Here is a 54630-nt window from a genome sequence, read left to right as displayed (position 1 = left end):
CCCACTCTCCGCGCTCCCCCCGCCGTCCCCACTGCTCCCGCCGTTCCCGCCCGACCGGAAGGCCAGCCGCTGGGCGGCGTGCCGGCCGCGCTCCTCCACCGGCAGCTGCCCGGTGGCACCGGCCAGGCCGAAGGCCGGCATGTCGAAGTAGATCGACTCGTAGCCGCCCTCGGGCACGATGTACGTCTCGTGCCAGAGCCCGACGTGTCGGCGCGACCTGCCCTCCCGCACCATCCGGTTGGCGATGCCCCACACCGTGTGGTGGAAGCCGTCCGGCGCGGTCGCGTAGCGGTACAGGTGCTCCTTGGACTCCCAGTACTGGACGACGTAGTAGGTGCGCGGCGAGGCGGTGAGCAGGATCCGGCCGCGCAGGCCGCGCTGCGGGCTGCGGGCCAGCTCGTAGAGCATCCGGAACATCGCGAACATCACCGGGCCCCAGTGGTGCACCGCCCAGAAGCGGTTGATCCGCATGCCGATCAGCAGCACCACGGTGTCGCCGGTGGCCGCGGCGGTGGTGTAGCCCGGCTGTGGCTTGGCGAACAAGGACATCTGCGCCTCCCCGAACTGGCTCTCATGTAATCGGTGATTACATCAGCGCGCAGCAGACCGGTCAAGGCTCGCTGCAGCCACAATTCCGTTACTGCTCAGGGGCGTTGACGGACCCGGCGATCCCCTGCCGGAAGGTGTCCAGCACCCGCACGGCCAGCTCCTCCGCCCGCTCGGCCGGCAGGTAGCCGTCCACGATCATCTGTGCCAGCCCGTAGACCAGCGCCTGCCCGGACAGCAGCACCAGCTCCGGATCCCCCGGGCCCACCCGGCCGGCCTCCTGGTCCGCCACGACGAGCTCGGTGAACGCCCGGTCCAGTCCCTCCAGTTGCTCCCGCAGCCCAGGATCCCTGGAACCCGCGAACACCCGCGAGCGGACCAGCTCGAACCGGCGCGGATGGCGCAGCGCGTACCGGACGAACCCCAGCCCGAGCGCCCGCATCGCCGACCCGCCGACCGCCTCGGCGGCGGCCACCTCGGCCTCCTGCCAGCGGGCGAAGTCCGCCAGCACCCGGTCCGCCACCGCGGTCAACAGCGCCTGCCGGTCGGCGAAGTGCCGGAACGGCGCCCCCGCCGACACCCCCGCCCGGCGCGCCACCTCCCGCACGCTCACCTTCTCCTGGCCCTGCTCGTCCACGACCTCGAACGCCGCCGTGACCAGCGCCTCCGGCAACGCCCCGTGGTGGTAGGCCTCCCGCTCCCTCATGGGTGCCTTGCTACCACAACCGGCCGGCCGACTCCGCTCAGTCCAGGGTCTGGGTCAGCTCGCTGCGGCCCGGCGCGTGCACGACGCGGGCGCGCGCGCCGTTGACGAGCGGAAGGAAGGGCGGCACGTGCCCGCACTCCACGTCCGCGAGGATCGGCACCCCCAGGGACCCGAGGGCGTCGAGGACCGCCTCGTGCTGACTGAGCGTCGGGGTGTCCGGCGCCGCGGTCCGGCCGATCAGGACCGCGTTCGCGCGGTCGAAGAAGCCGGCGAGGCGCATGCCGTGGAGGTTGCGGCAGATGGCCGGGGCGTCGGCCTCGCAGGCCTCCAGGTACACCAGCAGCCCGTCCGGGGCGGCTTCGGCCGCGAAGGCCGAGGTGTCCAGGTACCGGGTGCCGGCCAGACCGCAGAGCGTCTCGATGCAGCCGCCGATCAGCCGGCCCCCGGCGTCGACCGGGCCGCTCCCGTCCAGTCTGGTCCAGCCCCCGACGGCGTCCAGGGTGAGATCGCGGACCTCCGGGCGGGTGGCGTAGTCGTCGTAGCCGGTCGAGCGGTGACGGCCGGGCGGGGTCTGGGTGAACCGGTGGCCGGCCGGCGCGGCGACGACGTCCAGCCAGGAGAGCAGGCCCTCGGGCGTCCGGTACGGGGTGTCCATCAGGTTGTTGCCGTGGACGGTCGCCGTGCCGGTGAGCAGGGTCAGCGGGGCCAGCACGGTCGACACGTCGGAGTAGCCGACCAGCCAGGTCGGCTCGGCGGCCCGCAGCCGCTCCCAGTCCAGCAGCGGGATCAGGTCGATCGCCGTCTCCCCGCCCCACGGCGGCACCACGGCCCGGATGGTGGGATCGGTCAGCATCGCGGTCAGTTCGGCCGCCCGCTCGGCGGCCGGGGCGCTGACGTGCCGGGAGCCGTCCATGCACCGCCCGAGGACGACCTCGTAGCCGCGGGCCTCGACGGCCCGGACGGCGACCCGCAGGCGCTCGTGCAGTTCCGCGGCGACACCGGCGGACGGGGAGGTGACGCCCACGCGGTCACCGGGCTGCAGGGGGCGGGGGTACCTGATCGTCATGGATCGGAGCCTGACACGGCGTCGTGCCCGGGCGACACCGCTTTTCCGCCCCGGCCCAGGCCCAGGACCGCCCCGGGCCCCGGCCCCGGCCGTGGCAGGCACGGCCGGGGCCGGGGAAGGCGGCGGGGAAGCCTGCGGCGGGGCCTACCAGGCGTAGTCCTCCGGGGCGGGCCGGTGGCCGGGGAAGAGTTCGTCGAGGCGGTCCAGGGTCTTCCGGTCGAGCTTCAGGTCGAGCGCCCCGAGGGCGGCGTCGAGGTGGGCCGGGGTGCGGGGGCCGATGATCGGGGCGGTGACGGCCGGGCGGGAGAGCAGCCAGGCGAGGGCGAGGTCGGCCGGGTCGGTGCCGAGTTCGGCGGCGAAGTCCTCGTACGCCTGGAGCTGGTCGCGGTGCCGCTCCAGCAGTTCGGCCGCGTAGCCCGTCGCGCTGCGGCCGCGGGTGCCCTCGCGCTCCTTGCGCAGGATGCCGCCGAGCATGCCGCTGCGCAGCGGGGACCACGGGATCAGTCCGAGGCCGTAGTGCTGGAGGGCGGGGATGACCTCCAGTTCGACGGTGCGGTCGAGCAGGTTGTAGAGGGACTGCTCGCTGACCAGGCCGAGGAAGTGCCGGGAGCGGGCGGCCTCCTGGGCCTGGGCGATGTGCCAGCCGGCGAAGTTGCTGGAGCCGACGTAGATGACCTTGCCCTGGGCGACCAGGAGCTCCATCGCCTGCCAGATCTCCTCCCAGGGCGTGTCCCGGTCGATGTGGTGCATCTGGTACAGGTCGATGTGGTCGGTCTGCAGCCGCCGCAGGCTGGCCTCGACGGCCTTGCGGATGGCGAGCGCGGAGAGCCGGCCCTCGTTGGGCCAGTCGCCCATCTCCGCGTACGCCTTGGTGGCGAGCACGGTGCGCTCGCGGCGGCCGCCGCCCTGGGCGAACCAGCGGCCGATGATCTCCTCGGTGCGGCCCTTGAGGTTGCCCTCGGGGTCCCGGCCGTAGGCGTTGGCGGTGTCGAAGAAGTTGATGCCGCGCTCGTGGGCGGTGTCCATCAGGCGGTGGGCCTCGGCTTCCTCCGTGTGGGGGCCGAAGTTCATGGTGCCGAGGCAGAGGCGGGAGACGGTCAGGCCGGTGCGGCCGAGGTGGGTGTACTCCATGGCGCCCCACCTAAAGCCACACCGGCCACGGTGTCCAGCACATTCACCGACCTGGGCGAATCAGCGCCCGTGAGTGGCGAACTTCCGTACGGCCAGCGGCCCACAGACCGCGAGCAGCGCGGCGCACCACAGCAGGGTGGAGAGCAGGGCGTGCTGCATGGGCCAGGCGTCGCCGGGGGCGGACGGGTTGCCGAAGAGTTCCCGGCAGGCCTGGACGACGGAGCTGATCGGGTCCCAGTCGGCGATCACCCGCAGCCAGTCGGGCATCCCCGTGGTGGGCACGTAGGCGTTGGTCAGCATCGCCACCGGGAAGACCACGACGGAGAGTTGGCCGGCGGCCTCCTCCTTGCCGACGGCCAGCCCGAGCAGGGTACCGACCCAGGTCATCACGAAGCGGAAGAGCAGCAGCAGCGCGAACGCCCCCAGCGCGTCGGCGACGCCGTGCCGGGCGCGCCAGCCGGTGGCCAGTCCGACCAGGGTGAGCAGCGCCAGGACGACCACGGTGACCAGCAGGTCGGCGAGGGTCTGCCCGAGCAGCAGGCCGGTGCGGGAGACCGGCATCGAGCGCAGCCGGTCGGTGACCCCGCGGCCGACGTCGCGGGCGGCGCCGACCATGGTGGGCATGATGCCGTTGGTGGCGACCATGGCGAACAGGCCGGGCATCAGGAACTCCCGGTAGTCCCCGCCGCCGGGCACCTGCATGGCGCTGCCGAAGACGTACCCGAAGACCACCACCATGACCACCGGCACGCCCAGCGAGGCGGCCAGCAGGCCGGGCGAGTGCCGGTAGTTGAGCAGGATGCGGAGCATCGAGGTGCCGGTGTCGGCGACCAGCCGGGCCCCGGTCGAGGGGCGCGCCGCGGCACGGGAGGCGGTGGCCGGGAAGGCGGAAGAGCAGGAGGAGGCGGAGGAGGGGGAGGAGGCGGTGGACATCAGGCGGCCTTTCCGAGGTCGGCGGTCTCCCGCGGCTGTCCGGTGAGGGCGAGGAACACGTCGTCGAGCGAGGGCGCGCGCACCGCGACGTCCTCGGCGACCACCCCGGCCGAGTCCAACTCCCGCACCAGCGAGGGCAGCAGGACGTTCGTCCCGGGCGCGGTCAGCACCGTGACCATCCGCCCGGCCACGTCCACCTGGGCGTCCCCTCCGGACAGCCCGAACAACACCACGGCGGCGAGGCCGAGTTGGCCCGGGTCGGCGAGGGTGACGGAGACCTGGCTGCCGATCGCCGCCTTGAGCCGGGCCGGTGGGCCGGTGGCGATCGCGGCGCCGTGGTCGACCACCACGATGTCGTCGGCCAACCGGTCGGCCTCCTCCAGGTACTGGGTGGTGAGCAGCACGGTGGTGCCGCCGTCGGCCAACTCCTTGACGGTGTCCCAGATCTCCTGACGGCTGCGCGGGTCGAGCCCGGTGGTGGGCTCGTCCAGGAAGAGCACCGGCGGGCTGGTGACCAGGCTGGCGATCAGGTCGAGGCGCCGGCGCATGCCGCCGGAGTAGGTGCGGACCAGCCGGTCGCCGGCCTCGGCGAGGCCGAAGCGGGTGAGCAGTTCGTCGGCGCGCGCCCGGGCCCGGCGGCCGCCGAGGCGGTGCAGCCGGCCGAACAGGTGGAGGTTGTCGCGACCGGTGATGCCCTCGTCCAGCGCGGCGTGCTGACCGGCCAGACCGATCGCCCGCCGGACCTCCTCGGCCTCGCGGACGGCGTCGTGCCCGGCGACCCGGACGGTGCCGCGGTCGGGGGCGACCAGCGTGGCGAGGACGCGGACGGCGGTGGTCTTGCCCGCGCCATTGGGGCCGAGGAGGCCGCAGACGGTGCCGGCCGGGACGGTCAGGTCGAGGCCGCGCAGGGCCTCGGTGGCCCCGAAGCGTTTCCGCACGCCGGTCATCTCGATGGCGGGTCGGGTGGGGTCGGACATGGCTCTGCCCTTCTCTAGGTACGGCGTACGTAGAAGTGCGCGCGGAGGCAACTGTACTACGTACGTCGTACGTATCTAAGATGGGTGGGCGAGGTGATCTTCCAGTGCCGTCCAGCAAGCCCCCCAGCAGCTCCGCCAGCCCGGAACAGCCCGGCAGGCCGGTGGCCCCCGAGGCCCCCGAACTGATCTGGCTGCGCCCCGAGCGCACCGGCCGCGGCCCCAAGCCGGCCCACAGCCGCGACTCGATCGCCGCGGCGGCGATCACGATCGCCGACGCCGAGGGCCTGGACGCCGTCTCGATGCGCCGGGTCGCGGCCGCGCTCGGCGCGGGCACCATGTCGCTCTACAACTACGTGCCGAAGAAGGAGCACCTGCTCGACCTGATGCTCGACGCGGCCTGCGGCGAGTACCGGCTGCCCGCCGAGCCGAGCGGTGACGTCCGGGCCGACCTGACGGGCCTCGCGCACGAGCAGCTCACCATCTTCCGCCGCCACCCGTGGCTGCCCGGGCTGGTCATCGCCCGCCCGGGCATCGGCCCCAACGCCCTGCGCTACACCGACCACTTCCTCGCCGTCACCGCCCCCACCGGCCAGCCGGGCGGCACCCGGATGGAGGCGATGGCGATGTTCAACGGCTTCATCTGCCAGTTCGCCCAGTACGAGCAGAGCGCCGCGGCGGGCGCCAAGTGGCAGGCGGAGATGGTCGGTTACCTCACCCAGGCGGCGATGAGCGGCGCGTACCCCCACCTGGCCCGGGCCTTCGCCACGGCCGGTCCGCCGGCCGACCCGGACCAGGCCTTCGAGCGCACCCTGGACCGGGTCGTCCTCGCCATCCTGGCGCCCACTCGGTAGCGGCTAAGCGAGACCCTCCCGCGACAGCACCCCGGCCACCCGGCCGTCCACCAGCACCGCCACCCCCGGGTGCCCGCCCGCCAGGGCCGCCCGCGCCTCGGCCGCCGACTGCCCGACCCCCACCGTCGGCAGCGCCGGCCCGAGCAGCGGGCGCACCGGGCCGTCCGGCTTCGCCCCGCCGTCGGCCAGCGCCGCCGCCAGCACCTCCCGGGACACCGAACCGACCACCTCCGGCGCGGCCACTCCGTGCGGCCGCGCGACCCGCGCCAGCACCGCCGGGGCGACCCCGCCCGGCGCGGCCCGCAACGCCTCCAGCGCGTCGCCGACGGTCGCGTCGGCGGACACCGCCACCAGCGGGCGGGCGGCGTCCAGCAGCGGGCGCAGCCCGTCCTCCCCCTCCAGGAACCCCCACGCGCGCATCCAGACGTCGCTGTGCACCTTCGACAGGTACGAGCGGCCCGAGTCCGGCAGCAGCACCACGACCAGGTCGTCCGGCCCCAGCCGGCGGGCCGCCCGCAGCGCCGCCGCAACCGCCGTGCCGGACGACGGACCGACCAGCAGTCCCTCCTCGCGGGCGAGCCGGCGGGCCGTCAGCAGCGACTCGCGGTCCGGGATCCGCTCGAAGGAGTCGACCACCTCGGAGCGGTAGGCCTGCGGCCAGCGGTCCTCGACCGTCTCGGGGTGGAGGAAGTGGCCGATGCTCTCGACGAACCACGGGCTGCCGTCCCCGCCCCCGTAGGTGGACGCCTCCGGGTCCGCGCCGATGACGGTCACCGACCCGCCGGAGGCCTCCTTCAGGTACCCGCCGGTGCCGGTGACGGTGCCTCCGGTGCCGACGCCCGCGACGAAGTGGGTGACCCGGCCGCCGGTCTGCTCCCAGATCTCCGGGCCCGTGGTCCGGACATGGGCATCGGGGTTGGCCAGGTTGTCGTACTGGTTGGCCAGCCAGGCACCCGGGATCTCCTCGGTGAGCCGCCGGACCACGTTGAACAGGTGCCGCGGGTCCTCCTGCGGCACCGAGGTCGTCGCCAGCACCACCTCGGCGCCGTACGCCCGCAGGATGTCGGACTTCTCGGCCGCGGACTTGTCGGAGACCCCGGCGATCACCCGGTACCCGCGCTGCCGCCCGACGATGGCCAGTCCGATCCCGGTGTTGCCGGAGGTCGCCTCGACGATGGTGCCGCCGGGCGCCAGCGAGCCGTCCCGCTCGGCGGCCAGGATCATCGACAGGGCGGCGCGGTCCTTGACGCTGCCGCCGATGTTGAGGAACTCGGCCTTGGCGTAGATCGGCGCGGCGATCCCGGCGCCGAGCCGGGCGAGCCGGATCAGCGGCGTCCCGCCGATCGCGTCGAGGACGGATTCGTGCACTGCGGTCATCGGTAGCTCCCTGATAGAGGTTTCCGATCGAGCCTGCCCACACCGACCGCCCGGCAGACTCCGGTACGCACGCGAAGGGGAATGGCCGGTTCTCCCCCTACAAACCGCCCCGGCCGTACCCGGAGGATCGAAGCGCGGCCCTTGTCAGGAAAGGACCGCACGTACCCACACCATCGAAGGGACCGACCGATGCGCATCACCGTCCGCCGCACCGTCGCCGCCGTCGCGGTGACCGCGGCCGCCGCCGTGCTGACCACCCTGGGCGCCGGCACCGCCCAGGCCTCGACCTGGGACAACTGCCCCGACGGCGCCGTCTGCGTGTACGGACAGGACCAGCCGGCGAACACCCCGATCCTCACCCTCTGGTCGTACGGCCCGCACAACCTCAGCAACATGAACGGCAACCACTGGGTGCTCAACAACCAGACCGGCGGCGCCGCGGCGCAGCTGTGCGACGGCTACAACGGCACCGGCACCTGTCACGACTACATGCCGTCCCAGACCGGCGTGTACGCCAACCTGACGCCGGTCAACTCCATCGTGCTGATCCGCCCGTAGCGGCGGCCCACCCGGTCCGGGTCGACTCCCCCGCCCGAGGGAGTCGGCCCGTACCGCAGCAGGACGACCACCGGGCCCGGCTCCGCGACGGTGGAGGCACCACCCACCGAGGATCCGAGGAGCGGGCGATGACCCGACAGCACCGACGCACCGTCACCGCCTGGGCAGCCGGCCTCGCCCTGCCGTACATCGCGCTGAAGTCCTACTGGGCGGCGGGCGGCCGGGCCGGGGTCGCGGACGGCTTCGACATCGCCGACGAGTTCCGGCGCAACGGCGCACCGACCGCCCTGGTCCAGTTGGAGCGGCACGGCGTCGACTTCACCGCCGTCCTGGCGGCGACCGGCGTGGTACTGGCCCTCGCCCTCGCCCTGCGCCCGCCCCGACACCCGCTCCCCCGGCGGCTGTTGCTCGCCGCCGCCTGGGCGGGCACCCTCCTCGTCCCGTACGGACTGCTCACCGCCGTCCTCGGCGCGCTCGGCCACAGCTCCCCCGACACCCGGCTCACCGGCTGGGTGGTCCCGGCGGGAGCGTCCGCCTTCGTCGGCATCGGCACGGCCCTCGCGCTCGCCGCCTGGCCGCACCGGCCCGCCGGGGTCCGGGCATGACGCGCCCGGAGACCGGGCCGTCCGCCCGTCCGTCCGTCCGGACGAGGAGGCGGTGGTCAACGTCCCGCCGCCGTACGACCCCGCCGCTGTACCACCCCGCCGACGACTGAACCCCGCTGAACCCCGCCGCCGTCCGAGCCCCGCCGGGAACCGGACCCCCGGCGGCGGTCACACCCGCCCCTCCCGTCCCGGCCTGGCGAAAACCTGTCGTCCCGGCCCGTTCCAGCCCGTACCGTGGACCGGTCGACGATCTTGGCATACGCCAGCCGCACAGAACGGGGCACCACGATGCAGCAGTACCAGGGCTGGGCCGACGAAGGCTACGGTGCCGTCGTGGACGCCTTCGCCGGCAACTTCGCCGACTTCCCCGAACTCGGCGCCGCGTGCACGGTGTTCGCCGACGGCCGGAAGGTGGTCGAGCTCTGGGGCGGCACCGCCGACCAGCGCACCGGCCGGGCCTGGACGCAGGACACCCTCGTCCCGGTGTTCTCCTGCGCCAAGGGCCCGGTCAGCATCGCCGCCCTGCTGCTCGCCCAGCGCGGCCGGCTCGACCTGGACGTCCCGATCGCCCGCTACTGGCCCGAGTTCGCCCGGCACGGCAAGCAGGCGATCACCACCCGGATGATCCTGGGCCACCGGGCCGGCCTCCCCGCCCTGGACGCGGTGCTCCGCTTCGAGGAGATCGCCGCCTGGGAGCCGGTGATCCGGGCGATCGAGGCGCAGCAGCCGCTCTGGGCGCCCGGGACGGCGTACGAGTACCACGGCCATGTGTTCGGCTTCGCCGTCGGCGAGGTGATCCGCCGGATCACCGGCCTGACCCCGGGCGCGTTCCTGCGCGAGGAGCTCGCCGAGCCGCTCGGCCTGCCGCTGTGGATCGGCCTTCCGGAGAGCGAACTCCCGCGCCTGGCACGGCTGGTGGAGGCCGACGGCCGTCGCCCGATGCCCGGCCCGGAGCACCTGCTCACCCGGATCGTCACCATGAACGGCGCCCTGGTCTTCCCCGGTCTGGACGTGCCGCACGGCTGGAACGACCCGGCGCTGCACGCGATCGAACTGCCCGGCGCGGGCGCCGTCGCCTCCGCCACCGGACTGGCCGGCCTGTACGCGGCCGCCGCCACCGGCCTGGACGGCGGCGCGCGGCTGCTCTCGGCGGCGACGGTGACCGACGCGGTCCGCGAACTCTCCTCCGGCCAGGGCTACCTGGGCTTCGACGCCGGCGCCCGCTGGGGCTCCGGGCTGCTGCTGGACTCCCCCGGGTTCCGCCCGCTGCTCGGCGCCCGCAGCTTCGGCAACGACGGCGCGGGCGGCCAGTTCGCCTTCGGTGACGACGAGTTCGGCATCGGTTTCGGCTACGTCGCGAACCGGATGATCGGCCACGGCGACGCCCGGGCCAACCGGCTGGTCGACGCGGTCCGCGGGTGCCTGGGGTGACGGACTTCCTCGACCGCCTCACCCGGCTCTTCGCCACCGGCGCCCTCGGCGAACTGCGCTACGGCGCCCTGCTGTCGGATCTCTCCGCCCGCTACGGCGATCCGTGGGACGGCGGCCGGATCCACCGCGAGCGCCACTGGCCGCACGCCTTCGGCTTCGGCGACGTGCTCACGGTGTTCTGCCGTTGCCGGCAACTGCGTTCGGTGTCCCTGCTGACCTGGCAGGGGGAGCTCGACCTCCCGGTGGAGGGCGGCGGGTCGCGGACGTACCGGACCCGTGTCGCCGAGTCCGAGCTGGTCGCCGCGCTCACCGCGGCGGGCTGCACCTGGCGGACGGTGACGTACGAGAACCTGCCCGACCAGCGGACCCTGGAGTTCTCGCCGACCGAGGACGTCTGGGTGGCCCTGATCCTCACCGACCGCGAGAACAGGGACGATCCGCCGCTCGCGGACTGGATGCTGTACAAGGTGATGATGTGGGGCTGGGACCACGTCGACTGCCCCGGGCCCGACCCGGCGCTCCCCGACGACGGCTGGGGGGCCTCCGAACGCTGAGGCGGTGGCGGGCCGTTCCGTCCCCTGTGCGGAACGGCCCGCCACCGGCGCTCACTTCAGCAGGAAGTCGTAGACCGCCTGCCGTCCGACCGGGTCGGCCGCCCGGGACTGCACCGAGTGCGCCGCACCGGGGACGATCACGATCTGCGGGTGGTGGACGGACTCCGCCTCCTGGTACAGCCACTCGTACGGGGTGGAGAGGTCGCGGTCCCCGCCGAGCAGCAGCACCGGCACGTCGGGCAGCTTGCGGTGCGCCGGCGGCAGCGGCGGCACCGGCTCGCGCGGCCAGTCCAGGCAGACCAGCAGGGAGCCCAGCCCGGTGGCGGTCGCCGGGTCGTACGGCCAGGTCTCCTCGGCGGTCAGGTCCTGCCGGGTCCGGTCCAGCGCGGCGGCCCGGCCCTCCACCGGGGTGTTCCCGGAGCCCCACGGGTAGCGCCCGTCGGCGCACAGGGTGGCGGCGTGCAGGCCCTGGCTGAGCGCCGCGGCCGGGGCGGCGTCGCCCTTGTGCACGTCGTCGAGGAAGGCCTGGAGCTTCTCCGGGTGTCCGCCGGCCGCTTCGTGCAGGGCTTCCGGCACCCCGCCGTAGTCGGGGTCGGCGAACTCGTAACTGGTGAGCGCGTCCAGGATCTGCGCCCCGTTGCCGTACTGCCGCACGGTGGCGGCGAGGTCGGCGGCCGGGTCGGTGGTGCAGCCGGTGGCCTGGCAGGCGGAGCGCAGCACCCGGGCGGTGGCGGGCAGCGCGGCCAGGTCCATCGGGTCGTAACCGCCCTGCGGCACCACCGAGTCGAGCACCAGCCGCTGGACGTGGGCCGGGTGGGCGAGGGCGTACCGCTCGGCGACGAAGGTGCCGTACGAGACGCCGTCGAGGGTCAGCCGGCGGTCGCCCAGGGCCCGGCGCAGCAGGTCCATGTCGCCGACGGTGTCCGCGGTGCCGTAGAAGCGGGCGTTCGGGCCGAGGGCGGTGGCGCAGTCGGCGACGGACTGCTTGCGCGGCACGGCGAGGTCGGAGGAGCCCATGTCGGTCTGGAGGCCGGGGCACTGCAGCGCCCGGGCGCCGGTGCCGCGCTGGTCGTACATGACCAGGCGGTAGTCCTTCAGCACCGGCGCCAGCTTGGCGGCGATCCGGCTCATCAGCGGCACCCCGGGCTGGCCGGGGCCGCCGGTGAGGAACAGCAGGTCGCCCTTGGGGGCGTCGGCGTTGCCGGTCATCGCCACGTCGAGCCGGAGGGTGCCGGGGGTGGCACCGCTGTGGTCGAGCGGCACGGTGATGCTCCCGCAGGTGAACTCGGTCGCGCCCGGGCAGGGCGCCTGCCCGGTGATCCCGCCGCCGGGCCGGTGCCGGGGTTCGGCCGACGCCGTGGCGGCGGGGCCGGCGAGGGTGGTGCCGGCGACCACCGCGACGACGCCCAGGAGGGCGGCGACGCGGCCGCGCGTGCTCGTCATGTTCGTCCTTCCGTCGACACCGCGTCCGTACCGACGCGGTCGCGGAAGTAGCTTGAGCCCGGGGCGACTTCGAAGGCGAGCGTTCGGGTCAGGATTCGACCAGAATCGAAGGGTCCCGATCGGAAAGGGTGACGAAACCGGCCGTTCCGCTACTCCCCCGCTACGGCACGTTTCACCCCAGCGCGCGCGGAAGCACCACCCGCACCCATTCCTCCGGCTGCGACACGTGCGGAGCGTGACCGGCGCCCGCGTACACGTACCGCTCCGCCGCCGGGAGGGCGAGGTCGATGAGGTCCAGCACCTGCCCGTACATCGGCGGACTGTCGTCGCTCTGCGTGAGCAGGGCCGGCTCGGCGAACCGGGACAGCGCGTTCAGGTCCAGATCCAGCGCGTCCGGGTCCCGCAGCTCGTCCAGGTAGGTCGGCGCGTTGCGGATGAAGGTGTGCCGCACCGGCGCGGGCAGCTGCGCCCACGCCCCCGGCGCGAAGGCCACCGTCTCCACGAACAGCTCCGCCGCCGCGGCCGACTCCGCCTGCTCCAGCAGCTCCCGGACGGCGGCGACGCGCCCCGCGAGCGCGGTGCCGATCGGCCGCAGCTCCGGATCGGTGAGCAGGAGGCTGGTGCCGGGCGGCTCGTGGACGGCGAGCCCGCGGAGCAGGTCGGGCCGGACGGAGGCGAGCCGCAGCGCGATCAGCGAGCCGTACGAGTTCCCGCAGACGAAGGCCGGTGCGAGTCCGAGCCCCTCGATCAGCCCGGCCAGGTCGGCCGCGTCCTCGTGCACCGATCCCTGGGTGAGCGGGTCCTCGCTGCGGCTGTGGCCGCGGCGGTCGTAGGCGACCACCCTCGTCGACCCGGCGAGCCCCGGGACCACCCGGGACCAGGAGTCCGCGTCGCTCCACGAGCCGTGGACCAGGACGACGCCGGGGCCCTCCCCGTCGGCCTCGTAGTGCAGTGAGACCCCGTTCACCCTGATCTCGGCCATCACGAGCCTCCCGGCCTCGGCGGTGCCCCTCCACCAGCCTGACACAAGCGCCTGGAACGCTCAGCCCGCGCCGCCGGCCCCCGCCGAGCGGCCCGTCCGGCCGATCCGGCCGAGCGGCCCGCGCCACCGGCCCCGCGCACCGGCCCGTTCAGCTGATCCCGCGGACGGGCGGCTCGTCCCTGGTCCCGTCCTCCGCGACCACGGTGAACTGCTCGCGCCCCGCCACCGCCAGGTCCACCGGGTACAGCGAGGCGGTGTCGTTGACGTCCAGCTCGCGGCTGCGCCGACCGGTCGCGGCGTCGACCCGGGTCAGCTTGTCGCGGGTCATCGCCCAGACCGAGCCTCCGTCCACCAGCACGCCGGTGACCTGGTCGTCCAGGCCCGCCGTCCAGCGCTTGGCGCCGTCCGCCAGGGAGTACGCGACCAGCCGCCCGGTGGCCGTCCGCCTCGGGCGCTTGCCGCCGCTGATGCTGACGTCGCCCGGCCGCTCGCCCGGGACGATGAACAGGTCCCCGACCACCACGCCGCCGAACAGCGGCCGGGCGCTGAACTCGTCGAAGGCGTGCACCCCGCCCAGCATCACGTCCAGGTCGTACTCGTCGCCGGTGACCGGTATCGCGGCGCGCTGCCGGCCGGCCGCGTCGTAGCTGAGCACGGCATGGGTGCCGTGGTCGGCCTGGGCGTCGACCCAGACCGCGAGCGGATCGACGGACACCACCATGAAGTTCTTCAGCCCGCCCTCGGTCGGCAGGTCGATCCGGGTCCGCCCCTGCCCGTTCCCGGGGGTCAGCGAGCGCAGGACCGCCGCCCCGTCACCGCACTGCGCCGCCGTCACCACGTCCTGCTCCCCGCCCGCGACCTCCAGCGGGACGCAGCCGGTGTCGGGCGCGCTGCGCCACTGTTCCCGGCCGTCGGTCAGCCGGACGGCCCGCCAGCCGTCCGTGCCCTGCAGCACGGCCAGGGTGCCCGCCACCGCGACGAGGTCCGAGTCCGCACTGTCCCCGTCCCGGGCGGGCGCGTTCACGGCGGCGGTCCAGCCCGCCCGGCCGTCCGCGAGGTCCAGCGAGGTCACCGCCGCGCAGGGCTTGCCGCGCGGCGCGTGACCGACCAGGCCGACGCCGCCGGAGCCGATCCCCCGGCTCATCGTGCACACCGAGTCCTGGCCGGGCGGCGTCCACTGCCAGGCCACGGACCCGCTGTCGCTGCGGTACGCCACCACCTGGTCCGGGCGGACCCGGACGACCAGGTTCCCGCTGGTCCAGCTGCCGACGGCGCGGACGGTGGACGGGTGGTCCGACTCGGCCTTCCAGTCGTCGTTGACGCCGTCCCCGGCGAAGCAGACGAAGACCCCCAGCCCCAGCACGGTGCCGAAGGCCACCGCGGGAAGCCCGCGCCGGGGGTGGATCAGCGCCCAGACGAAGCCGGCGCCGCAGGGCAGCAGCCCGACGATGCTGATCGCGCCCATGAAGGCGAGGCTGTCGCCGCCGAACCCGTTCGCGGGACCGAACAGCACGGCCAGACCCAGGCTCGCGAACAGGGCCCCCAGGACACCGCCGAAGACCACCAGCCCGTCCTCCCGGTGCTTGACGAACCTGGCGCGCCACTTCGTCCTCGCCCGGACGCCACTGTCCTCGGGCCCCTTGGCCATGCCGGTCTCTCCCCTGCGAACCTGCGAAGAGCCGCCCAGACAAAGCAGGACGACGATCATCGGATCGTCGCAGAGCAGAGCAAGATCCTGAACAAAGAGCAGGAAAAACCCCGGCCTCCCCTGAACGGGCACGGGTCGCGAGCCGTCCGTCACCCCCCGTGGCCGCGCCCCTCCCGTCCCTTCGGCCCCTCCGGGCCGCCCCTCCCGCCTCTTCGGCCCCTCCGGCCCGCCCGGACCCGTCCGGGCGGAACACAGCAGACCGCACCCGTCCGGGCGGCGAGCGCGCGTCAGTCCGTGAACACGGGCCGGCTCCGGTCGAACTCGACGTACTCGAACACCGCCCCGCCCGGGTGCCGGGCGGTCGCGTTGCGCCCGGTCGGCACCTGGTTGGGACCGTTCAGCAGTTCCCCGCCCAGGGTCCGCAGCAACTCCCCGAGGCCGTCCAGGTCGTCGACCAGCAGAGTGCCCTGCACCTGCCGGAAGGGCGCCAGCGCCTCCTCCGTGCCCGCGACGACCAGCAGACCGCCGATCCGGGCCACCTCGACACCGGCGTGCGGGAAGCGCAACCCCTCGCGCTCGCCGGTGAGTTCGCGCAGCGTGGGCAGTGCCGCGTCCAGTTCGTCCACGTACACCCGGGCCAGCGTCGCCAGCACCTTCATGCTCGGACCTCCGTCTCTCCGAACGACCGGGCTGCTCCGGGTCGATCCGCGTCGATCCGGATCGACTCCGGCCCGGTCCCGATGGAACCCAAGATCAATTCGACTGTCCCGAACTATCGGAACGAGATACTAGGCTGCCCGCCGAGCCCGCCACCAGAGCCGGCCGCCGCCCACCCGAGGAACCCGATGCGGACCCTGCCCCAGCCCCACCCCGAGGACCTCGACCTCGCCACCGTCCTGCACGCCCTCGGCGACCCGGTCCGGCTCGAACTCGTCCGCCGCCTCGCCGAGGAGGGCGAGACCACCTGCAGCCCCGAGGGCCTCACCGTCCCGCGCTCGACGCTCTCCAACCACTGGCGGATCCTCCGCGAGGCCGGCGTGGTCGCCGTCCGCAGCAGCGGCCGGACCCGCCTGGTCACGCTCCGCGGGGACGCGCTCGACGCCCGCCTCCCGGGACTGCTCGGCGCCGTCCTGGCGGAACTGGCCGGCGACCGCGACGGGTGACCAACCACCGTACCCTCACGGTAGGTTGACACCGACGGGCCGCGGGCACCGGAGCCCGGACAGCGGGGCACGGAAGGGGCGCGGGATGCAACCGGGCGAGGTACTCGACGGGCGGTACGAACTGGTCGAGCAGATCGGCGAGGGCGCGTTCGGCGCGGTCTGGAAGGCCCGCGACGCGCGCATCCGCCGGCTGGTCGCCGTCAAGGTGCTGCTCCCCGGCGGCACCGGCTCCGCCAAGGACGCGGCCCGGTTCGCCCGGGAGGTGGCGACGGCCGGCGCGCTCAACCACCCGTCCATCGTCACCGTGCACGACTTCGGCCGGCACCTGGGCGCGGAGCGCCCGTTGTTCTTCCTGGTGATGGAACTGCTCGACGGCGCCCCGCTCAGCCGCCACCTGGCCGACGGGCCGCCGCCGCTGCCCCGGGCCCTCGACTGGGCCGCCCAGATCGCCGGGGCGCTGGGCACCGCGCACCGGGCCGGCGTCGTCCACCGGGACGTCAAACCGGCCAACGTGATGGTCCAGTCCGGCGGGACGGTCAAGGTGGTCGACTTCGGCATCGCCCGCACCGGCACCGCCGACGACGGCGTCACCAGCACCAACGTGATCGTCGGCACCCCCGCCTACATGGCCCCCGAACGCTTCGACAGCCGCGTCCTGGACGCCCGTTCCGACCTCTACGCCTTCGGCTGCCTGCTCTACGAACTCCTCACCGGCCGCCCGCCGTTCCGCGGCACGCTGTTCGAGCTGATCCGCCAGCACGGCGAGACCCGGCCGGCCGCCCCCAGCTCCCTGCGCGCCGGGTCCCCCGGGCCGGCCGGAGCGCCCGCACTGCCTGCGCTGCCCGCACTGCCCGCCGAACTCGACGCGCTGGTCCTGGAACTGCTCGCCAAGGACCCGGCCGACCGCCCTGCCGACGCCCAGTCGGTCGCCGAACGACTGCGCCGGTTCGCCGAGCGCCCCGACCTGTCCGAGCGGCCCGGCCGGCCCGGTCACCACCCGGCCACCGTCCCGAACGCCCCCGCCCACACCACCGCCGAGCAGGACGCCTACGTGCTGGCCCGCCGCCGGGAGGCGGACGCACTGCTCGCCCGGGCCCGCGAGGAGGCCACCCGGCGGCAGGAGCGCTTCGACACCGAGGCCGCCCGACTCCGCCACCGGGCCGAGCAGGAGGTGGCCGAGCTCAAGGCCCTCACCGAGGCCGCGGCGCAGCAGATCATCGCGGACGCCCGGGCCCGTGGCGAACAGCTCGAACGCGAGTCCGCCGCCCGGGCCGCCGCCAGCCTGCGGCAGCTCAGTGAGAGCGAGCAGCGCAACGACCTGCTGAGCCGCCAGACCGAGAAGCTGCGCAGCGACGCCGAACACCTGCGGCGCAGCGTGGACAACGCCCGACGGCAGGCCTCGGAGTTCCTCGCCGACGCGGTCGCCAAGGCCGGTCTCGGTCCGGCGCCGGAGCCCCGGCCGCAGCCAGCCGGACCGCCCGCCCCGTCCGGGCCGCAACGGCGGAGCCTCTCCGGGATGCGGGAGCTGCTCTCCGGGCGCGGCCGGTCGGCCGAGCGGGGGCCGCAGGGCGCCGAGGACGGACCGCGGCGTCGGGAATAGGCCAACTCGGCGCCGTGCACGGCATGTTGACGGGGGTAGCCGGGGGAACAAGCTTGGCCCGCCGGAGTACCACCGTCCGCGCTCGCCCGACCGGGTGAGCGTCGGCGCGCGACCGTACGCACACACACGGCGGCTCGTTCTGCTGTACATGATCCCCGCGCTCTCCACCGCTTCCGCACGCCCCGGGCACAGCGCCACCCCGAGGCCGTCGTGGCGGTGATCGGCCGGGCGACGGCCGCGGTGCTCTCCCTGGCCATCCTGCTGGTCCCGGCGGCCGTCACCCCCGGTGAGCAGCGGGTCCCCCGGGTCGGCACCGGGTGGTGGGAGGTCTCCGCCAACGCCGCCAACGTCCGGCGGGACCACTTCGGCGGCGACACCGTGATCGGACTGGCCCGCTCCGGCGACCGGGTCGAGGTGGTGGACACCTGGACCTCACCGCTCGGCGCCCGCTGGTCCAAGGTCCTGGTCACCCGCACCCGGGTCACCGGGTGGATGCTGTGGTCCCTGTTGGCGCACCACGACCCGCTGCCGGATCCGTAGTCCCGGACGCCCCGCGGCTCCGCCTCCGCCCTGCGGATCCGCGCCCGCCCCGGGAAGCCCCCCGCCGGCCGCGCGTCGCGCCCGTCCCGGGAAGCCCGCCCGCCGGAGGCGTCCCGCGATCCGACAGAATCCACGGGACACGCCCCTGGCCGCACCACCCCCGGAAGGACCGGCATGTTCCGAGCGCAGCGCCCGCGCACCGCACAGCTCACCCCGCGGGAGGTCGACGGACCCGTCTCCGGCGTCGCCCTGCTCCTGCCCGGCGGGTTCGTCCGCAGTCACTTCGGTCCGCTGCGGATCGCCGAGCTGGGCCTCCAGGGTCTGGCCGCCGAGCTCACCGAACGCGGCCGCCCGCACGGCCTCGCCGTGCACCTGCTGCGCTACCGCTACAGCGGCTGGAACGGCGCCGACGCCGACACCGCGGTCGACACCCGCCGGGCGCTCGACGAGCTCGCCCGCCGGCACCCGGGCGCGCCGGTGGTGCTCATCGGCAACTCCCTCGGCGGGCGGGCGGCGTTCTGGTGCGCCGACCACCCGAGCGTCGCCGGGGTGGTCGGGATCGCCCCCTGGCTGCCCAGCGGCGACCGGGTCGACCACCTCGCCGGGCGCCGGGTGCTGATCGTGCACGGCACGGCCGACCACAGCGCGGCCAACGCCGCCCAGTCCCTGGAGTACGCGCTGCGCGCCCGGCGGGTCGTCCCGGACCTGGCGCGCTACGAGGTGCCCGGCGGCAACCACTACCTGGTCCGGCGGAGCGCCGACATCAACGCGCTGACCACGGACTTCACGCTCACCGCGCTGGGCGCGGAGACGGCGCCGCTGGCGACGGGGGCGGTCTGCGCCCCGCTGCCGGTCCGGTCGTAGCCGACGGCGGGTGAACTCCCGGGCCGGCCCTGCCGATCGGCAGGGCCGGCCTTCGGATTCGGTGCCGACTTCCTGCCGATCGGCACATGTGCGGAGGGGGTGACGACGGCCAGTCTTGGAGTCACCGAGACGGCGGCCACCGGGGCCGCCGAAGAAGGGAGCCGCCACCGTGTTCCGCACCGCACGCACCGCACGCACCGCCTCGGACGTCGAGCCGTTCGGTCGGCGCCGCCGCCACAGCAGCAGCAGCCCGACGTCGATCGGACAACACACCGCAGCACGGCAACTGAGCGATCGTCACCGGCGTATTACCTCTGGGTCGACCACGTTCGAACCAAGCGAACCAAGCGCCCCGACCGGCCCGACCGGCCCGACCGGCTTGACCGCCCCTACGACCTCGGAGAACCCATGCCCATCGCCCAGCGCGCCGCCCTCGCCCTCACCGGGCTGCTCCTCGCCGCCGGTACCACGCCCGCCCTGGCCGCCGACCGGGCACCGTCCGGCGGCCCCGACCGGGCCGCCCTGAGCGCCGCGATAGCCGCCCGCCCGGGGGATCCCCTCGCGGGCGCGATCGCCCGGGTGACGGTCGACGGTCACGCCTGGCGCGGGTCCGACGACGACCCGGTGAGCGGGCAGCCGGTCCCATCCGACGCCGCCTTCCGGATCGGCAGCATCAACAAGACCTTCGTGGCCGCCGTGCTGCTCCAGCTCGCCGCCGAACAGCGGATCAGCCTGGACGGCACCGTCCAGCAGTACCTGCCCGGGGTACTGCCCGACGGGGTGCTGCCCGACGGCTCGACCGGCGGTCCGGCCTACCAGCCGATCACGGTCCGCCAACTCCTGGACCACACCAGCGGGCTGCCCCCGGTCAAGGAGGGCCCGGACGTCAAGGACAACGACGGCATGATCGCCCAGCGCTTCCGGGTCGAGACCCTCGAGGAGGTCGTCCAGCGCACCCTGCGGCCCACCACCGGCCCCTGGCCCGAGCCCGTCTTCGCCCCCGGAACCGCTCAGCTGTACAACAACGTCAACTACCGGCTGGCGGGCCTGCTCGTGGAACGCGTGACGGGCCACTCGCTCCGCCAGGAGGTGACCACCCGCATCCTCCGGCCGCTCCACCTGCGGCACACCGAACTCACCGACGGCGCACCCGAGATGCCCGAACCGCACCTGACCGGGTACCTCCTCGACACCGCCCACGTCCCCACGGACGTCTCCGAGCAGGGCGGCAACCCGGAGTCCATGGTCTCCACCCCCGCCGACCTGGACCGCTTCCTGCGCGCCCTGCTGGACGGCGAACTGCTGCCGCCCCAGCAGCTCCACGACCTCCTCACCCTGCCGCGCGACGCCTCCGGACAGCTGGTGCCCTACCACGACTCCGACGACTGCCAGTTGGGCCCCGACAAGGGCAAGGCCTGCTACAGCGCCGGGCTGTTGGCCCTCCCACTGGCGGACGGCACGCTGCTCTGGGGCAAGAGCGGCCACGACCTCGGCTACTCCGACGGCTTCTTCGCGACCGCCGACCTGCGCAAGCGTCTGGTCTACTCCGTCGGGGTCTCCGGCGTCACCCCGCCCCAGGCCCTGCGCCTGGCCGCCGTCACCTTCGGCCCCTTCGCCCGCTGAGCCGACCGACGCCCTCCCCGCTCTCGCCGCCCCTCCTCCCTCGGCCCTACTCCCTCACCCCTGCTCCCTCACCGCCCGGCCGCGGCCTCGCGCCAGCGGCCGGGCGACGCCCCGGCCAACCGGCGGAAGAAGGCGGCGAAGTTGGCGGCGTCGTCGAAACCGACCCGCTCCCCGCAGCGGGCGAGCGGCAGGTCGGTGTGTGCCAGGAGCCGCTTGGCCTCCAGCAGGATCCGCTCGTCCAGGTAGCGCTTCGCCCCGAGTCCGCTGGCGGCACGGGTCGCCCTGGTCAGGGTCCGCACGGTGTAGCCGAGTTCGCGCGCGTAGCCGGTGACATGGTGCCGCTCCGCGAAGCCCTCCTCGACCGCCCTGCGGTACCGGTGGAAGACCTCCCGATCTCCCGCCGCACCCGCCGCACCCGCCGCACCCGCAGGCCACACCGGCCCGGGCGGGCCCACCCGAAGCAGCAGCGCCGCCAGCAGGTGCCCCAGCAGCGCCCGGGAGCCGGCGCTGCCCCGCGCCACCGCCGCGGCGTGCTCCCGCTCCAGCAGCTCGACCCCGGCCAGGGCCAACTCCCAGTCCTCCTCGCCGATGTACCGGCACGGCGGGCCGAAGTCCGTCATCGCCTCCACCGGCGCTCCCAGCCCCGAGAAGGCGACCTGCTCGAACAGCACCAGCGGCCCGTCCACCCCGTCGACGTCCGCCCAGCGGTGCACCACCCCCGGGCGGATCCAGACCGCGCTGCGTTCCCCCAACGGGTGGTCGACGAAGTCCGCCGTGTGCCGACCACGGCCCGACCGCACCAGCGCCAGCACATGGAAGTCCGGCCGCTGTGGCCGCTCCCGGTGCCGGGCCGGGTCCATCCGGCGCAAGCCCTCGAAACTCAGCACCTCCAGGCCGAACCCCGCCGACTCGGCCGCCGGGCTGTACCGCACCTGCCGGATAGCGGGCAGCTGTCCGTTTTCCACCATCACCGCGCACCTTTCGACCGGGCCGTCCGCCCCGTCCCGACCGTAGTCTCCGAGACGTACCCACCCCGAGGAGATCACCATGTCGCCGGAATCCACCAGCCACCCGTTCCCCGCACCTGCCCCTCCCTCGTCAGCCCCCACCCCCGTCCCCGTCGACGGCGGCACCCTCCACGTCCGACGCCAGGGCCGGCACGGCCCCGCCCTGGTCCTCGTCCACTACTGGGGCGGTTCGGCCCGCACCTGGGACGCCCTCGTCCGCCACCTCCCACCCGACCGCGCCACCGTCCGCTACGACCAGCGCGGCTGGGGCCGCTCCCGCGCCCTGCCCGGCCCCCACCACCTGGAACAGCTCACCGAGGACCTCCTCGCCGTCACCCGTGGGCTCCGCCTGGACCACTTCGTCCTGGTCGGCCACTCCATGGGCGGCAAGGTGTGCCAACTCGCCGCCGCCCGAAGGCCGGAGGGCCTGGCCGGTCTCGTCCTGGTCGCCCCCGCCCCACCGCGGCCCGCCCCCACCGCGACCCCCGACCACGGCCGGGGCCTCGCCCGCGCCTACGACACGGCGGAGTCCGCGGGCCACGCCCTCGACCACGTCCTGACCGCTGCCCCGCTACCGCCCGCGGTCCGTGCCGCCGCCGTCCGCGACAGCCTGGCCGCCGACACCCCGGCGCGCGAGGAGTGGCCGCTGCACGGCCTGGCCGCCGACATCACCGCCGCCTGCGCCGGGATCCGGGTCCCCACCCTGGTCCTGACGGGTCGGCACGACCGGGTCGAGCCGGCGGACCTGCTCCGCACCCACCTGCTGCCCCACCTCCCGCACGCCCGGCTCACCACCGTCCCCGACGCCGGACACCTCCTCCCCCTGGAGGCCCCCGCCGTGCTCGCCGCGGCCGTCGAGTCCTTCACCGCCGGCCTTCCCGCCCCGAGCCCGGCGGGCCCCCGGAATCGCATTGGCGGTCCACCGCCCCTCCTGCCTATCGTCGGGGCATGACCACTCGAACCTTCCGCATCATGGTGCGCGGCGTCTTCGGCGGCCTCACCGACGAACAGCGCGCCGAACTCCTCGCCGCCGCACCCGAGCACGACGTCCTGCACGCCGCCTTCACCCGCGAAGGCCACCTCAGCTACGACCTCACCGCGCGCACCGCCTTCACCTTCCGCTTCCTGGACGAGGGCGAGGCCGAGGAGGACATCCTGGAGGCCACCGAGCGGGCCGAGCAGGCGGCCCGGGCCTGGCTGGCCGACCGCGGCTACGGCCACAAGAACCTCCGCTCCCAGGCCGAGGACCTCTCCCAGGCGCCGCTCGGCAAGCGGCAGCGCCGCGCCGCCAACACTGCGGGCTGACCGACCCCCTCCCCCCTCCGCCACCTCCTTGACGGCTCCGCCCGTGCTTATACTTGAGTAGTCAAGGAGGTGGCAATGACAACCCCGCTGAACCCCGCCGACCCGCCGAACCCAGCCGACCCGCCGAACCCCGGCGCCGACACCGGCTCCCGCCCCGACCCGCTCGACACCGCGCTGCGCCTGGTCCGCGCCCAGACCGCCGTGGTCAAGCGGTTCGATGCCGGCCTCAGCGGCCTGCACGGCGTGAGCCTGTCCGACTTCACCCTGCTGCTCCACCTCGCCCAGGCCCCCGGCGGCCGGATGCGCCGGGTCGACCTGGCCGAGGCCCTCGGTCTCACCGCCTCCGGCGTCACCCGCGGCCTCGCCCCGCTCGAACGGATCGGCCTGGTGGCCCGGGAGGCCGCCGCCCGTGACGCCCGGGTCGCCTACGCCACCCTCACCCCCACCGGCCGCGAGCGACTCGCCGAGATGCTGTACACCGCCCGGCAGATCGCCGCGGAGCACTTCGCCCCCGACCGTTGGAGCAGCGAGGACCTCACCGGGCTGTCCACCCTGCTGACCCGCCTCGGCGGCACCGCCCCCGCGCCCACCCCGCCCGCCGGCCCGAACCCCGGCGCCAACCCCTGACCACTCCCCGCCCCGCCCCACGCCCTACGCTGGACCCGCACCACCCGCACCACCCGCACCACCCGCACCACCCGCACCACCCGCACCACCCGCACCACCCGCACCACCCGCGCGAAGGGCAGCACGATGACCCGCACTCCCGGCACGCCGCCCGGGGCCTCCCCCGGCGCGTCGCCGCACCGGGAGTCCGAGCCCGCCCTCGCCGACGCCCAGCGCACCCACTGGCAGCAGACCTACCGCGCCCACCCCGCCATGTACGGCGAGCAGCCCTCCGCCCCCGCAGAGCACGCCGCCCGGGCCTTCGCCGCCGCCGACGCCCACCAGGTGCTCGAACTCGGCGCGGGCCACGGCCGCGACGCCCTCCACTTCGCCCGCTCGGGATTCCGCGTGCTGGCCGCCGACTTCAGCCCGACCGGCCTGGACCAGTTGCGCAGCGCCGCCGCCGAACAGGGCCTGGCCGAGCGGGTCCGCACGGTCGTGCACGACGTCCGCGAGCCACTGCCGCTGCCCGACGCCTCCGTCGACGCGGTCTTCGCCCACATGCTGCTCTGCATGGCGCTCAGCACCCAGGAGATCGAGGCGCTGGTCGCCGAGGTGCGCCGGGTGCTGCGCCCGGGCGGCAGCCTCGTCTACACCGTCCGCCACAGCGGTGACGCCCACTACGGCGCCGGCACCGGCCACGGGGACGACATCTGGGAGCACGGCGGCTTCGCCGTCCACTTCTTCCCCCGCGAGCTGGTGGACCGGCTCGCCGAGGGCTGGCACCTCACCGAGGTCCACCCCTTCGAGGAGGGCGAACTGCCCCGCCGCCTCTGGCGCATCACCCAGGAGACCCCCCGATGACGACCCCGGACACCACCTCGGACCAGGCCCCGGCCGAGACCCCGGCCGCCGCGTCCGCCCCCACCACCCGCTCCGCCCCCGACCTCACCATCGACGGCACCGGTCTGCTCTGCGTCCAACTCCTGCTCCGCCTGCGCGCCCGGATCGCCCACCTCCCGGCCGGCGCGGTGGTCCACATCCGGACCACCGACCCCGCGGCCCCGCTCGACCTGCCCGCCTGGTGCCACCTGACCGGCCATGGGTACCTCGGCCCGATCCCCTCCCCCGCGCCGGACCACGAGGTGTACGGCCTGCACCTCACCTCGGCCCCGGTCCGGACCCGCCCCGACCGCCCCTGGCACCCCGCCCCCACGGCGACCCCCGACCCGGCCCCCAGCGCGGACTGACCGGGAAATCCCCGCGCGCCCGCCGCCTCCCCGGGTGAAGACTGCCCCCGTGCCCACCGCAGCCCCCACCCCGACCGACGACGATCGGGCGGGTGCGCCGCACCGACGACGAGGTCCCGGTCTCCCCCGAGACCCACCGGCCGATCGCCGAACACGACCCCGCCCTGCCCGACCGCCGCCCGCTGCAGGAAGCCTGGCAAGCCGCCCGAGGACGGGTCACGCCGCGCCCGCCCCGGCCACCCGGTGTGCCACGATGGCAAGAAATCACAACGGCCGGACCCCACAGGGAGGTTGACCACCATGGATCCGATCCTCGACTGCCACTGGCGCGACCAGGACGGCGGGTGGGCGCTGACCGTCGGTCTCAACGGCACCGACTGGGAGCTGTTCGCGGCCGGACCGCAGTGGTCCGAGTCGCTCCCCTTCGCCGGACCGGACGAAGTCCGCCGGCTCGCCCAGGCCCTGCTCGACCTGCCCGCCGACCCCGAGCCGTACGAGTGCGCGTGGCGGCTCGCCCGGAAGGGCCGCGCGGCCGCCGGGGAGCAGCACGGCCGCTACGCGACCCTCACCGTCGGCCTCGACCCCGCCGACGACCACCGCCCGTACCTCGCCTACCGGTCCTTCCACGACCCGGGCCACACCACCGGCCCCGGCTTCGAGGTGATCTGCGAGGACCCGCCGGTCGACCACCTCCGCGCCCAGGCACACGCGTTCCTCACCAACTGCCCGGGCCCACGGCCCCGGTGGCCGTAGCCCCGGCCGACCGCCCCGGACCGCCCCGGACCACCGCCGACCGGCCCGGCTCCCACCGGACCGACCGGCGACGCGAAGCCCGACCGACACGAAGCCCGACCGACACGAAGCCCGACCGGCGAAACGAAGCCCGGCCCGAGGGCCCGACCTCAGCCGGTCCGGCGCAGCAGCGCCAAGTACATCGCGTCGGTCCCGTGCAGGTGCGGCCACAGCTGCACGTCCGGCCCGTCCCCGAGCGCCGGGACGCCGGGCAGCAGGGGTCGGGCGTCGATCCACTCGACCCGGCCGCCCTCCTCGCGCAGCACGTCGTCGACCACCGCCCGGGTCTCGGCGAGGTGCGGCGAGCAGGTCGCGTAGCCGACCACCCCGCCGACCCGGGTGGCCTCGACCGCCGAGCGCAGCAGGTCCCGCTGCAACGGCCCGAAGGCGGCGACATCGGCCGGGCGACGGCGCCAGCGCGCCTCCGGGCGGCGCCGCAGCGCGCCCAGCCCGGAGCAGGGCACGTCGACCAGGACCCGGTCGAAGCCGCCGGAGCGCCAGGCCGGGCGCGTGCCGTCCGCCGCGATCACGGTGTACGGACCGGGGTTGCCCTCCAGCGCCCGCGCCACCAGCCGGGCCCGGTGCGGCTGCTTCTCGCTCGCGACGAGCCCGGCACCCCGCTCCGCGGCCAGCGCGCCGAGCAGCGCGGCCTTGCCGCCCGGCCCGGCGCAGCCGTCCAGCCAGAGCCGGTCCGGGCCCTCCAGCGGCGCCGCGGCCAGCGCCAGCGCGACCAGCTGGCTGCCCTCGTCCTGCACGCCGGCCCGGTTCTCCCGGACGGCGGTCAGCGCACCCGGGTCGCCGCCCTCGGCGAGCCGCAGCGCGAACGGCGACCAGCGGCCGGGCTCGGCCTCGGGCAGGGCCTCGGCCAGCTCCTCGACGGTGGCCCGGCCGGGCCGGGCCACCAGGGTGACCTCGGGCCGGGCGTTGTCGGCGCGCAGCAGCTCCTCGATCGCGGAGCGTCCGGAGGCGTCCGGCTGCCAGCGGCCGAGCGAGTCCCAGAGCGCGGAGACCACCCAGCGCGGGTGCGAGTGCACGACCGCCAGGTGGTCCTCGGCGTCCCGGTCGTACGGCGGGGCGACCTGCTCGATCCAGGTGTCCAGGTCGCGGGCGCTGATCCGGCGCAGTACGGCGTTGACGAACTTGGCCTTGCCGTCGCCGAGCACCACCCGGGCCAGCTCCACGGTCGCCGAGACGGCCGCGTGGCTGGGGATGCGGGTGGTGAGCAGCTGGTGGGCGCCGAGCGAGAGGACGTCCAGCACCGGCGGGTCGACCTTGCTCAGCGGCCGGTCGACGCAGGCCGCGATGATCGCGTCGTAGGTGCCCTGGAGGCGCAGGGTGCCGTAGACGAGCTCGGTGGCGAGGGCGGCGTCCCGCCGGTCCATGCCCTTCTGCTCGGCCTCGCGGAGCAGGGAGGGCAGGATCAGGTTGGCGTACGCGTCGCGCTCGTCGACGGCGCGCAGGGCGCGGAACGCGACGATCCGGGCCGGGTCCTTCTTCGGCCGGCGGTGCGGACGGGGGGCGCGCTTGGCGCCGGCGGGGGTGTTCGGGGGCGTGCTCACAAGGACCTCAAAGTGCTGCGGTGGTTATGTCGTACGAACGGTAACGAGAACAGTAACGCCGATCCGGAACTTCAGCCTCCGAACCGTTCCCCGGCCTCCAGCCGCGCCCCGCGCGCCCAGTCGGCCGCCCGCATCTCCTTCTTCCCCTGCGGACGCACCTCACCGAGCTCGATGTCGTGGCTGCCGGTGCCGACCCGCACGCTGTTCTTGCCGGCCATCGCGACCTCGCCCGGCGCCAGCTCGGCGGTGTCCGGCAGCAGCCTGACCGGCCCGGTGACCTTCAGCCGCTCGCCCCGGAACTCGGTCCAGGCCCCGGGCGCCGGGGCGCAGCCGCGCACCACCCGGTCGATCCGCAGGGCCGGGTGGGCCCAGTCGATCCGCGCGTCCTCGACGGTGATCTTCGGCGCGAGGGTGATGCCGTCGGCGGGCTGCGGCACGGCCTGGAGCGAGCCGTCCTCGATGCCGTCCATGGTGGCGGCGAGCAGCCGGGCGCCCGAGAACGACAGCCGGGTGAGCAGTTCACCGCTGGTGTCGTCGGGGCGGATCGCCTCGGTGATCACGCCGTAGACCGGGCCGGAGTCCAGCCCCTGCTCGATCAGGAAGGTGGAGGCGCCGGTGACCTCGTCGCCGGCCAGCACCGAGTGCTGGACGGGGGCCGCGCCGCGCCAGGACGGCAGCAGCGAGAAGTGCAGGTTGACCCAGCCGTGCTTGGGGATCTCCAGGGTTCCGGGCCGCAGCAGCGCGCCGTAGGCGACCACCGGGCAGCAGTCCGGGGCGAGTTCGGTGAGCCGGGCGACGAAGTCCGGGTCGCTGGGCTTCGCCGGCTTGAGGACCTCGATCCCGGCCTCCTCGGCGCGCTGGGCGACGGGGCTGGCGACCAGCTTGCGCCCGCGCCCGGCGGGGGCGTCGGGGCGGGTGACCACCGCGACGACCTCGTGCCGGTCGGAGGCGATCAGCGCGTCCAGGGCGGGAACGGCGACCTCGGGGGTGCCGGCGAAGACGAGACGCATCAAGTGCCTTTCTGCAGACGGGAATTCGATGATGACGGGAGAGTCAGCGCGCGGCGCCGAACGTGCTGTGCGGCGACACCTTGACCACCGGCGCCGGGCCGGAGCCCCACTCGGCGTCCCGGATCGCCTTCAACGCGGCCTTGCGCTGCTCGCGGTCGAGCCGGTCGATGAAGATGATGCCGTCCAGGTGGTCGGTCTCGTGCTGGATGCACCGGGCGAGCAATTGGGTGCCCTCCAGGGTGACCGGATCGCCGTACATGGTGAAGCCCTTGGCCACCACGCCGTACGCGCGCCTGGTGTCGTAGCGCAGCCCGGGCAGCGAGAGGCAGCCCTCCGGGCCCTCCTGCTCGTCCTCGCTCAGCGACAGGTCCGGATTGATCAGGTGCCCGGTGACGCCGTCCACGTGGTACGTGAAAACCCGCAGCGAGACGCCGAGTTGGGGCGCGGCGAGGCCGGCGCCGGGGGCGTCGAGCATGGTCTCGGTGAGGTCGGCCACCAGGTTGCGCAGTTCCTTGTCGAAGGTGGTCACCGGCTGGGCGGTGGCCCGCAGGACGGGGTCTCCGAAGAGACGGATCGGCTGGATCGCCACGGGGTGCGGGCTCCTGTCCGGGTGGGCGCGGGCTTCGGGCAACGACTGGTTCCCCCGCAAGTCTATGCAACCGTCCGGGCGTCACGACGGCCGTCCCCGGACGCCCGCACCGGCTTCTGGCATATCCCGACTCTGCCGAGCCGCGTTACCCCGGCCCCCGCTTCGGCGTTGGTCAAGAGAGATTGACCGGGGCCGGGCGCACGGGACACCGCGCCCCGGCCGAGCTGAACCGTACGGAAGGTGGCACGTAGGCCATGGCCGAGCAGATCAACCACGACGCCCGGGCGCGGGCGAGCCTGCACCTGCTGGTGCGGGACATCGAGCGGGTGAGGCGCCAGGTCGACGCGCTGCGGACGCTCACCGCCCAACTGGGCAACGTCTACCGTCCGCGCCGTCCGAGCACGTCGGCCGGCTTCGTGGTGTACGGACGGGCGCCCGCGCCGACCGTGCGCCTGGCGCAGGAGCTGCGGGAGAGCGTGGAGACCCTGGTCGCGGCGGCGGTCGAGTTCGACCGGGCGCTGGGGTTCTCCTGGGACTCGGTGGGCTCCGCCCTCGGGGTCACCAAGCAGGCCGTCCACCGCCGTTACGGCATGCGCCGCCCGACCAGCGAGCTCCTCGCCGCCAGTGGCGCCGTCCCGGGCCCCGGCCGCCCGGACCGCTCCGAGGAGCTCCCCGCCCCCGCCGAACGCGGCGGCCTGGCCGCCACCGTCCCCGCAGCCCGCCAGGGCGGCCTGGACCGCTCCAGCCTGGACCGCGGCGCCCTCGACCGCGCCCCACTCGACCGCGGCGGCCTCGACCGCACCCCGACCGACCGCAGCACCGTCGACCGCGCCGGCATCGAGCGCACCGGCATCGAGCGCACCGGCATCGACCGCCCGCAGGCCGACCGCACCGGCATCCCCCTCCGCGGCTGACCGACCCCGCAGCACCGGGCCATCCCGGGGCGGGGTGGCCCACTCACCCCGCCCCCAGCGCACCGACCGTCACCACCACCCGGGCCGCCCCCGCACCCACCGGACCACCCGGCCCGGCCCGCACCAGCGGCCCGCCCCACCCCGCCCCACAGAGCCCCGCCCAGCCCCCGCCCCGCTACCCGATGTCCGTCGGATCCACCCGCACCCGCACCGGCTCCGCCGTCCGCAGCGCGATCCGGGCGATCTGCGCCGCCTTGAGCGCCGCCGCCAGCGCCGCCCCCTGCCCGGGCGCCACCCGCAGCAGCGCCCGCTCCTGCTCCTCCCCGCGCAGCGCGGGCACCGGCACCGGCCCGAGCACGTCCGCACCCTCCGGCAGCCGGATCAGGTTGAGCAGGTCCGCGACGGCCGCCGGGCTCCCGCTCACCGCGGCCATCCGCGACACCGGCGGGAAGTGCAGCTGCGCCCGTTCGTCCCGCTCCAGCCCGGCGTGGCCCAGCGGGTCCCAGCGCACCAGCGCCTGCACCGGCCGGGCCGAGGGCTCGGCCACCACGACGACCGTCCCGCCCTCGGCCGAGGGCCGGGCGAGCGCCGCCGCGGCCAGCCAGAGCCGCAGCGCCTCCTCCCCGGCCCGCAGGTCGGGCCGGCTCAGCAGCGCCCAGCCGTCCAGCAGCAGCACCGCCCCGTAGCCGGTCCCGCCCTCGACCACCGGTTCCGCACCGGGGGTGGAGATCACCAGCGAGGGTTCGTCCGGCACGGTGTCCAGCACCGCGTCCCGCCCCGAGGTCCGCACCGGGATCCGCGGGAAGGACTTGCCCAGCTCCTCCGCCGTGCGCCGGGCACCGACCACCTGGGCCCGCAGCCGGAAGGAGCCGCACTCGGGGCAGTGCCAGTCGTTCTCCGCCTGCCCGCACCAGGCGCAGGACAGCGGGGCGTCCGCCGAGGCCGCCTCGAGCGGCCCCTCGCAGCGCCGGCAGCGGGCGGGCGTGCGGCAGCGTCCGCAGGCCAGCCGGGGCACGTAGCCGCGCCGGGGCACCTGGATCAGCACCGGGTGCCCGGCCGCCAGCGACTCCCGGGCGGCCTCCCAGGCCACCGAGGGCAGCCGGGCGGCCTGCGCGGCCGCGTCCCGGTGCTGGTCCTGGTCGGTGACGGTGCGCACCCTCGGCGCGACCTGCCGCACCGTCTCCCGGTCGGCCGCCAGCGGCCGCGCCCAGCCGGTGCTGACCAGTTGGGCGCCCTCCACCGTCACCGCGTGCCCGCCGAGCAGGACGGCCGCCCCCTCCTCGGCGGCGCGCAGCAGCGCCACCTCGCGCACGTGCGGGTGCGGGGCGCGCGGGTCGCTGTGGCTGCCGTCGCCGTCGGACCAGACCACGACCAGTCCGAGGTCGCGCACCGGCGCGAACATGGTGGCCCTGGTCCCGATCGCGGCGTGCACCGAGCCGCGACTGACCGCGAGCCAGCGCCGGTAGCGCTCGCGCGGCCCGAGTTCGGCCTCCAGGGCGACGTGCATCCCCGCTCCGAGCAGCTCGGTCAGCGCCCGGTCCACCCGGGCCACCGACCGCCGGTCCGGCAGCACCACCAGCGCGCCGCGCCCGCCGGCCAGCGTCGCGGCGACCGCCCGGGCGATCTCGTACGGCCAGCCGGGCCCCGGCAGCGCCGCCCACACCGCGCGCGGCGAACCGCCCCCGGCCAGTGCGGCGAGGAAGTCCGGCCCGGCCGGGTAGCGCTGCCAGCCGCCCGGGGCGGGCACCGACGGGCGGGGCAGCGGCGGCGGCGAGGGCTCGGCCTCGGCCTTGGCGTGCCGGGGCGGCACGGCGAGCTGCAGCACGTCGGCCAGGGTTCCGGCGTAGCGGTCGGCGACGGTGCGGCACAGCCGCAGCAGCTGCGGGGTGAGCACCGGTTCGGGCGAGAGCACCTGGGCGAGCGGGGCGAGCGGCCCGGCGAAGTCGCTCTTCTCCAGCCGGGCGACGATGAACCCGTCGTGCAGTTCCCCGCCCTCGCGCTGGCCCTTGACCACCCGCGCCCCGAAGCGCACCCGCACCCGGACGCCCGGCTGGGCCTCCTCGGCCATGGCCGCCGGCACCTCGTAGTCGAAGAGCTTGTCGATGGTGAGCACGCCCTTGTCCACCACCACCCGGGCCACCGGCAGGTGCTCGGCCCGCTTGGCCCCGCGCCACGACCGCGGTTTGGCCCGCTTGACCGTCTCCCGGATGAACGCCAGCTGCTCCGGCTCGGCGGCCCCGTTCTCCCCTGTGCTGCTCATCGCTCCCAAGTACTACCAGGTCACACCGACACCGCGCACAGAACGGAGCGGCGCCCGCCCCGAACAGGGGCGGACGCCGCTCCGGAGAACGCCGGGAGGTCAGTCCCGCACGGCAGCCTTCAGCTGCTCCACCCGGTCGGTCCGCTCCCAGGTGAAGTCCGGCAGCTCACGGCCGAAGTGGCCGTACGCGGCGGTCTGCGAGTAGATCGGGCGCAGCAGGTCCAGGTCGCGGATGATCGCGGCCGGGCGCAGGTCGAAGACCTCGGAGACGGCCTTCTGGATGGTGAGGACCGGCACGGTCTCGGTGCCGAAGGTCTCCACGAACAGGCCGACCGGCTCGGCCTTGCCGATCGCGTACGCGACCTGCACCTCGGCGCGGCTGGCGAGGCCGGCGGCGACGATGTTCTTCGCCACCCAGCGCATCGCGTACGCGGCCGAGCGGTCCACCTTGGACGGGTCCTTGCCGGAGAAGGCGCCGCCGCCGTGGCGGGCCATGCCGCCGTAGGTGTCGATGATGATCTTGCGGCCGGTGAGGCCGGCGTCGCCCATCGGGCCGCCGATCTCGAAGCGGCCGGTCGGGTTGACCAGCAGGCGGTAGCCCTCGGTGGTCAGCTTGATGCCCTGGTCGGCCAGCGCCTTCAGCTCCGGCTCCACGACGAACTCGCGGATGTCCGGGGTGAGCAGCGACTCCAGGTCGATGTCCGAGGCGTGCTGGGTGGAGACGACCACGGTGTCGAGGCGGACGGCCTTGTCGCCGTCGTACTCGATGGTGACCTGGGTCTTGCCGTCGGGGCGCAGGTACGGGATGGTCCCGTTCTTGCGGACCTCGGTGAGGCGGCGGGAGAGGCGGTGCGCCAGGGTGATCGGCAGCGGCATCAGCTCGGGCGTCTCGTCGGACGCGTAGCCGAACATCAGGCCCTGGTCGCCGGCCCCCTGCTTGTCCAGATCGTCCTCATCGCCCTCGACCCGGGCCTCGTACGCGGTGTCGACACCCTGCGCGATGTCGGGCGACTGCGCGCCGATGGACACCGACACGCCGCAGGAGGCGCCGTCGAAGCCCTTCTTGGAGCTGTCGTAGCCGATCTCCAGGATCTTGTCCCGGACGAGCTGGGCGATCGGGGCGTACGCCTTGGTCGTCACCTCGCCGGCCACGTGCACCTGGCCGGTGGTGATGAGCGTCTCCACGGCGACCCGCGAGGTCGGGTCCTCCCGGAGGAGCGCGTCAAGGATGGTGTCGCTGATCTGGTCAGCGATCTTGTCGGGGTGTCCCTCGGTCACGGACTCCGAGGTGAACAGGCGGCGAGACACAGCGCTCCCTGGGGTTGCAGCGGCTGCTGACTGAAGGCCCCCGGCGAACCGGGGACATCCGGAAAGACTTGATTCCTGCGAGTCTAACCGGCTGGTTCCGCCGAACGTCACCCGCTTCCGGAAATCAAGACCGTTCTCCAGCGGGACCCGATCAGTTCCGTACCGGTTCCAGCCGGTTCGCGACCAGGTCCCAGACCACGTCCGCGAGGGCCTCCTTGGGCCCCACCGGTACGGGGGTCTCACTGCCGTCCGCGCCCAGCACCACGGCCTCGTTGACGTCCTGCCCGAAAGCCTTGCCGTTGCCCACCTCGTTGACGACCAGCAGGTCGCAGCCCTTGCGGGCGAGCTTGGCGCGGCCGTTGGCGAGCACGTCGTCGGTCTCCGCCGCGAAACCCACCACCAGTTGACCCGAACGGGGCCGGTGGGCGGACAGCTCGGCCAGCACGTCGGGGTTGCGGACCAGCGCGACCGGCGCCGGCTCGACCCCCTCGACCTTCTTGATCTTGCCGGTCGCGTACTCGGCGGGCCGGAAGTCGGCCACCGCCGCGGCCATCACCACGGCGTCCGCGTCCGCGGCCGCCTTCAGCGCCGCCTCGCGCAGCTCCAGCGCGGTGGAGACGTGCACCACGTCCACCCCGGCCGGGTCGGGCAGTTCGGCGTTGGCCGAGACCAGGGTCACCCGCGCCCCCCGTGCCGCGGCGGTCGCGGCCAGCGCGTAGCCCTGCTTGCCGGAGGAGCGGTTGCCGAGGTAGCGCACCGGGTCCAGCGGCTCCCGGGTCCCGCCGGCCGAGACCACCACGTGCCGCCCGGCCAGGTCGGTCGGCACCGGGCCGCCGCGGCGCAGCACGGCCCGGCAGGCCTCGAAGATCGCGCCGGGCTCGGGCAGCCGCCCCTTGCCGGTGTCCTTGCCGGTGAGCCGGCCGACGGCCGGTTCCAGCACGATCACCCCGCGCCGGCGCAGCGTGGCGACGTTCTCCCGGGTGGCCGGGTGCTCCCACATCTCGGTGTGCATCGCGGGCGCCAGGACGACCGGGCAGCGGGCGGTGAGCAGGGTGTTGGTCAACAGGTCGTCGGCCAGCCCGTGGGCGGCCTTGGCGATCAGGTCGGCGGTGGCCGGGGCGACCACCACCAGGTCGGCCTGCTGCCCGATCCGCACGTGCGGCACCTCGTGCACGCGCTCCCAGGTCTCGGTGGCGGCCGGCCGGCCGGACAGCGCGGCCCAGGTGGCCTCGCCGACGAAGTGCAGCGCCGCCGCGGTGGGCACCACGGTGACCTGGTGGCCGGACTCGGTGAACCGCCGCAGCAGCTCGCACGCCTTGTACGCGGCGATCCCGCCGCTGACACCCAGAGCCACCCGAGGAGCGTCCACCGTCAGACACCGACCTTTCTCCCGATCCGGAACCCGCCCACCCTACGACCCCCCGGCAGCCGCCCGCACCGCGGCCCGGCCCCCACGGCGACCCGGCCCCCGGCCGAGCCCCCGGGCCGAGGACGGGAACGCCGGAGGGCCCGGCGGAATGTTCCGCCGGGCCCTCCGGGACAGGTGACGGGGCTGCCTCAGGCGGCGCCCTCGACCGCCTCGGCGGTCAGCATGCCCGCGTTGATCTCGCGCAGCGCGATCGACAGCGGCTTCTCGTGCACGTGGGTGTCGACCAGCGGGCCGACGTACTCCAGCAGGCCCTCGCCGAGCTGGGAGTAGTACGCGTTGATCTGGCGCGCGCGCTTGGCGGCGTAGATCACGAGGCTGTACTTCGAGTCGGTGGCCTCAAGCAGCTCGTCGATCGGCGGGTTGATGATGCCCTCGGGCGCGGTCATGGAAGAGGACACGCGAAAACCTTCCGAAAGGGTGGAAAAGACTGACAGGTCAGGCTACACCGAGCAAGGCTAGCAGTTCGGCCGCTACCTGCTCGACGGAGGTGTTGACAAGGGTCGAATCGAACTCGGCCTCGGCCGCGAGCTCGACCTTCGCCGCCTCCAGCCGCCGGTCGATCACGTCCTGCGACTCGGTGCCCCGGCCGGTCAGCCGACGGACCAGCTCGTCCCAGCTCGGCGGGGCCAGGAAGACCAGCTGGGCCTCCGGCATCGACTCGCGCACCTGACGGGCGCCCTGCAGGTCGATCTCCAGCAGGACGGGCTCGCCGCGCTCCAGCTTCTCCAGGACGGCCGCACGCGGGGTGCCGTAACGGTTCCCCGCGAACTCCGCCCACTCCAGCAGCTCGCCGTTGGCGACCAGCTTGTCGAACTCGTCGTTGTCGACGAAGTGGTACTGGACCCCGTTCTTCTCGCCGGGCCTCGGGTGCCGGGTGGTGGCCGACACCGAGAGCCAGACCTCGGGGTACATCTTCCTCATATGAGCGACGACCGTGCTCTTGCCGACCCCCGAGGGGCCGGAGAGCACGGTCAGCCGCGGACGCTCACTCATGCACCGATTATCCCGGATCGCGGACGATCCCGGGACCACGGGGGCACGGTCAGGCGGCGCCACCGCCGAACTCCCGCTCCAGGGAGGCGATCTGGTTCGTTCCGAGACCGCGGACACGGCGGCTCTCGCTGATGCCGAGACGCTCCATGATCTGCTTGGCCCGAACCTTGCCGACGCCCGGAAGGGACTCCAGCAGGGCCGACACCTTCATCTTGCCGATGACGTCGTTGTCGTTCTTGCCGGCCTTGATCACATCGTGCAGGGAGGCACCGGAGTGCTTGAGCCGGTTCTTGACCTCGGCGCGCTCCCGGCGAGCCTCGGCGGCCTTGGCGAGCGCGGCGGTGCGCTGTTCAGGGGTAAGGGGCGGAAGAGCCACGCCGTTCACCTCAGGGTGTGGAAGGAAGGGATTGAGCTATGACTGGTTTGGTACCGGGGACACCGTCCGCAAGGGGAGCCCAATGGGGAACCACAGGGCCCTGACCTGCGGGAGCTACGGGTTTCGCGGCTCGCCGATGACCTATCGCCGGACACTACCCGCATTGCGGCGCCACGTCAGGAAAAGAACACGAAAAGTCCTGGTCAGCCAAGGCCGACCAGGACTTTCCAGGGCAAAATGACCGCGATTGCGAAACTTTGACGGGCCCAGTGTGACGGCGCTCACGTCAACCGCGGAGCCGACCCGCCGTCCTGCGGACACTGCGGACGGTCACCGGGCCGCTACCACCGGGCTACCGGCCGCGCCCCTTCCGCTACTTGACGGTCTCCGCTCCCACTACTTGACGGCGTCGGCGAACTCCCCGACGAAGCGCTCCGCCGCCTCCCGGAGCGCCGGAACCGACGGTCCGTGCTTCAGCACGTCCCGGCTGACGCTCGGCACCACGTTGAGCACCGAGGCGCCGAAAACCCGCGGCAGGTCCGCCATGGTCGCGCCCTGGGCGCCGATCCCGGGGGCCAGCAGCGGGCCGTTGATCGCCAGGTCCACGCCCGCGTCGGCCAGCGTCGCGCCGACCACCGCGCCGAAGGAGCCCAGCGGCGCGGCGTCCGCGTTCTCCGCCGCCAGCTGCCGCAGCACCGAGGCCGCGACCGGCTCGCCGGCCGCACCGACCGCGCGCTGCACCTCGGCGCCCTCCGGGTTGGAGGTGAGCGCCAGCGCGAAGACGCCGCAGCCCTGCTCGCGGGCCAGGTCCAGGGCCGGGCGCAGCGAGCCGAAGCCCAGGTACGGGCTGACCGTGACGGCGTCCGAGAACAGCGGGCTGCCGGGCGACAGGAAGGCCTCCGCGTAGGCGGCCATGGTGGAGCCGATGTCGCCGCGCTTGGCGTCCATCAGCACCAGCGCGCCGGCCTCCCGGGCCTCCGCCACGCTCTTCTCCAGCACCGCGACGCCCTTGCTGCCGAAGCGCTCGAAGAAGGCCGCCTGCGGCTTCAGCACGGCCACCCGGTCGGCCAGCGCCTCCACCACGGTGCGGCTGAAGGTCTCCAGCCCGGCGAGGTCGTCGCCGAGCCCCCAGGCGGAGAGCAGGGAGGCGTGCGGGTCGATCCCGACGCAGAGCTGGCCGCGGGTGTCGAGGGCCTGGCGCAGCCGGGCGCCGAACGGGGCGAGGGTCATGTCGTCCACTCCGAAGGTCGTACGGGGGTTCAGGAAGCGTTCTTGGGGTCGCGCACGTCGCTCACGTCGCGCACGGCATCCGCGTCGCGCACGGCGCTGCCGACGGCCGCCGCGAGGTCACGGAAGCCCGCGGCGCGGATCCGGGCGGACAGGCCCTTGTGGACCCGGCGGCACCAGAACGGCCCCTCGTAGATGAAGGCGCTGTAGCCCTGCACCAGGTCGGCCCCGTGGATGATCCGCTGCCAGGCGTCCTCGGCGGTCTCCACGCCGCCGACCGAGACCAGGGCCAGCCGGCCGCCGGTGCGGGCGCGCAGCCGCTGCAGCACCTCCAGGGCGCGGGCCTTGAGCGGGGCGCCGGACAGGCCGCCCATGCCGATCTCCTCGACCCGCCGGGCGTCCGCCCGCAGGCCCTCCCGGCCGATCGTGGTGTTGGTGGCGATGATGCCGTCCAGGCCCAGCTCCAGGGCGAGGTCGGCGACCGCGTCGACGTCCTCGTCCGCCAGGTCGGGGGCGATCTTGACCAGCAGCGGCACGTGGTGCGCGGTGGTGCGGTCGGCGGCCTCGCGCACCGCGGCGAGCAGCGGGCGCAGGTGGTCGACGGCCTGGAGGTTGCGCAGCCCGGGGGTGTTCGGCGAGCTGACGTTGACCACCAGGTAGTCGGCGTACTTGGCCAGCCGCTCGGTCGACTTGACGTAGTCGGCGACCGCGTCGGCTTCCTCGACCACCTTGGTCTTGCCGATGTTGACGCCGATCACCGGGGTGGAGCTGGTGTGCGGGCGGGCGGCCAACCGGGCGGCGACCCGGGCCGAGCCCTGGTTGTTGAAGCCCATCCGGTTGATCAGCGCGCGGTCCTCGACCAGGCGGAACAGCCGGGGCGCCGGGTTGCCCGGCTGGGCCTCGCCGGTGATGGTGCCGATCTCGACGTAGTCGAAGCCGAGCATCGCCAGGCCGTCGATGCCGACGCCGTTCTTGTCGAAGCCGGCCGCGAGCCCGAACGGACCGGGCAGGTCCAGGCCGAGGGCCCTGGTGCGCAGCGCCCGGTCGCGGGGGGCGAGCACCAGCCGGACCAGGGTGCGCAGGCCGGGCACCGAGGAGGCGAGCCGGATCCAGAAGAAGGCGAGGTGGTGCGCCTTCTCCGGGTCCATCTTCTTGAAGACGAGGTCGAACAGGAACTTGTACAAGGGGGGTCAACTCCCGGATCGATGACCGGACTTGGTCATGGAAGTGGGGGGCACCCGACTGGCTCCGGTGCCCCCCACTGCGGTGGTGCTACTTGCGGCCGGCGTTGATCAGCTCGGCGTGCTCCTGGAGCGACATCACTCCGACCTCGTCCCGCAGCTGCGCGTCCATGCCCTGGACGGCGGCCCCCATCGCCTGGACGGTGGTCAGGCACGGGACGCCGCGGGAGACCGCGGCGGTGCGGATCTCGTAGCCGTCCAGGCGCCCGCCGGTGCCGTACGGCGTGTTGATGATCAGGTCGACCTCGCCGTCGTGGATCAGCTGGACGATGGTCTTCTCGCCGTTCGGGCCCTCGCCCTCGCTGTGCTTGCGCACCAGCGTCGACGGGATGCCGCCGCGGTGCAGCACCTCGGCGGTGCCGGCGGTGGCGAGCACCTCGAAGCCGAGGCCGACCAGCGCCCGGGCCGGGAAGACCAGGTTGCGCTTGTCCCGGTTGGCGACCGAGACGAAGACCTTGCCCTTGGTCGGCAGCGCGCCGTACGCACCGGCCTGCGCCTTGGCGTACGCGGTGCCGAAGACCCGGTCGATGCCCATGACCTCGCCGGTCGAGCGCATCTCGGGGCCGAGCACGGTGTCCACGCCGCGGCCGTGGATGTCGCGGAAGCGGCTCCACGGCATCACGGCCTCCTTGACCGCGATCGGGGCGTCGGCCGGCAGGGTGCCGCCGTCGCCCTCGGTCGGCAGCATGCCCTCGGCGCGCAGCTCGGCGATGGTGGCGCCGAGCGAGATCCGGGCGGCGGCCTTGGCCAGCGGCACGGCGGTCGCCTTGGAGGTGAAGGGCACGGTGCGGGAGGCGCGCGGGTTGGCCTCCAGCACGTAGAGGATGTCCCCGGCCAGCGCGAACTGGATGTTGATCAGGCCGCGGACGCCGACGCCGCGCGCGATCGCCTCGGTGGAGGTGCGCAGGCGCTTGATGTCGTAGCCGCCCAGGGTGATCGGGGGCAGCGCGCAGGCGGAGTCGCCGGAGTGGATGCCGGCCTCCTCGATGTGCTCCATGACGCCGCCGAGGTAGAGCTCGGTGCCGTCGTAGAGCGCGTCGACGTCGATCTCCACCGCGTCGTCCAGGAAGCGGTCGATCAGCACCGGGTGCTCGGAGATCAGACCGGCGTGCCGCTCCAGGTAGGAGGCGAGCGAGGCCTCGTCGTAGACGATCTCCATGCCGCGGCCGCCGAGCACGTAGGACGGGCGGGCCAGCACCGGGTAGCCGATCTCGTCGGCGATCGCCTTGGCCTCCGCGAAGGAGAAGGCGGTGCCGTGCTTGGGCGCGGGCAGACCGGCGTCGCGCAGCACGCGGCCGAAGGCGCCGCGCTCCTCGGCGAGGTCGATCGCCTCGGGCTGGGTGCCGACGATCGGCACGCCGTTGTCCTTGAGCGCCTGCGCCAGGCCCAGCGGGGTCTGGCCGCCGAGCTGGACGATCACACCGGCCAGCGGACCGGCCTGCTGCTCGGCGTGGACGATCTCCAGCACGTCCTCCAGGGTGAGCGGCTCGAAGTAGAGCCGGTCGGAGGTGTCGTAGTCGGTGGAGACGGTCTCCGGGTTGCAGTTGACCATGACGGTCTCGTACCCGGCCTCGGCCAGCGCGAAGGAGGCGTGCACGCAGGAGTAGTCGAACTCGATGCCCTGGCCGATGCGGTTCGGGCCCGAGCCGAGGATGATCACGGCCGGCTTGGTGCGCGGGGCGACCTCGCTCTCCTCGTCGTACGAGGAGTAGAAGTACGGGGTCTTGGCGGCGAACTCGGCGGCGCAGGTGTCGACGGTCTTGAACACCGGGCGGATGCCGAGCGCGTGGCGCACCTCGCGGACCACGTCCGGCCGCAGGCCGCGGATCTCGCCGACCTGCTGGTCGGAGAAGCCGTGCCGCTTGGCGTGGCGCAGCAGCTCGGGGGTGAGCTCGGCGGCCTCGGCCAGCTCGCCGGCGATCTCGTCCAGCAGGAAGAGCTGGTCGACGAACCACGGGTCGATCTTCGTGTACTGGAAGACCTCCTCCGGGGTGGCGCCGGCCCGGATGGCGTCCATCACGGTGTTGATCCGGCCGTCGGTCGGCACGGTGGCCTTGACCAGCAGCTCGGCCTTGTCGCCGAGCGGGCCGGTCCAGCTGAACTGGGAGCCCTTCTTCTCCAGCGAGCGCAGCGCCTTCTGCAGCGCCTCGGGGAAGTTGCGGCCCATGGCCATGGCCTCGCCGACCGACTTCATGGTGGTGGTGAGGGTGGCGTCGGCGCTCGGGAACTTCTCGAACGCGAACCGCGGGACCTTGACCACGACGTAGTCGAGGGTCGGCTCGAAGGAGGCCGGGGTCTGCTCGGTGATGTCGTTGGGGATCTCGTCCAGGGTGTAGCCGACGGCCAGCTTGGCGGCGATCTTGGCGATCGGGAAGCCGGTGGCCTTGGAGGCGAGCGCCGAGGAGCGGGAGACGCGCGGGTTCATCTCGATCACGATGACCCGGCCGTCCTCGGGGTTGACCGCGAACTGGATGTTGCAGCCGCCGGTGTCGACGCCGACCTCGCGGATCACGGCGATGCCGATGTCGCGCAGGATCTGGTACTCGCGGTCGGTGAGGGTCATCGCCGGGGCGACGGTGATCGAGTCACCGGTGTGCACGCCCATCGGGTCGAAGTTCTCGATGGAGCAGACGACCACGACGTTGTCGTTCCGGTCGCGCATCAGCTCCAGCTCGTACTCCTTCCAGCCGAGGATGGACTCCTCCAGGAGCACCTCGGTGGTCGGCGAGAGGGCCAGGCCCTGACCGGCGATGCGGCGCAGGTCCTCCTCGTTGTGGGCGAAGCCGGAGCCGGCGCCGCCCATGGTGAAGGAGGGGCGCACGACGACGGGGTAGCCGCCGAGCGTGTCGACGCCGGCCAGCACGTCGTCCATGGAGTGGCAGATGACCGAGCGGGCGGACTCGCCGTACCCGATCTTCGCCTTGACGGCCTCGACGACGCCCTTGAAGAGCTCGCGGTCCTCGCCCTTGTTGATCGCCACCACGTCGGCGCCGATCAGCTCGACGCCGTACTTCTCCAGCGTGCCCGCCGAGTGCAGCGAGATCGCGGTGTTCAGCGCGGTCTGGCCGCCCAGGGTCGGCAGCAGCGCGTCGGGACGCTCCTTGGCGATGATCTTCTCGACGAACTCCGGGGTGATCGGCTCGACGTAGGTGGCGTCGGCGATCTCCGGGTCGGTCATGATCGTGGCCGGGTTGGAGTTGACCAGCACGACCCGCAGGCCCTCGGCCTTGAGGACGCGGCAGGCCTGGGTGCCGGAGTAGTCGAACTCGGCGGCCTGGCCGATGACGATCGGGCCGGAGCCGATCACCAGGACGGACTTGATGTCAGTGCGCTTAGGCACGCTGGCCCTCCATGAGCTTCACGAAGCGGTCGAACAGGTAGGCGGCGTCGTGCGGGCCGGCGGCCGCTTCGGGGTGGTACTGCACGCTGAAGGCGGGCACGTCGAGCGCCTGGAGGCCCTCGACCACGTCGTCGTTGAGGCAGACGTGGGAGACCTCGACCCGCCCGTAGGGGGTGTCGCTCACCTTGTCCAGGGGCGCGTCCACGGCGAAGCCGTGGTTGTGGGCGGTCACCTCGACCTTGCCGGTGGTGCGGTCCTGCACCGGCTGGTTGATGCCGCGGTGGCCGTACTTGAGCTTGTAGGTGCCGAAGCCCAGCGCGCGGCCGAGGATCTGGTTGCCGAAGCAGATCCCGAAGAACGGGGTCCTGCGCTCCAGCACGCCCTGCGCGAGGGCGACCTGGTGGTCGGCGGTGGCCGGGTCGCCCGGGCCGTTGGAGAAGAACACGCCGTCCGGGGCGACCGCGTAGACGTCCTCGAGGGTGGAGTCGGCCGGCAGCACGTGCACCTCGATGCCGCGCTCGGCCATCCGCTGCGGGGTCATCGCCTTGATGCCGAGGTCCAGCGCCGCGACGGTGAACTTCTTCTCACCGACGGCGGGCACGACGTACGGCTCGGTGGTGGCGACCTCGGCGCACAGGTCGGCGCCCTTCATCTCGGGCGACTGCTGCACCCGGGCGAGCAGCGCGGCCTGGTCGGCCAGCGCCTCGCCGGAGAAGATGCCGCAGCGCATCGCGCCCCGCTCGCGCAGGTGGCGGGTCAGCGCGCGGGTGTCGACGCCGCTGATGCCGACGACGCCCTGGCGGGCCAGCTCCTCGTCCAGCGAGCGGCGCGAGCGCCAGTTGGAGGCGACCCGGGCGGGGTCGCGCACGACGTACCCGGCGACCCAGATCTGCTTGGACTCGTCGTCCTCGTCGTTCCAGCCGGTGTTGCCGATCTGCGGCGCGGTCATCACGACCACCTGGCGGTGGTACGACGGGTCGGTCAGGGTCTCCTGGTAACCGGACATGCCGGTGTTGAAGACCGCCTCGCCGAAGGTCTCACCGGTCGCGCCGTAGGCCTGACCGCGGAAGGTCCGGCCGTCCTCCAGGACGAGCACGGCGGGGACACGCTCCCGCCGTTGGCGCTGCGTGGTGGGGGCAGGTGCGGTCATTGCGCGGCCTCTTCCGTCTTCTTCGTCTTCGTCGTGGTACGGGTGACGAGCTCGTTGATCGCCTCGACCCAGGCGGCGTGCTCGTCGGGGTGGTCGGCCCGGAACCCGGAGTCCAGCTCGGCGCCCTCGTGCGCCCAGCCGACCACCAGCAGTCCGGAGGGGACGACCTTGCCGGCGATCCCGGAGTCGGTCCGGGCCCCGGTCAGGTGCTCGGCCGGGATCCAGAAGTCCACGTCACCGGGGCGCTGGACCAGCAGGCCGTCCTCGCCGAGGGTGAGGTCGGCCCGGCTGCGGGTGCCCAGGCCGTGCGCGACGACCCGGTCGAGCCAGTTCCCGGCGGTGGTGGTGCCGTGGTACCGGCCGCTGGTCTCCAGGATGGTCCGCCCGGCGCGGGCCGGCACGGCGGGCAGCGGCGGGATCCCGGACTGCAGGGTGCGCCGCCAGTTCCAGCCCTGGCGCATCAGCCAGTAGATCAGGCCGATGACGATCAGGAGCCCGATCGACCAGCCGATGTAGCCGGGCCAGTCGGTGACCTTCGCCTGCTCCTTGGCGAGCGTGGCGTGGTCCATCACTCCTGGCCGCCCTGCTCGGCCAGCTCGCCGGCCAGCACGGTGGCACGACCGCGCAGGAAGGTGGCGTGCACCCGTCCAGGCAGGTCCATGCCCTTGTAGGGGGTGTTGCGGCTACGGGTGGCGAAGGTCTCGGGGTTCACGGCACCACGGTACGCGGGATCGAAGAGGACCAGGTTGGCGGGCTCACCCACCGAGACCGGCCGGCCGTGCCCGGTGAGACGGCCGATCCGGGCCGGGCGGCGGGACATCCGGTCCGCGACGCCCTCCCAGTTCAGCAGGCCGGTGTCGACCATGGTCTGCTGCACGACCGACAGCGCGGTCTCCAGGCCGACCATGCCCATCGCGGCCACGGCCCACTCGCAGTCCTTGTCCTCGGCCGGGTGCGGCGCGTGGTCGGTGGCGACGGCGTCGATGGTGCCGTCGGCGAGCGCCTTGCGCAGCGCCTGGACGTCCTCGGCGGTGCGCAGCGGCGGGTTCACCTTGTACACCGGGTCGTAGGAGCGGACCAGCTCGTCGGTGAGCAGCAGGTGGTGCGGGGTGACCTCGGCGGTGACGTCCCAGCCCTTGGACTTGGCCCAGCGGACGATCTCGACCGAGCCGGCCGTGGAGAGGTGGCAGACGTGCAGCCGGGAGCCGACGTGCGCGGCGAGCAGCACGTCGCGGGCGATGATCGACTCCTCGGCGACGGCCGGCCAGCCGCCCAGTCCGAGCTCGCCGGAGACCTGGCCCTCGTTCATCTGGGCGCCCTCGGTCAGCCGCGGCTCCTGGGCGTGCTGGGCGACGACACCGTCGAAGGCCTTGACGTACTCCAGGGCGCGGCGCATCAGCACCGCGTCGTCCACGCACTTGCCGTCGTCGGAGAAGACCCGGACCCCGGCCGCGGACTCGTGCATCGCGCCGAGCTCGGCGAGCTTCTTGCCCTCCAGGCCGACGGTGACGGCGCCGACCGGCTGCACGTCGCAGTAGCCGGCCTCCTGGCCGAGCCGCCAGACCTGCTCGACCACACCGGCGGTGTCGGCCACCGGGGTGGTGTTGGCCATCGCGTGCACGGCGGTGAAGCCGCCCATCGCGGCGGCCTGGGTGCCGGTGAGCACGGTCTCGGCGTCTTCGCGGCCGGGCTCGCGCAGGTGGGTGTGCAGGTCGACCAGGCCGGGCAGCACGATCATGCCGGTGGCGTCGATCTCGATGTCCGCCTCGACGGCCAGGCCGGTGCCGATCTCCTTGATCACGCCGTCGGCGAGGTGGAGGTCCTGCGGGGCGCCGCCCAGGATCTTGGCGTTGCGGATCAGGTAGCTCGTCACTGGGAGGTCTCCACGGAGTCGGTGCGGGGGGCGTCGGCCAGGGTGGCGCCGCCGAGCAGCAGGTACAGGACGGCCATCCGGATCGAGACGCCGTTGGCGACCTGCTCGACCACGGTGCAGCGCGGCGAGTCGGCGACCTCGGCGGTGATCTCCATGCCGCGGACCATCGGGCCGGGGTGCATCACGATGGCGTGCTCGGGCAGCTGGGCCATCCGCAGGCCGTTCATGCCGTAGCGGCGGCTGTACTCGCGCTCGGTCGGGAAGAACGCGGCGTTCATCCGCTCGCGCTGCACCCGCAGCATCATCAGCGCGTCGGTCTTGGGCAGCACGGCGTCGAGGGAGTAGCTGACCTCGCAGGGCCAGTTCTCGATCCCGATCGGCAGCAGGGTCGGCGGGGCGACGAAGGTCACCTGGGCGCCGAGGGTGGTCAGCAGGTGCACGTTGGAGCGGGCGACCCGGCTGTGCAGGATGTCGCCGACGATGGTGACCCGGCGGCCGGCCAGGTCGTTGCCGAGGCCGGCGTTGAGGTGGCGGCGCATGGTGAAGGCGTCGAGCAGCGCCTGGGTGGGGTGCTCGTGGGTGCCGTCACCGGCGTTGATCACGCTGCCGTGCAGCCAGTCGGACTGGGCCAGCCGGGCCGGCGCGCCCGAGGCGTGGTGGCGGATCACGACGGCGTCGGCGCCCATCGCCTGGAGGGTCAGCGCGGTGTCCTTGAGGCTCTCGCCCTTGGAGACGGAGGAGCCCTTGGCGGAGAAGTTGATGACGTCCGCGGACAGTCGCTTCTCGGCGGCCTCGAAGGAGGTCTTGGTCCGGGTGGAGTCCTCGAAGAAGAGGTTGACGACGGTGCGGCCGCGCAGCGTGGGCAGCTTCTTGACGGCCCGGCCGGAGAGCTGGGCCAGCTCCTCGGCGGTGTCCAGGATCAGCAGCGCGTCGTCGCGGCTGAGATCGGCGGCGGAGACGAGGTGGCGCTTCACGCGGGCTACTCCGGGAGGTGCGGTTCGGTGGGCTGGGAGGCCAGGGCCTGCGAGCTGCGGGCGGTGTAGTCGCGGTCGCCGACCAGGACGGCGTCCACGCCGTCGGTGTCGGCGAAGCGGACCTGCACGGCCTCGCGCAGCGAGGTGGGGAGGTTCTTGCCCACGTAGTCGGCCCGGATCGGCAGCTCACGGTGGCCGCGGTCGACCAGCACGGCGAGCTGCACGGCGCGCGGGCGGCCGATGTCGCTCAGCGCGTCGAGCGCGGCGCGGATGGTGCGTCCGGAGAACAGCACGTCGTCGACGAGGATGACCAGCTTGCCGTCGATGCCGCCGGGCGGGATCTCGGTGTGCTCCAGCGCGCGGGCGGGCTTCAGCCGCAGGTCGTCCCGGTACATGGTGATGTCCAGGGTGCCCAGCGGGATCTCGCGCCCGGTGATCTGGGCCAGCCGGTCGCGCAGGCGGCGGGAGAGGTGGACTCCCCTGGTGTGGATGCCGAGCAGCACGACGTCCTCCGCGCCCTTGGCGCGCTCGACGATCTCGTGCGCTATCCGGGTGACGACCCGGGCGATGTCCGTGCCGTCCAGCACCTGGTGCGGTGCGCGCGGCGTCGGTTCGTGGTGTGTGGTCATGCCGAAGCGGACCTCCTTCCCCGCCTCACTGGACGGGCCTTAAAGGATGTCTGGGAATCAGCCCCCGCCGACCGGGCGTGGGCTTCGGGTCATCCTATCAGCGCGCCGCACGGCAAACGGACCTCCATGGTTCCGCTTCGCCGGGTTCACGCACCGGATGCGCCGAGGATGCGGGCTATTCGCACGACTGCCCCATTCGGCTTGACGCAACTACCTTACTCTACGTAACCTCACAGTGAGTTACGAGACGGACGTCGAACCCACCGGTAACGGCGTCGGCCAATCGCCCGTGACCCACCACTGAACGCGAAGCAATCTCGTCCGGGGAGATCAATGTCCAGCGACTACGCGAAGCAGCTCGGAGGCAAGCTCCGAGCGATCCGCACTCAGCAGGGGCTCTCCCTGCACGGTGTCGAGGAGAAGTCCCAGGGGCGCTGGAAGGCAGTCGTCGTCGGCTCGTACGAGCGCGGCGACCGTGCGGTCACCGTGCAGCGGCTGGCCGAGCTCGCCGAGTTCTACGGCGTGCCGGTACAGGAACTGCTGCCCGGCGGCACCCCCGGCGGCGCGGCCGAGCCGCCGCCGCGCCTGGTCCTCGACCTGGAAAGACTGACCCAGGTCCCGTCCGAGAAGGCCGGACCGCTGCAGCGCTACGCGGCGACCATCCAGAGCCAGCGCGGCGACTACAACGGCAAGGTGCTGTCGATCCGCCAGGACGACCTGCGCACGCTGGCCGTCATCTACGACCAGTCGCCGTCGATCCTCACCGAGCAGCTGATCTCCTGGGGCGTGCTCAACCCCGACGCGCGCCGCGCGGTGCGCGAGGAGGACGCGAGCTGAGGCTCGCCGTCGGTAGGCACGCGAGTGCCGAGTAATACCAAGCAGAAACGTCACGGCGCGACCCCGGGATCCCGAGGTCGCGCCGTGGCGCTCAGCAGCCCCGGGCGAGGCGTCGGCGGCCCCTGCCCCGGGGCTCAGCAGACCGTTCCCAGGCTGTAGCCGGGCTGCGCCTCGACCCCGTCCAGCCGTACCGGGCGGGCGGCCGGCGCCCAGTCCGGCCCGGCGCTCGACCAGGCCCAGGCGGCCGGCCGGAAGTGTCCGTCGGCGGCTCCGCCACGGGCGGCGCCGGGCACCGCCGTGCCCTGCGAGCCGTGCAGCACGGCGACCGCGGGCAGTTCCAGCGCCAGCCCCGCGCAGAGCACCGCGCAGACCAGCTCCAGGTCCTCGTCGTTGACCCGCACCACACCGTCCTCCCACTGGAGCACCCGGGCCGACGCGGTCAGCTGCCCGCCGGGCGCGTCCACCCGCAGCCGCAGCTCGTACACCCCGGCGCCCGCGCCGACCAGCATCCGGCGGAACACCTCGCTCCCGCGCTGGTAGGCCGCGCGCACCCAGCGGGCGTGCTCCTCGTCCGGCTCCTCCGGAGCGGCGCCGCCGTCGGGTCCGCCGCCGCACGGGCCGCCCCCGTACAGCCCGCCGTCGAGCAGCAGGTCGGCGTGGCAGAGCGTCAGCCCGTTCTCCCGGGCCCGGACCAGCCGGGGCAGGAAGTCCCCGGCCAGCTCCTCGCCCTGGTAGACCAGCAGTTGGGTCTGCAGCGGCGGGTTGACCAGGTAGCGGTCGCGGGCGGCGGGCTCGGCCGGGTCCAGGCCGTGCAGCAGGCAGAACTCCGCGAAGTCCTGCGGGTGGAACATCCGGGCCCGCACGGTCTCGAACCGCTCCAGCGCGTCGGCCAGCAGCTCGGCGGTGTCGGCCAGGTAGCGCTCGTAGTCGGGGGCGTCACAGACCCCCCGGGCGCGCGCCCGCGCGAAGTCCGCGGCGTTGGTCAGCACCCCGATGACGAACGCCTGCTCGGTCCCCTCGACCCGCCGCGGCCGGTGCGGCCCCCGCAGCGCGGGGCGCGGGCCGCCGGTGGTGCAGTCGGAGTTGCGGCGGGCGCGGCCCTTGCGGCTGGTCATCTCGGAGGCTCCTGGCATCGGCGGGCGGGCCGTCGGGCGGTGACGGTCAGCGGCGGGGCTCGCCGCTGACCGTGTTACTCCCCAGTTCCGCGCGCCACACACGTACGGCGTGTCACAGGAATGTAACCACCGGTAATAGTCGCCCCGGTGGCCCCGTCGGACCCTCGGCCGGACCGGGCTCAGCCGCGCGGCACCCGGGCCAGCTGCCGGGACTGGGCGACCAGGCGGCCGGCCTCGTCCCAGACCTCGGCGTCCTCCTCGAAGTAGCCGCCGGCCAGGTTGCGGGTGGCGTGGACGACCCGCAGCCAGCCCGGGGCCGGCTTCGCCCGCAGGTGGACGGTCAGCTCGACGGTCGGGGCCCAGCCGGGCATCCCGAGGTCGAAGGTGACCGGCGGCAGCGCGTCGGCGACCAGCAGGAGCAGCAGCGGATCGGGCTCGCGGCCGTCCCGGAGCCGGAACCAGCCCTGGATCCGGCCCTGGCCGGAGGGCTGCCCGAGCGCCCAGCCGACGGTGGCCGGGTCGAGCCGCAGGTCGAAGCGCTCCAGCAGGGCGGCCTGCTCGACCAGTTGCTTGGGCGCGTGCTCGACGCCGATGCACTGGTCCGGCGGCGGCAGCTGCGGCGGGGTGGCGCTGGTGCGCACCTCGCCGTCGGCGGCGGACAGGTCGCCGTGGCTGGCCACCACGCGCAGCCGCTCGACGCCGTCCTGGCTGAGCGAGGCGGTGCCGGTGGAGAGGCCGCGGCCGGTGCGCAGCACCTCGGTGCGCACGGTGGCCGGGCCGGGGGTGGAGGCGGACAGGTAGTAACCGCTGATCGACACCGGATCGGGGTGTTCCGCGTGCTCCAGCGACAGCGCGTGTCCGGCGACGGCGAGCAGCAGCCCGCCGTTGACCCCACCGCCGATCTGCCAGCCGGCGTCGAGCTCGGCGTCGTAGCGGCCGGCCTCGTCGGGGTGTCTGGTCAGCGCGATGCCCCGGTCGAACTCGCTGCGGGTCTCGGTGGTCATGGGGGTGCCTGCCCTTCGCGCGGAATATGTTACTGGCGAGTAGGCCCCCACCCTACGCCTGCCGGGTGAAACACGGAACGGCCGCCGGAATCCGAGATCTCGGATCCGACGGCCGTCCACGAGGCGTGACCGTTACCGGCGGATGCTCGGCTTCAGCTCCAGGAAGCGGGCGAGCATGCCGTTGACGAAGGCCGGGGAGTCGTCCGTGGAGAACTCCTTGGCGATCTCGACGGCCTCGTCCAGGACGACCGCGTCCGGGACGCCGTCCTCCCAGATCAGCTCGTACGCACCGAGCCGCAGGACGTTGCGGTCCACGATCGGCATCCGGTCGAGGGTCCAGCCCACCGCGTACTGCTCGATCAGGTCGTCGATGCGACGCGCGTGCTGGACGTACCCCTCGATGAGCTCCATCGTGTACTCACCGACCTGCGGGGTGCCCTCGTCGGGCTTCGGCTCGCGGGCGCGGGCCACCCAGTCGGCGAGGACCTGCTGCGGGTCGACCCCGCGGTGGTCGGCCTCGAAGAGGATCTGGAAGGCCCGGGTACGGGCCTTGCTACGTGCGGCCGACACGGACTTACTTCACCCGGCCGAGGTAGCTGCCGTCGCGGGTGTCGACCTTGACCTTCTCGCCGGTGACGACGAAGAGCGGGACCTGGATCTCGGCACCGGTCTCCAGGGTGGCCGGCTTGGTGCCACCGGTGGAGCGGTCGCCCTGGACGCCCGGCTCGGTGTGGGAGATCTCCAGCTCGACGGAGGTCGGGAGCTCGATGTAGAGCACCGCGCCCTCGTTCGTGGCGACCAGGGCCTCGAAGCCCTCCAGCAGGTAGTTGGCGGCGTCACCGACGACGGCCGGCTCGATGGTGAGCTGGTCGTAGGTGTCCATGTCCATGAACACGAAGTTCTCGCCGTCCTTGTACGAGAACTGCATGCCGCGCTTGTCGACGTTGGCGGTCTCGACCTTGGTGCCCGCGTTGAAGGTCTTGTCGACGACCTTGCCCGTCAGGACCTCCTTCAGCTTGGTACGCACGAAGGCCGGGCCCTTACCGGGCTTGACGTGCTGGAACTCGACGACGGACCAGAGCTTGCCGCCCTCCAGCTTGAGGACCATGCCGTTCTTGAGATCGTTCGTGGAAGCCACGGGCGCACTTACTCCTGGATATAGCTGTCAAGGAACCAAGGGTTTGCGTCCTGCCGCCGTCGGCCCCGGGGGGCCGCCGTCACAGGGCGAGGAGCTCCTTGGTGGTGATGGTGAGCAGCTCGGGCCCGCCCTCTTCGAGGGGGCGCACGACGAGCGTGTCCTCGATCCGGACCCCGCCCCGGCCCGGGAGGTGCACTCCTGGGCCGACGGTGACCGGCACGCGGCTGTCCAGTTTACCCATGTCCGACGGACCGAGGCGCGGCGCCTCCCGGATCTCCAGCCCGATGCCGTGGCCCACCGGGTGCGGCGAGGCCTCGGTGTGGCCGGCCGCCTCCAGGACCTGCCGGGCGACCCGGTCGGGTACGCACTGCTCCACCCCGGGCCCGAGTGCCTCCCGACCGGCCCGCTGGGCGCGGAAGACCAGCCGGTGCAGCTCCACCTGCCAGGGCGCGGGGGCCGCGCCGATCACGAAGGTCCGGGCGGTCGAGATCCGGTAGCCGCGGTACTGGGCGCCCATCACCACGGTGAGGAAGTCGCCCTCCTCCACCCGCCGGTCGGTCGGCTGGTGGGCGGGCTGGCCGGAGTGGCTGCCGGTGCCGACCGAGACCGGGAACGCGGCCCGGTCCGCACCGTGGTCGATCATCCGGCGCTCCAGCTCCATCGCCAGGTGCCGCTCGGTGCGGCCGACCAGGATCGACTCCAGCAGCTCGCCGAGCGCCTGGTCGGCGATCTCGGCGGCGATCCGCAGGTCGGCGATCTCGTGCTCGTCCTTGACCACCCGCAGCCGCTCCACCGCCTGCCCGAGGTCCGCCAGCCGGGCGCCCTCCACCAGGCCCGCCACCGCCCGGTGCCGGGTGACGGTCAGGTCGTGCTCCTCCACCGCCAGACCCCGCACCCCCAGCCGCCCGGCCGCGGCCGCGGCCGCCAGCGCGGTGTCCGTCCCGGCCGGCACCGGCACCTGGGTGACGTCCGGGGCGATCAGGTGCTCCCCCGCGTCGTCCGGCGGCAGGTCGTCCGGCAGCGCCAGCAGCACCCGGTCCCGGGTCAGCAGCACGGTCGCCCCGCACGGCGCGCAGCCCGTCAGGTAGCGCACGTTCGCCGCCCGGGTGATCAGCGCCGCATCCGTCCCGGCCGCACCACAGTGCTCCCGCACCCGCTCCCGCCGCCCCGCGTACGCATCCGCCATGCGTCGAGCCTACGAACCCCCGGCCCGCTCCGCCCGCCGAGCCGCCCGGAGAGGCACCCCCTCCCCCTCACACGCGCCGTACCGTCACCCCGCCTCCGGGTCGATCAGGCCGCGGCGGTAGGCCGGGAGGAGGTTCTGGGGGACGAGCATCTCCCGGCCGTTCAGGGTGATCGGGACCAGCTTCGGGGCCGTCGCCTTCCACTGGGCGCGGCGGTGCCGGGTGTTGCTGCGGGAGGTCTTGCGCTTGGGGACTGCCATCGGGGGCTCCTTGGTCGGCTGGTGCCGGATCTACCGGCTGGTGCCGGAGGCGTACGGGAGGAGGGCCATCTCGCGGGCGTTCTTGATCGCCCGGGCCATCGCCCGCTGCTGCTGGACGGTGAGGCGGGTGACCCGGCGGCTGCGGATCTTGCCCCGGTCGGAGATGAAGCGGCGCAGCAGGTCGGTGTCCTTGTAGTCGACGTACTCGATGCCGGCCGCGAGCAGCGGGTTGGGGCGGGGCTTCGGCGGGGCGGTTCGTTTGCGCACGGGCGCTCCTTCGGGGGCGGACGGGGTCGGGTTCAGCGGTGGACGGGGTCGAGCAGGTCCCGGAAGGCGTCCGGGAGGGCCTTCCAGCCGGGTTCGCCGGCGGCGAGTTCGGCGTCGGTGAGCAGGCAGGAGTCCAGCAGCTCGGTGATGCCGTCGACGTCCAGCCCCTCGGCGGTGAAGCTGAGCTGCTGCACCCGGTCGCCGTGCAGCGGGTGCCAGTCGAGGGCGGCGGCGGCACGGCGGGCCGGCGGGTAGAGCTCCCAGGCGGCGTCGGGCAGGGAGGTGAGCCAGGGCCCGCACTCCTCGACCGCGAGGTTGGCCCCGGCCGCGTCCCAGGCGAGCATCAGGTCGGGCCGGTTGGCCAGCCAGAAGCGGCCGCGGCTGCGCTGCGCCGCCGGGACGAGCAGTTCGAGCGCCCGGTGCAGCCGCTCCGGGTGGAGCGGGCGACGGCGTTCCCAGACCAGCGTGGCGACCCCGGCCTCGTCCCGCTCCTGCGGGAGGAGGGCGATCGCCGGGTTGACCCGGTCGCGGGCGGCGGCGACGTCGAAGCCGCCGAGTGCGGCCCGGGTGAGGGTGCCGGTGCCGAGCCGGACCAGCCGGGCGGTGGGGTGGAGCTGGCGCAGCAGCGCGAGCCCCGGCGCGTGCGCCGCGGCGCGCGGTACGACGAGGGTGGTGGCGTACTCGATCTGGTGGGCGAGCGCCTCGGCCCGGGTGCGGTCGTCGCGGGCGGCGGTGTGCTCGCCGTGCTCCTCCAGGTCGTCGGGGACGGAGAGTTCGGCGATCAGCCGGTCCGGGTCGACGGCGGTGACCACGCCCGCGAGTTCGATCGCGTCCGCCAGGTGACGGCCGTCGACCTCCCCGCCGGCGAGCACCTCGACGGCGGGGTGCGGGTCGCTGCCGCCCCAGAGTTCGACCACCGCGAGCCCGTACCGGCCCTCGTCGGCGATCTCCAGCAGGCGGGGCAGTAGGTCCTCGCGCAGGGCGCAGCAGGCGCAGTCGTTCGCCAGCGGCACCGCCTCGGTGTCGAACGCCCCACCGGCGTCCCGCAGTTCGCGGTGGACCAGGCCGAGCGAGGCGTCCCGCAGGTCGTGCCGCAGCACCACGGCGTCCACCGCCGCGGCCGTCAACTCCGCCACGGCGGCGCGGCGTTCGTCCGCGTGCAGACCGGCGACCACGACCACCGGGAGCCGGGTGCCGTCCACGGCGCTCACCAGCTGGCCTTGCGGACGCCCGGCAGGTGCCCGGCGTGGGCGTGCACCCGGAGGTTGACCCGGGAGAGGCCGAAGGCGCGCAGGTAGCCGCGGGGCCGGCCGTCCACGGCGTCGCGGTTGCGGACCCTGGTGGCGCTCGCGTCGCGCGGCTGGCGGGCGAGTTCGGCCTGGGCGGCGACGCGGTCGGCGGGGGCGGTGCCGGGGTGGGCGATGATCCGCTTGAGTTCGGCCCGGCGCTCGGCGTAGCGGGCCACCACGGCGCGGCGCTGCTCGTTCTTGGCGATCTTGCTCTGCTTGGCCATCAGACCTTCTCCCCCCGGGCGCGGATGCGGGCCACGGCGGCCTCGATGCCGATGGTGTCGACGGTGCGGATGCCCTTGGCGCTCAGCACGAGCCGGACGTGCCGGCCCTCGCTGGGCAGCCAGTAGCGCTTGCGCTGGATGTTGGGGTCGAAGCGGCGCGGGGTGCGGCGGTGCGAGTGCGAGATCGCGTTGCCGAAGCCGGGCCGGCGACCGGTGAGCTGGCAGTGGGCGGACATGGGTGCTCCCTGGCGTCCGGGAATGGGCAGGACGGAGCTCACGTTACACCAGATGAAAATGACTTCCATTTCGGTGTACGGTTTCGGCCCAGCCCCCGGACACCCCCGACGGTCCGGCGTCCCTGCGCCCCGACGCCCCCGTCCCGACATCCCAGGAGGACACCGCATGGCCCGCAACGAACTGCGCCCCGTGATCAAGCTCCGCTCCACCGCCGGCACCGGCTACACGTACGTGACCCGCAAGAACCGCCGCAACGACCCGGACCGGATGGTGCTGCGCAAGTACGACCCGGTCGTCGCCCGGCACGTCGAGTTCCGCGAAGAGCGCTGACCCACCGACCAGGAGGAGCCCCCATGAAGCCCGGAATCCACCCCGCCTACCGCCCGGTCGTCTTCCGCGACAAGGTCGGCGGCCTCGCCTTCCTCACCCGGTCGACCGCCACCAGCGACCGCACCGTCGAGTGGGAGGACGGCCGCACCTACCCGGTGATCGACGTCGAGATCTCCTCGGCCAGCCACCCCTTCTACACCGGCCAGTCCCGGGTGCTGGACACCGCCGGCCGGGTCGAGCAGTTCCGCCGCCGGTACGGCGACCGGCACTGACGCCCGCGTGCCGAAGCGGCGCCGCCCCGGCCGGGGCGGCGCC

Annotated in this window: 58 protein-coding genes and 1 pseudogene (1 of these 59 only partly in view); 20 read left to right on the top strand and 39 right to left on the bottom strand. The window is 73.9% G+C overall.

The window, feature by feature from the left end; all coding sequences use genetic code 11:
* From AB0O91_RS02910 to AB0O91_RS02885, 6 genes are all read right to left on the bottom strand, one after another.
* On the bottom strand, window positions 1-543 hold the 5' portion of the coding sequence (locus tag AB0O91_RS02910; protein ID WP_363427404.1) for a DUF4188 domain-containing protein. 57 nt of this gene lie to the left of the window's left edge; the window shows 543 of its 600 coding nt (coding positions 1-543); the start codon lies at window positions 541-543; its stop codon lies beyond the left edge, outside the window.
* Between the two features lie 94 nt (window positions 544-637).
* Entirely contained in the window at window positions 638-1252 is a 615-nt protein-coding gene (locus AB0O91_RS02905) for a TetR/AcrR family transcriptional regulator (protein WP_363427324.1), read from the bottom strand.
* Between the two features lie 37 nt (window positions 1253-1289).
* Window positions 1290-2318 (bottom strand): S66 peptidase family protein, encoded by a 1029-nt coding sequence (locus AB0O91_RS02900; protein WP_363427323.1) that lies wholly within the window; start codon window positions 2316-2318, stop codon window positions 1290-1292.
* 144 nt (window positions 2319-2462) lie between these two features.
* Window positions 2463-3449 (bottom strand): aldo/keto reductase, encoded by a 987-nt coding sequence (locus tag AB0O91_RS02895; protein ID WP_363427322.1) that lies wholly within the window; start codon window positions 3447-3449, stop codon window positions 2463-2465.
* 60 nt (window positions 3450-3509) lie between these two features.
* Entirely contained in the window at window positions 3510-4382 is an 873-nt protein-coding gene (locus tag AB0O91_RS02890) for an ABC transporter permease (protein ID WP_363427321.1), read from the bottom strand.
* Window positions 4382-5359, bottom strand: coding sequence for an ATP-binding cassette domain-containing protein (locus AB0O91_RS02885; RefSeq protein WP_363427320.1), 978 nt, complete (start codon window positions 5357-5359; stop codon window positions 4382-4384). Before AB0O91_RS02885 ends, AB0O91_RS02890 begins: the two co-directional genes overlap by 1 nt.
* 104 nt (window positions 5360-5463) lie before the next feature.
* Between AB0O91_RS02885 and AB0O91_RS02880 the strand changes: the two genes are divergently transcribed.
* Window positions 5464-6210, top strand: a complete 747-nt coding sequence (locus tag AB0O91_RS02880) for a TetR/AcrR family transcriptional regulator C-terminal domain-containing protein (protein WP_363427319.1) — start codon at window positions 5464-5466, stop codon at window positions 6208-6210.
* Window positions 6211-6213: 3 nt separating this feature from the next.
* On the opposite strand, the gene AB0O91_RS02875 is transcribed toward AB0O91_RS02880, so the two are convergent.
* Window positions 6214-7587 (bottom strand): pyridoxal-phosphate dependent enzyme, encoded by a 1374-nt coding sequence (locus AB0O91_RS02875; protein WP_363427318.1) that lies wholly within the window; start codon window positions 7585-7587, stop codon window positions 6214-6216.
* A 189-nt stretch (window positions 7588-7776) separates the two neighbouring features.
* On the opposite strand from AB0O91_RS02875, the gene AB0O91_RS02870 reads away from it, so the two are divergent.
* The 4 genes from AB0O91_RS02870 (at window position 7777) to AB0O91_RS02855 (ending at window position 10735) form a co-directional block, all read left to right on the top strand.
* Window positions 7777-8145: a hypothetical protein gene (locus AB0O91_RS02870; protein ID WP_363427317.1), complete on the top strand. Its 369-nt coding sequence runs from the start codon at window positions 7777-7779 to the stop codon at window positions 8143-8145.
* Between the two features lie 128 nt (window positions 8146-8273).
* On the top strand, window positions 8274-8750 hold the full coding sequence (locus tag AB0O91_RS02865; RefSeq protein WP_363427316.1) for a hypothetical protein: 477 nt from the start codon (window positions 8274-8276) through the stop codon (window positions 8748-8750).
* Window positions 8751-9038: 288 nt separating this feature from the next.
* On the top strand, window positions 9039-10181 hold the full coding sequence (locus AB0O91_RS02860; protein ID WP_363427315.1) for a serine hydrolase domain-containing protein: 1143 nt from the start codon (window positions 9039-9041) through the stop codon (window positions 10179-10181).
* Window positions 10178-10735 carry a hypothetical protein gene (locus tag AB0O91_RS02855; RefSeq protein WP_363427314.1) on the top strand — a complete coding sequence of 186 codons (558 nt, stop codon included), beginning with the start codon at window positions 10178-10180 and terminating at the stop codon, window positions 10733-10735. The genes AB0O91_RS02860 and AB0O91_RS02855 overlap by 4 nt, the downstream gene beginning before the upstream one ends.
* 51 nt (window positions 10736-10786) lie before the next feature.
* Here AB0O91_RS02855 and AB0O91_RS02850 read toward each other — a convergent pair whose 3' ends face one another.
* The 4 genes from AB0O91_RS02850 to AB0O91_RS02835 all read right to left on the bottom strand — a co-directional run bounded on the left by AB0O91_RS02850 (window position 10787) and on the right by AB0O91_RS02835 (window position 15467).
* On the bottom strand, window positions 10787-12178 hold the full coding sequence (locus AB0O91_RS02850; RefSeq protein WP_363427313.1) for an alpha/beta fold hydrolase: 1392 nt from the start codon (window positions 12176-12178) through the stop codon (window positions 10787-10789).
* A gap of 172 nt (window positions 12179-12350) precedes the next feature.
* Window positions 12351-13160 (bottom strand): alpha/beta hydrolase, encoded by an 810-nt coding sequence (locus AB0O91_RS02845; protein WP_363427312.1) that lies wholly within the window; start codon window positions 13158-13160, stop codon window positions 12351-12353.
* 148 nt (window positions 13161-13308) lie between these two features.
* Complete coding sequence (locus AB0O91_RS02840) at window positions 13309-14808, bottom strand: PQQ-binding-like beta-propeller repeat protein (protein ID WP_363427311.1); 1500 nt, start codon at window positions 14806-14808, stop codon at window positions 13309-13311.
* Between the two features lie 287 nt (window positions 14809-15095).
* Window positions 15096-15467, bottom strand: a complete 372-nt coding sequence (locus AB0O91_RS02835; protein WP_363427310.1) for a hypothetical protein — start codon at window positions 15465-15467, stop codon at window positions 15096-15098.
* 186 nt (window positions 15468-15653) lie between these two features.
* Here AB0O91_RS02835 and AB0O91_RS02830 point away from each other — a divergent pair, with 186 nt between their 5' ends.
* The 5 genes from AB0O91_RS02830 to AB0O91_RS02810 all read left to right on the top strand — a co-directional run bounded on the left by AB0O91_RS02830 (window position 15654) and on the right by AB0O91_RS02810 (window position 20598).
* Window positions 15654-15971, top strand: a complete 318-nt coding sequence (locus AB0O91_RS02830; protein ID WP_363427309.1) for a helix-turn-helix domain-containing protein — start codon at window positions 15654-15656, stop codon at window positions 15969-15971.
* 85 nt (window positions 15972-16056) lie between these two features.
* Window positions 16057-17571 carry a protein kinase gene (locus tag AB0O91_RS02825; protein ID WP_363427308.1) on the top strand — a complete coding sequence of 505 codons (1515 nt, stop codon included), beginning with the start codon at window positions 16057-16059 and terminating at the stop codon, window positions 17569-17571.
* A 210-nt stretch (window positions 17572-17781) separates the two neighbouring features.
* Window positions 17782-18111 (top strand): hypothetical protein, encoded by a 330-nt coding sequence (locus AB0O91_RS02820; RefSeq protein ID WP_363427307.1) that lies wholly within the window; start codon window positions 17782-17784, stop codon window positions 18109-18111.
* A 174-nt stretch (window positions 18112-18285) separates the two neighbouring features.
* Window positions 18286-18975 (top strand): alpha/beta family hydrolase, encoded by a 690-nt coding sequence (locus AB0O91_RS02815; protein WP_363427306.1) that lies wholly within the window; start codon window positions 18286-18288, stop codon window positions 18973-18975.
* A 408-nt stretch (window positions 18976-19383) separates the two neighbouring features.
* Window positions 19384-20598, top strand: a complete 1215-nt coding sequence (locus AB0O91_RS02810; RefSeq protein WP_363427305.1) for a serine hydrolase domain-containing protein — start codon at window positions 19384-19386, stop codon at window positions 20596-20598.
* Between the two features lie 68 nt (window positions 20599-20666).
* Here AB0O91_RS02810 and AB0O91_RS02805 read toward each other — a convergent pair whose 3' ends face one another.
* The gene (locus tag AB0O91_RS02805; protein ID WP_363427304.1) at window positions 20667-21566 is read right to left on the bottom strand and encodes a helix-turn-helix transcriptional regulator; all 900 of its coding nucleotides are present in this window, start codon (window positions 21564-21566) and stop codon (window positions 20667-20669) included.
* A 79-nt stretch (window positions 21567-21645) separates the two neighbouring features.
* Here AB0O91_RS02805 and AB0O91_RS02800 point away from each other — a divergent pair, with 79 nt between their 5' ends.
* The 6 genes from AB0O91_RS02800 to AB0O91_RS02775 all read left to right on the top strand — a co-directional run bounded on the left by AB0O91_RS02800 (window position 21646) and on the right by AB0O91_RS02775 (window position 25519).
* The gene (locus AB0O91_RS02800) at window positions 21646-22557 is read left to right on the top strand and encodes an alpha/beta fold hydrolase (RefSeq protein ID WP_363427303.1); all 912 of its coding nucleotides are present in this window, start codon (window positions 21646-21648) and stop codon (window positions 22555-22557) included.
* The gene (locus AB0O91_RS02795) at window positions 22554-22910 is read left to right on the top strand and encodes a DUF6204 family protein (protein ID WP_363427302.1); all 357 of its coding nucleotides are present in this window, start codon (window positions 22554-22556) and stop codon (window positions 22908-22910) included. Before AB0O91_RS02800 ends, AB0O91_RS02795 begins: the two co-directional genes overlap by 4 nt.
* Before the next feature lie 75 nt (window positions 22911-22985).
* Window positions 22986-23537 carry a MarR family winged helix-turn-helix transcriptional regulator gene (locus AB0O91_RS02790; protein WP_363427301.1) on the top strand — a complete coding sequence of 184 codons (552 nt, stop codon included), beginning with the start codon at window positions 22986-22988 and terminating at the stop codon, window positions 23535-23537.
* 126 nt (window positions 23538-23663) lie between these two features.
* The gene (locus tag AB0O91_RS02785) at window positions 23664-24380 is read left to right on the top strand and encodes a class I SAM-dependent methyltransferase (RefSeq protein ID WP_363427300.1); all 717 of its coding nucleotides are present in this window, start codon (window positions 23664-23666) and stop codon (window positions 24378-24380) included.
* Entirely contained in the window at window positions 24377-24766 is a 390-nt protein-coding gene (locus tag AB0O91_RS02780; RefSeq protein ID WP_363427299.1) for a sulfurtransferase TusA family protein, read from the top strand. The genes AB0O91_RS02785 and AB0O91_RS02780 overlap by 4 nt, the downstream gene beginning before the upstream one ends.
* 300 nt (window positions 24767-25066) lie before the next feature.
* Window positions 25067-25519 (top strand): hypothetical protein, encoded by a 453-nt coding sequence (locus tag AB0O91_RS02775; protein ID WP_363427298.1) that lies wholly within the window; start codon window positions 25067-25069, stop codon window positions 25517-25519.
* A gap of 149 nt (window positions 25520-25668) precedes the next feature.
* Here the strand turns inward: AB0O91_RS02775 and AB0O91_RS02770 are convergent, their stop codons facing one another.
* From AB0O91_RS02770 to def, 3 genes are all read right to left on the bottom strand, one after another.
* Window positions 25669-27117 (bottom strand): transcription antitermination factor NusB, encoded by a 1449-nt coding sequence (locus tag AB0O91_RS02770; protein ID WP_363427297.1) that lies wholly within the window; start codon window positions 27115-27117, stop codon window positions 25669-25671.
* Window positions 27118-27188: 71 nt separating this feature from the next.
* Window positions 27189-28127: a methionyl-tRNA formyltransferase gene (gene fmt / locus AB0O91_RS02765; protein WP_363427296.1), complete on the bottom strand. Its 939-nt coding sequence runs from the start codon at window positions 28125-28127 to the stop codon at window positions 27189-27191.
* Window positions 28128-28170: 43 nt separating this feature from the next.
* Window positions 28171-28716, bottom strand: coding sequence for a peptide deformylase (gene def / locus AB0O91_RS02760; protein ID WP_363427295.1), 546 nt, complete (start codon window positions 28714-28716; stop codon window positions 28171-28173).
* Between the two features lie 254 nt (window positions 28717-28970).
* Here def and AB0O91_RS02755 point away from each other — a divergent pair.
* A pseudogene (locus tag AB0O91_RS02755) lies at window positions 28971-29315 on the top strand (hypothetical protein); the annotation flags it as partial.
* A gap of 490 nt (window positions 29316-29805) precedes the next feature.
* Here the strand turns inward: AB0O91_RS02755 and AB0O91_RS02750 are convergent.
* The 14 genes from AB0O91_RS02750 to pyrR all read right to left on the bottom strand — a co-directional run bounded on the left by AB0O91_RS02750 (window position 29806) and on the right by pyrR (window position 46430).
* On the bottom strand, window positions 29806-31890 hold the full coding sequence (locus AB0O91_RS02750) for a primosomal protein N' (protein WP_363427294.1): 2085 nt from the start codon (window positions 31888-31890) through the stop codon (window positions 29806-29808).
* A 99-nt stretch (window positions 31891-31989) separates the two neighbouring features.
* Window positions 31990-33198: a methionine adenosyltransferase gene (gene metK / locus AB0O91_RS02745; protein ID WP_363427293.1), complete on the bottom strand. Its 1209-nt coding sequence runs from the start codon at window positions 33196-33198 to the stop codon at window positions 31990-31992.
* A 151-nt stretch (window positions 33199-33349) separates the two neighbouring features.
* Window positions 33350-34567: a bifunctional phosphopantothenoylcysteine decarboxylase/phosphopantothenate--cysteine ligase CoaBC gene (gene coaBC / locus AB0O91_RS02740; protein ID WP_363427292.1), complete on the bottom strand. Its 1218-nt coding sequence runs from the start codon at window positions 34565-34567 to the stop codon at window positions 33350-33352.
* A gap of 188 nt (window positions 34568-34755) precedes the next feature.
* Window positions 34756-35025: a DNA-directed RNA polymerase subunit omega gene (rpoZ, locus tag AB0O91_RS02735; protein WP_188297240.1), complete on the bottom strand. Its 270-nt coding sequence runs from the start codon at window positions 35023-35025 to the stop codon at window positions 34756-34758.
* Window positions 35026-35062: 37 nt separating this feature from the next.
* Entirely contained in the window at window positions 35063-35620 is a 558-nt protein-coding gene (gene gmk, locus AB0O91_RS02730; RefSeq protein WP_363427291.1) for a guanylate kinase, read from the bottom strand.
* 49 nt (window positions 35621-35669) lie between these two features.
* On the bottom strand, window positions 35670-35996 hold the full coding sequence (gene mihF, locus AB0O91_RS02725; protein WP_350512862.1) for an integration host factor, actinobacterial type: 327 nt from the start codon (window positions 35994-35996) through the stop codon (window positions 35670-35672).
* 396 nt (window positions 35997-36392) lie between these two features.
* Entirely contained in the window at window positions 36393-37226 is an 834-nt protein-coding gene (gene pyrF, locus AB0O91_RS02720; RefSeq protein ID WP_363427403.1) for an orotidine-5'-phosphate decarboxylase, read from the bottom strand.
* 29 nt (window positions 37227-37255) lie between these two features.
* Window positions 37256-38407 carry a quinone-dependent dihydroorotate dehydrogenase gene (locus AB0O91_RS02715; RefSeq protein ID WP_363427290.1) on the bottom strand — a complete coding sequence of 384 codons (1152 nt, stop codon included), beginning with the start codon at window positions 38405-38407 and terminating at the stop codon, window positions 37256-37258.
* Window positions 38408-38495: 88 nt separating this feature from the next.
* Window positions 38496-41804 (bottom strand): carbamoyl-phosphate synthase large subunit, encoded by a 3309-nt coding sequence (carB, locus tag AB0O91_RS02710; RefSeq protein WP_363427289.1) that lies wholly within the window; start codon window positions 41802-41804, stop codon window positions 38496-38498.
* A complete protein-coding gene (carA, locus tag AB0O91_RS02705) occupies window positions 41797-42954 on the bottom strand; it encodes a glutamine-hydrolyzing carbamoyl-phosphate synthase small subunit (RefSeq protein WP_363427288.1) in 1158 nt (385 codons plus the stop codon). The genes carB and carA overlap by 8 nt, the downstream gene beginning before the upstream one ends.
* Entirely contained in the window at window positions 42951-43523 is a 573-nt protein-coding gene (locus AB0O91_RS02700) for a hypothetical protein (protein ID WP_363427287.1), read from the bottom strand. The genes carA and AB0O91_RS02700 overlap by 4 nt, the downstream gene beginning before the upstream one ends.
* Window positions 43523-44827: a dihydroorotase gene (locus AB0O91_RS02695; RefSeq protein ID WP_363427286.1), complete on the bottom strand. Its 1305-nt coding sequence runs from the start codon at window positions 44825-44827 to the stop codon at window positions 43523-43525. Before AB0O91_RS02695 ends, AB0O91_RS02700 begins: the two co-directional genes overlap by 1 nt.
* Window positions 44824-45801 (bottom strand): aspartate carbamoyltransferase catalytic subunit, encoded by a 978-nt coding sequence (locus AB0O91_RS02690; protein WP_363427285.1) that lies wholly within the window; start codon window positions 45799-45801, stop codon window positions 44824-44826. Before AB0O91_RS02690 ends, AB0O91_RS02695 begins: the two co-directional genes overlap by 4 nt.
* A gap of 5 nt (window positions 45802-45806) precedes the next feature.
* Complete coding sequence (gene pyrR / locus AB0O91_RS02685; RefSeq protein ID WP_363427284.1) at window positions 45807-46430, bottom strand: bifunctional pyr operon transcriptional regulator/uracil phosphoribosyltransferase PyrR; 624 nt, start codon at window positions 46428-46430, stop codon at window positions 45807-45809.
* 333 nt (window positions 46431-46763) lie between these two features.
* Between pyrR and AB0O91_RS02680 the strand changes: the two genes are divergently transcribed.
* The gene (locus AB0O91_RS02680) at window positions 46764-47267 is read left to right on the top strand and encodes a transcriptional regulator (protein WP_030056198.1); all 504 of its coding nucleotides are present in this window, start codon (window positions 46764-46766) and stop codon (window positions 47265-47267) included.
* Between the two features lie 134 nt (window positions 47268-47401).
* Here AB0O91_RS02680 and AB0O91_RS02675 read toward each other — a convergent pair whose 3' ends face one another.
* The 10 genes from AB0O91_RS02675 to rpmB form a co-directional block, all read right to left on the bottom strand.
* Window positions 47402-48382 carry a hypothetical protein gene (locus AB0O91_RS02675; RefSeq protein WP_363427283.1) on the bottom strand — a complete coding sequence of 327 codons (981 nt, stop codon included), beginning with the start codon at window positions 48380-48382 and terminating at the stop codon, window positions 47402-47404.
* A 179-nt stretch (window positions 48383-48561) separates the two neighbouring features.
* Window positions 48562-49386, bottom strand: a complete 825-nt coding sequence (locus AB0O91_RS02670) for a thioesterase family protein (RefSeq protein WP_363427282.1) — start codon at window positions 49384-49386, stop codon at window positions 48562-48564.
* Between the two features lie 132 nt (window positions 49387-49518).
* On the bottom strand, window positions 49519-49956 hold the full coding sequence (nusB, locus tag AB0O91_RS02665; protein WP_030290257.1) for a transcription antitermination factor NusB: 438 nt from the start codon (window positions 49954-49956) through the stop codon (window positions 49519-49521).
* Between the two features lie 4 nt (window positions 49957-49960).
* Window positions 49961-50524: an elongation factor P gene (gene efp / locus AB0O91_RS02660; protein ID WP_350508647.1), complete on the bottom strand. Its 564-nt coding sequence runs from the start codon at window positions 50522-50524 to the stop codon at window positions 49961-49963.
* 79 nt (window positions 50525-50603) lie between these two features.
* Window positions 50604-51710, bottom strand: a complete 1107-nt coding sequence (locus AB0O91_RS02655; RefSeq protein WP_363427281.1) for an aminopeptidase P family protein — start codon at window positions 51708-51710, stop codon at window positions 50604-50606.
* A gap of 84 nt (window positions 51711-51794) precedes the next feature.
* On the bottom strand, window positions 51795-51968 hold the full coding sequence (rpmF, locus tag AB0O91_RS02650) for a 50S ribosomal protein L32 (RefSeq protein ID WP_363427280.1): 174 nt from the start codon (window positions 51966-51968) through the stop codon (window positions 51795-51797).
* 30 nt (window positions 51969-51998) lie between these two features.
* Window positions 51999-52235, bottom strand: a complete 237-nt coding sequence (gene rpsR, locus AB0O91_RS02645; protein WP_363427279.1) for a 30S ribosomal protein S18 — start codon at window positions 52233-52235, stop codon at window positions 51999-52001.
* 32 nt (window positions 52236-52267) lie between these two features.
* The gene (locus AB0O91_RS02640; protein WP_363427402.1) at window positions 52268-53437 is read right to left on the bottom strand and encodes a GTP-binding protein; all 1170 of its coding nucleotides are present in this window, start codon (window positions 53435-53437) and stop codon (window positions 52268-52270) included.
* A gap of 5 nt (window positions 53438-53442) precedes the next feature.
* Window positions 53443-53748 (bottom strand): 30S ribosomal protein S14, encoded by a 306-nt coding sequence (rpsN, locus tag AB0O91_RS02635; protein ID WP_363427278.1) that lies wholly within the window; start codon window positions 53746-53748, stop codon window positions 53443-53445.
* Window positions 53748-53984, bottom strand: a complete 237-nt coding sequence (rpmB, locus tag AB0O91_RS02630; RefSeq protein WP_363427277.1) for a 50S ribosomal protein L28 — start codon at window positions 53982-53984, stop codon at window positions 53748-53750. The genes rpsN and rpmB overlap by 1 nt, the downstream gene beginning before the upstream one ends.
* 166 nt (window positions 53985-54150) lie before the next feature.
* On the opposite strand from rpmB, the gene rpmG reads away from it, so the two are divergent.
* On the top strand, window positions 54151-54315 hold the full coding sequence (rpmG, locus tag AB0O91_RS02625) for a 50S ribosomal protein L33 (RefSeq protein WP_363427276.1): 165 nt from the start codon (window positions 54151-54153) through the stop codon (window positions 54313-54315).
* A 23-nt stretch (window positions 54316-54338) separates the two neighbouring features.
* The gene (locus AB0O91_RS02620) at window positions 54339-54587 is read left to right on the top strand and encodes a type B 50S ribosomal protein L31 (protein WP_363427275.1); all 249 of its coding nucleotides are present in this window, start codon (window positions 54339-54341) and stop codon (window positions 54585-54587) included.
* Window positions 54588-54630: the final 43 nt, after the last annotated feature.

The organism is Kitasatospora sp. NPDC089797, from assembly GCF_040684795.1.
Lineage (GTDB): Bacteria > Actinomycetota > Actinomycetes > Streptomycetales > Streptomycetaceae > Kitasatospora.
The sequence above is the reverse complement of the archived record's forward strand: the minus strand, read 5'-3'. Positions and strand labels throughout refer to the sequence as shown.

Bases quoted from the DNA above. Each gene is read 5' to 3' on its own strand.
- AB0O91_RS02870 (WP_363427317.1), top strand. From the start codon at position 7,777: ATGCGCATCACCGTCCGCCGCACCGTCGCCGCCGTCGCGGTGACCGCG.
- AB0O91_RS02790 (WP_363427301.1), top strand. From the start codon at position 22,986: ATGACAACCCCGCTGAACCCCGCCGACCCGCCGAACCCAGCCGACCCG.
- AB0O91_RS02655 (WP_363427281.1), bottom strand. From the start codon at position 51,710: ATGGCGGATGCGTACGCGGGGCGGCGGGAGCGGGTGCGGGAGCACTGT.
- AB0O91_RS02905 (WP_363427324.1), bottom strand. From the start codon at position 1,252: ATGAGGGAGCGGGAGGCCTACCACCACGGGGCGTTGCCGGAGGCGCTG.
- gmk (WP_363427291.1), bottom strand. From the start codon at position 35,620: ATGAGTGAGCGTCCGCGGCTGACCGTGCTCTCCGGCCCCTCGGGGGTC.
- AB0O91_RS02865 (WP_363427316.1), top strand. From the start codon at position 8,274: ATGACCCGACAGCACCGACGCACCGTCACCGCCTGGGCAGCCGGCCTC.
- rpmB (WP_363427277.1), bottom strand. From the start codon at position 53,984: ATGTCCGCCCACTGCCAGCTCACCGGTCGCCGGCCCGGCTTCGGCAAC.
- fmt (WP_363427296.1), bottom strand. From the start codon at position 28,127: ATGCGTCTCGTCTTCGCCGGCACCCCCGAGGTCGCCGTTCCCGCCCTG.
- AB0O91_RS02890 (WP_363427321.1), bottom strand. From the start codon at position 4,382: ATGTCCACCGCCTCCTCCCCCTCCTCCGCCTCCTCCTGCTCTTCCGCC.
- AB0O91_RS02875 (WP_363427318.1), bottom strand. From the start codon at position 7,587: ATGACCGCAGTGCACGAATCCGTCCTCGACGCGATCGGCGGGACGCCG.
- AB0O91_RS02775 (WP_363427298.1), top strand. From the start codon at position 25,067: ATGGATCCGATCCTCGACTGCCACTGGCGCGACCAGGACGGCGGGTGG.
- rpmF (WP_363427280.1), bottom strand. From the start codon at position 51,968: ATGGCAGTCCCCAAGCGCAAGACCTCCCGCAGCAACACCCGGCACCGC.
- AB0O91_RS02700 (WP_363427287.1), bottom strand. From the start codon at position 43,523: ATGGACCACGCCACGCTCGCCAAGGAGCAGGCGAAGGTCACCGACTGG.
- rpmG (WP_363427276.1), top strand. From the start codon at position 54,151: ATGGCCCGCAACGAACTGCGCCCCGTGATCAAGCTCCGCTCCACCGCC.
- AB0O91_RS02800 (WP_363427303.1), top strand. From the start codon at position 21,646: ATGTCGCCGGAATCCACCAGCCACCCGTTCCCCGCACCTGCCCCTCCC.
- AB0O91_RS02850 (WP_363427313.1), bottom strand. From the start codon at position 12,178: ATGACGAGCACGCGCGGCCGCGTCGCCGCCCTCCTGGGCGTCGTCGCG.
- AB0O91_RS02840 (WP_363427311.1), bottom strand. From the start codon at position 14,808: ATGGCCAAGGGGCCCGAGGACAGTGGCGTCCGGGCGAGGACGAAGTGG.
- pyrR (WP_363427284.1), bottom strand. From the start codon at position 46,430: ATGACCACACACCACGAACCGACGCCGCGCGCACCGCACCAGGTGCTG.
- AB0O91_RS02845 (WP_363427312.1), bottom strand. From the start codon at position 13,160: ATGGCCGAGATCAGGGTGAACGGGGTCTCACTGCACTACGAGGCCGAC.
- AB0O91_RS02860 (WP_363427315.1), top strand. From the start codon at position 9,039: ATGCAGCAGTACCAGGGCTGGGCCGACGAAGGCTACGGTGCCGTCGTG.
- AB0O91_RS02835 (WP_363427310.1), bottom strand. From the start codon at position 15,467: ATGAAGGTGCTGGCGACGCTGGCCCGGGTGTACGTGGACGAACTGGAC.
- AB0O91_RS02620 (WP_363427275.1), top strand. From the start codon at position 54,339: ATGAAGCCCGGAATCCACCCCGCCTACCGCCCGGTCGTCTTCCGCGAC.
- AB0O91_RS02810 (WP_363427305.1), top strand. From the start codon at position 19,384: ATGCCCATCGCCCAGCGCGCCGCCCTCGCCCTCACCGGGCTGCTCCTC.
- AB0O91_RS02780 (WP_363427299.1), top strand. From the start codon at position 24,377: ATGACGACCCCGGACACCACCTCGGACCAGGCCCCGGCCGAGACCCCG.
- AB0O91_RS02750 (WP_363427294.1), bottom strand. From the start codon at position 31,890: ATGAGCAGCACAGGGGAGAACGGGGCCGCCGAGCCGGAGCAGCTGGCG.
- AB0O91_RS02825 (WP_363427308.1), top strand. From the start codon at position 16,057: ATGCAACCGGGCGAGGTACTCGACGGGCGGTACGAACTGGTCGAGCAG.
- AB0O91_RS02815 (WP_363427306.1), top strand. From the start codon at position 18,286: ATGTTCCGAGCGCAGCGCCCGCGCACCGCACAGCTCACCCCGCGGGAG.
- AB0O91_RS02805 (WP_363427304.1), bottom strand. From the start codon at position 21,566: ATGGTGGAAAACGGACAGCTGCCCGCTATCCGGCAGGTGCGGTACAGC.
- AB0O91_RS02680 (WP_030056198.1), top strand. From the start codon at position 46,764: ATGTCCAGCGACTACGCGAAGCAGCTCGGAGGCAAGCTCCGAGCGATC.
- AB0O91_RS02830 (WP_363427309.1), top strand. From the start codon at position 15,654: ATGCGGACCCTGCCCCAGCCCCACCCCGAGGACCTCGACCTCGCCACC.
- pyrF (WP_363427403.1), bottom strand. From the start codon at position 37,226: ATGACCCTCGCCCCGTTCGGCGCCCGGCTGCGCCAGGCCCTCGACACC.
- rpsN (WP_363427278.1), bottom strand. From the start codon at position 53,748: ATGGCCAAGCAGAGCAAGATCGCCAAGAACGAGCAGCGCCGCGCCGTG.
- carA (WP_363427288.1), bottom strand. From the start codon at position 42,954: ATGACCGCACCTGCCCCCACCACGCAGCGCCAACGGCGGGAGCGTGTC.
- AB0O91_RS02795 (WP_363427302.1), top strand. From the start codon at position 22,554: ATGACCACTCGAACCTTCCGCATCATGGTGCGCGGCGTCTTCGGCGGC.
- AB0O91_RS02895 (WP_363427322.1), bottom strand. From the start codon at position 3,449: ATGGAGTACACCCACCTCGGCCGCACCGGCCTGACCGTCTCCCGCCTC.
- AB0O91_RS02900 (WP_363427323.1), bottom strand. From the start codon at position 2,318: ATGACGATCAGGTACCCCCGCCCCCTGCAGCCCGGTGACCGCGTGGGC.
- AB0O91_RS02885 (WP_363427320.1), bottom strand. From the start codon at position 5,359: ATGTCCGACCCCACCCGACCCGCCATCGAGATGACCGGCGTGCGGAAA.
- AB0O91_RS02670 (WP_363427282.1), bottom strand. From the start codon at position 49,386: ATGACCACCGAGACCCGCAGCGAGTTCGACCGGGGCATCGCGCTGACC.
- AB0O91_RS02785 (WP_363427300.1), top strand. From the start codon at position 23,664: ATGACCCGCACTCCCGGCACGCCGCCCGGGGCCTCCCCCGGCGCGTCG.
- AB0O91_RS02675 (WP_363427283.1), bottom strand. From the start codon at position 48,382: ATGACCAGCCGCAAGGGCCGCGCCCGCCGCAACTCCGACTGCACCACC.